The 56,908-nt window shown below is 46.2% G+C and carries 59 protein-coding genes and 1 tRNA gene (2 of these 60 only partly in view); 10 read left to right on the top strand and 50 right to left on the bottom strand.

All coding sequences use genetic code 11. The features are described from left to right. On the bottom strand, nt 1–609 hold the 5' portion of the coding sequence (locus DLM76_RS16295) for a metallophosphoesterase family protein (protein ID WP_118965830.1). Its footprint begins 270 nt before the window's first position; the window shows 609 of its 879 coding nt (coding positions 1–609); its start codon is at nt 607–609; its stop codon lies off the left edge, out of view. Continuing rightward, nucleotides 606–866: a lipoyl domain-containing protein gene (locus tag DLM76_RS16290; RefSeq protein ID WP_118956513.1), complete on the bottom strand. Its 261-nt coding sequence runs from the start codon at nt 864–866 to the stop codon at nt 606–608. The genes DLM76_RS16295 and DLM76_RS16290 overlap by 4 nt, the downstream gene beginning before the upstream one ends. Before the next feature lie 67 nt (nt 867–933). Here DLM76_RS16290 and DLM76_RS16285 point away from each other — a divergent pair, with 67 nt between their 5' ends. After that, nucleotides 934–1,764, top strand: a complete 831-nt coding sequence (locus DLM76_RS16285; RefSeq protein ID WP_118956514.1) for a hypothetical protein — start codon at nt 934–936, stop codon at nt 1,762–1,764. 235 nt (nt 1,765–1,999) lie between these two features. On the opposite strand, the gene DLM76_RS16280 is transcribed toward DLM76_RS16285, so the two are convergent. The 7 genes from DLM76_RS16280 to DLM76_RS16250 all read right to left on the bottom strand — a co-directional run bounded on the left by DLM76_RS16280 (nt 2,000) and on the right by DLM76_RS16250 (nt 8,883). Continuing rightward, nucleotides 2,000–3,298 (bottom strand): PQQ-dependent sugar dehydrogenase, encoded by a 1,299-nt coding sequence (locus tag DLM76_RS16280; protein ID WP_118965857.1) that lies wholly within the window; start codon nt 3,296–3,298, stop codon nt 2,000–2,002. A 147-nt stretch (nt 3,299–3,445) separates the two neighbouring features. Further along, the gene (gene hslU, locus DLM76_RS16275; protein WP_118956515.1) at nt 3,446–4,882 is read right to left on the bottom strand and encodes an ATP-dependent protease ATPase subunit HslU; all 1,437 of its coding nucleotides are present in this window, start codon (nt 4,880–4,882) and stop codon (nt 3,446–3,448) included. Between the two features lie 11 nt (nt 4,883–4,893). Next, nucleotides 4,894–5,436, bottom strand: a complete 543-nt coding sequence (gene hslV / locus DLM76_RS16270) for an ATP-dependent protease subunit HslV (RefSeq protein ID WP_118965829.1) — start codon at nt 5,434–5,436, stop codon at nt 4,894–4,896. Further along, a complete protein-coding gene (xerC, locus tag DLM76_RS16265) occupies nt 5,423–6,358 on the bottom strand; it encodes a tyrosine recombinase XerC (RefSeq protein ID WP_118956858.1) in 936 nt (311 codons plus the stop codon). The genes hslV and xerC overlap by 14 nt, the downstream gene beginning before the upstream one ends. A 106-nt stretch (nt 6,359–6,464) precedes the next feature. Next, a complete protein-coding gene (gene pth, locus DLM76_RS16260) occupies nt 6,465–7,037 on the bottom strand; it encodes an aminoacyl-tRNA hydrolase (protein ID WP_118956517.1) in 573 nt (190 codons plus the stop codon). Beyond that, nucleotides 7,025–8,575, bottom strand: coding sequence for a (R)-citramalate synthase CimA (cimA, locus tag DLM76_RS16255; protein WP_118965828.1), 1,551 nt, complete (start codon nt 8,573–8,575; stop codon nt 7,025–7,027). Before cimA ends, pth begins: the two co-directional genes overlap by 13 nt. Next, complete coding sequence (locus DLM76_RS16250) at nt 8,572–8,883, bottom strand: Smr/MutS family protein (protein ID WP_118956519.1); 312 nt, start codon at nt 8,881–8,883, stop codon at nt 8,572–8,574. Before DLM76_RS16250 ends, cimA begins: the two co-directional genes overlap by 4 nt. Nucleotides 8,884–9,033: 150 nt before the next feature. Here DLM76_RS16250 and DLM76_RS16245 point away from each other — a divergent pair, with 150 nt between their 5' ends. Continuing rightward, nucleotides 9,034–10,593, top strand: coding sequence for a phosphatase domain-containing protein (locus tag DLM76_RS16245; protein WP_118956860.1), 1,560 nt, complete (start codon nt 9,034–9,036; stop codon nt 10,591–10,593). Nucleotide 10,594: 1 nt separating this feature from the next. On the opposite strand, the gene DLM76_RS16240 is transcribed toward DLM76_RS16245, so the two are convergent. Continuing rightward, nucleotides 10,595–11,239, bottom strand: coding sequence for a DedA family protein (locus DLM76_RS16240; protein ID WP_118956859.1), 645 nt, complete (start codon nt 11,237–11,239; stop codon nt 10,595–10,597). Between the two features lie 70 nt (nt 11,240–11,309). Here DLM76_RS16240 and DLM76_RS16235 point away from each other — a divergent pair, with 70 nt between their 5' ends. From DLM76_RS16235 to DLM76_RS16210, 6 genes are all read left to right on the top strand, one after another. After that, entirely contained in the window at nt 11,310–11,792 is a 483-nt protein-coding gene (locus DLM76_RS16235; RefSeq protein ID WP_318838308.1) for a hypothetical protein, read from the top strand. A gap of 4 nt (nt 11,793–11,796) precedes the next feature. Further along, nucleotides 11,797–12,927 carry an AI-2E family transporter gene (locus DLM76_RS16230; protein WP_118956520.1) on the top strand — a complete coding sequence of 377 codons (1,131 nt, stop codon included), beginning with the start codon at nt 11,797–11,799 and terminating at the stop codon, nt 12,925–12,927. A 5-nt stretch (nt 12,928–12,932) separates the two neighbouring features. Beyond that, a complete protein-coding gene (gene xseA / locus DLM76_RS16225) occupies nt 12,933–14,201 on the top strand; it encodes an exodeoxyribonuclease VII large subunit (RefSeq protein WP_118956521.1) in 1,269 nt (422 codons plus the stop codon). Nucleotide 14,202: 1 nt separating this feature from the next. Then, on the top strand, nt 14,203–14,511 hold the full coding sequence (locus DLM76_RS16220) for an exodeoxyribonuclease VII small subunit (RefSeq protein WP_118956522.1): 309 nt from the start codon (nt 14,203–14,205) through the stop codon (nt 14,509–14,511). 225 nt (nt 14,512–14,736) lie between these two features. Beyond that, nucleotides 14,737–15,897: a hypothetical protein gene (locus tag DLM76_RS16215; protein ID WP_118965827.1), complete on the top strand. Its 1,161-nt coding sequence runs from the start codon at nt 14,737–14,739 to the stop codon at nt 15,895–15,897. A 216-nt stretch (nt 15,898–16,113) separates the two neighbouring features. Further along, nucleotides 16,114–17,043 (top strand): cytochrome C, encoded by a 930-nt coding sequence (locus DLM76_RS16210; RefSeq protein ID WP_118956524.1) that lies wholly within the window; start codon nt 16,114–16,116, stop codon nt 17,041–17,043. A 192-nt stretch (nt 17,044–17,235) separates the two neighbouring features. On the opposite strand, the gene DLM76_RS16205 is transcribed toward DLM76_RS16210, so the two are convergent. Beyond that, nucleotides 17,236–17,311, bottom strand: a tRNA-Asn gene (locus DLM76_RS16205). A 211-nt stretch (nt 17,312–17,522) separates the two neighbouring features. Here DLM76_RS16205 and DLM76_RS16200 point away from each other — a divergent pair. Further along, the gene (locus DLM76_RS16200; RefSeq protein ID WP_118965826.1) at nt 17,523–21,122 is read left to right on the top strand and encodes a vitamin B12-dependent ribonucleotide reductase; all 3,600 of its coding nucleotides are present in this window, start codon (nt 17,523–17,525) and stop codon (nt 21,120–21,122) included. A gap of 127 nt (nt 21,123–21,249) precedes the next feature. Here DLM76_RS16200 and DLM76_RS16195 read toward each other — a convergent pair whose 3' ends face one another. The 15 genes from DLM76_RS16195 to DLM76_RS16125 form a co-directional block, all read right to left on the bottom strand. Then, nucleotides 21,250–21,828 (bottom strand): D-Ala-D-Ala carboxypeptidase family metallohydrolase, encoded by a 579-nt coding sequence (locus tag DLM76_RS16195; protein WP_118965825.1) that lies wholly within the window; start codon nt 21,826–21,828, stop codon nt 21,250–21,252. 107 nt (nt 21,829–21,935) lie between these two features. After that, nucleotides 21,936–22,853, bottom strand: coding sequence for a type II secretion system protein GspN (gene gspN, locus DLM76_RS16190; RefSeq protein ID WP_118965824.1), 918 nt, complete (start codon nt 22,851–22,853; stop codon nt 21,936–21,938). Beyond that, nucleotides 22,850–23,377: a hypothetical protein gene (locus tag DLM76_RS16185; RefSeq protein ID WP_118956528.1), complete on the bottom strand. Its 528-nt coding sequence runs from the start codon at nt 23,375–23,377 to the stop codon at nt 22,850–22,852. Before DLM76_RS16185 ends, gspN begins: the two co-directional genes overlap by 4 nt. Before the next feature lie 7 nt (nt 23,378–23,384). After that, entirely contained in the window at nt 23,385–25,010 is a 1,626-nt protein-coding gene (pilM, locus tag DLM76_RS16180; protein WP_118965823.1) for a pilus assembly protein PilM, read from the bottom strand. A 6-nt stretch (nt 25,011–25,016) separates the two neighbouring features. Then, nucleotides 25,017–26,219: a type II secretion system minor pseudopilin gene (locus tag DLM76_RS16175; protein WP_118965822.1), complete on the bottom strand. Its 1,203-nt coding sequence runs from the start codon at nt 26,217–26,219 to the stop codon at nt 25,017–25,019. Further along, nucleotides 26,182–26,769 carry a type II secretion system protein GspJ gene (locus DLM76_RS16170; protein ID WP_404820656.1) on the bottom strand — a complete coding sequence of 196 codons (588 nt, stop codon included), beginning with the start codon at nt 26,767–26,769 and terminating at the stop codon, nt 26,182–26,184. Before DLM76_RS16170 ends, DLM76_RS16175 begins: the two co-directional genes overlap by 38 nt. A 66-nt stretch (nt 26,770–26,835) precedes the next feature. Next, entirely contained in the window at nt 26,836–27,396 is a 561-nt protein-coding gene (locus tag DLM76_RS16165; RefSeq protein WP_118965820.1) for a type II secretion system protein, read from the bottom strand. Beyond that, nucleotides 27,371–27,940, bottom strand: a complete 570-nt coding sequence (locus DLM76_RS16160) for a pilus assembly FimT family protein (protein WP_118956533.1) — start codon at nt 27,938–27,940, stop codon at nt 27,371–27,373. The genes DLM76_RS16165 and DLM76_RS16160 overlap by 26 nt, the downstream gene beginning before the upstream one ends. A 21-nt stretch (nt 27,941–27,961) precedes the next feature. Next, nucleotides 27,962–28,438: a type II secretion system major pseudopilin GspG gene (gspG, locus tag DLM76_RS16155; protein ID WP_118956534.1), complete on the bottom strand. Its 477-nt coding sequence runs from the start codon at nt 28,436–28,438 to the stop codon at nt 27,962–27,964. Between the two features lie 21 nt (nt 28,439–28,459). Beyond that, the gene (locus DLM76_RS16150; protein WP_118956535.1) at nt 28,460–29,686 is read right to left on the bottom strand and encodes a type II secretion system F family protein; all 1,227 of its coding nucleotides are present in this window, start codon (nt 29,684–29,686) and stop codon (nt 28,460–28,462) included. 5 nt (nt 29,687–29,691) lie between these two features. Beyond that, on the bottom strand, nt 29,692–31,365 hold the full coding sequence (gene gspE / locus DLM76_RS16145; protein ID WP_118956536.1) for a type II secretion system ATPase GspE: 1,674 nt from the start codon (nt 31,363–31,365) through the stop codon (nt 29,692–29,694). Nucleotides 31,366–31,367: 2 nt separating this feature from the next. Further along, the gene (gene gspD, locus DLM76_RS16140) at nt 31,368–33,152 is read right to left on the bottom strand and encodes a type II secretion system secretin GspD (RefSeq protein WP_118956537.1); all 1,785 of its coding nucleotides are present in this window, start codon (nt 33,150–33,152) and stop codon (nt 31,368–31,370) included. Nucleotides 33,153–33,156: 4 nt separating this feature from the next. Beyond that, nucleotides 33,157–34,062, bottom strand: a complete 906-nt coding sequence (locus DLM76_RS16135; protein WP_118965819.1) for a general secretion pathway protein GspC — start codon at nt 34,060–34,062, stop codon at nt 33,157–33,159. Between the two features lie 64 nt (nt 34,063–34,126). Continuing rightward, entirely contained in the window at nt 34,127–35,137 is a 1,011-nt protein-coding gene (locus tag DLM76_RS16130; RefSeq protein WP_118956539.1) for a LysM peptidoglycan-binding domain-containing M23 family metallopeptidase, read from the bottom strand. Next, on the bottom strand, nt 35,106–35,480 hold the full coding sequence (locus DLM76_RS16125; protein ID WP_118956540.1) for a type II secretion system-associated lipoprotein: 375 nt from the start codon (nt 35,478–35,480) through the stop codon (nt 35,106–35,108). The genes DLM76_RS16130 and DLM76_RS16125 overlap by 32 nt, the downstream gene beginning before the upstream one ends. Nucleotides 35,481–35,637: 157 nt before the next feature. Between DLM76_RS16125 and DLM76_RS16120 the strand changes: the two genes are divergently transcribed. After that, the gene (locus tag DLM76_RS16120; protein WP_118965818.1) at nt 35,638–37,167 is read left to right on the top strand and encodes a YifB family Mg chelatase-like AAA ATPase; all 1,530 of its coding nucleotides are present in this window, start codon (nt 35,638–35,640) and stop codon (nt 37,165–37,167) included. 19 nt (nt 37,168–37,186) lie between these two features. Here the strand turns inward: DLM76_RS16120 and DLM76_RS16115 are convergent, their stop codons facing one another. From DLM76_RS16115 to lptC, 24 genes are all read right to left on the bottom strand, one after another. Next, entirely contained in the window at nt 37,187–37,384 is a 198-nt protein-coding gene (locus tag DLM76_RS16115; RefSeq protein WP_118956542.1) for a hypothetical protein, read from the bottom strand. Nucleotides 37,385–37,479: 95 nt separating this feature from the next. Next, the gene (locus DLM76_RS16110; protein ID WP_118965817.1) at nt 37,480–37,830 is read right to left on the bottom strand and encodes a YraN family protein; all 351 of its coding nucleotides are present in this window, start codon (nt 37,828–37,830) and stop codon (nt 37,480–37,482) included. 14 nt (nt 37,831–37,844) lie between these two features. Then, nucleotides 37,845–39,032 (bottom strand): HD-GYP domain-containing protein, encoded by a 1,188-nt coding sequence (locus DLM76_RS16105; protein WP_118956544.1) that lies wholly within the window; start codon nt 39,030–39,032, stop codon nt 37,845–37,847. Further along, nucleotides 39,029–39,298 carry an EscU/YscU/HrcU family type III secretion system export apparatus switch protein gene (locus DLM76_RS16100; protein WP_118965816.1) on the bottom strand — a complete coding sequence of 90 codons (270 nt, stop codon included), beginning with the start codon at nt 39,296–39,298 and terminating at the stop codon, nt 39,029–39,031. The genes DLM76_RS16105 and DLM76_RS16100 overlap by 4 nt, the downstream gene beginning before the upstream one ends. Next, complete coding sequence (locus DLM76_RS16095; protein WP_118965856.1) at nt 39,299–40,042, bottom strand: hypothetical protein; 744 nt, start codon at nt 40,040–40,042, stop codon at nt 39,299–39,301. 85 nt (nt 40,043–40,127) lie between these two features. After that, a complete protein-coding gene (gene rnhB, locus DLM76_RS16090; RefSeq protein WP_118965815.1) occupies nt 40,128–40,817 on the bottom strand; it encodes a ribonuclease HII in 690 nt (229 codons plus the stop codon). 6 nt (nt 40,818–40,823) lie between these two features. After that, nucleotides 40,824–41,252: a 50S ribosomal protein L19 gene (gene rplS, locus DLM76_RS16085; RefSeq protein WP_118956547.1), complete on the bottom strand. Its 429-nt coding sequence runs from the start codon at nt 41,250–41,252 to the stop codon at nt 40,824–40,826. Next, nucleotides 41,249–41,917 carry a tRNA (guanosine(37)-N1)-methyltransferase TrmD gene (trmD, locus tag DLM76_RS16080; protein WP_118956548.1) on the bottom strand — a complete coding sequence of 223 codons (669 nt, stop codon included), beginning with the start codon at nt 41,915–41,917 and terminating at the stop codon, nt 41,249–41,251. The genes rplS and trmD overlap by 4 nt, the downstream gene beginning before the upstream one ends. Continuing rightward, nucleotides 41,907–42,437, bottom strand: coding sequence for a ribosome maturation factor RimM (gene rimM / locus DLM76_RS16075; RefSeq protein WP_118965814.1), 531 nt, complete (start codon nt 42,435–42,437; stop codon nt 41,907–41,909). The genes trmD and rimM overlap by 11 nt, the downstream gene beginning before the upstream one ends. Further along, nucleotides 42,430–42,660 carry a KH domain-containing protein gene (locus DLM76_RS16070; protein WP_100765313.1) on the bottom strand — a complete coding sequence of 77 codons (231 nt, stop codon included), beginning with the start codon at nt 42,658–42,660 and terminating at the stop codon, nt 42,430–42,432. Before DLM76_RS16070 ends, rimM begins: the two co-directional genes overlap by 8 nt. Then, on the bottom strand, nt 42,660–42,926 hold the full coding sequence (gene rpsP / locus DLM76_RS16065; protein ID WP_002176633.1) for a 30S ribosomal protein S16: 267 nt from the start codon (nt 42,924–42,926) through the stop codon (nt 42,660–42,662). Before rpsP ends, DLM76_RS16070 begins: the two co-directional genes overlap by 1 nt. 133 nt (nt 42,927–43,059) lie before the next feature. After that, nucleotides 43,060–43,704, bottom strand: a complete 645-nt coding sequence (rpe, locus tag DLM76_RS16060) for a ribulose-phosphate 3-epimerase (protein ID WP_118956550.1) — start codon at nt 43,702–43,704, stop codon at nt 43,060–43,062. Continuing rightward, nucleotides 43,701–44,696: a PASTA domain-containing protein gene (locus DLM76_RS16055; RefSeq protein ID WP_118965813.1), complete on the bottom strand. Its 996-nt coding sequence runs from the start codon at nt 44,694–44,696 to the stop codon at nt 43,701–43,703. The genes rpe and DLM76_RS16055 overlap by 4 nt, the downstream gene beginning before the upstream one ends. After that, nucleotides 44,693–45,640, bottom strand: a complete 948-nt coding sequence (gene fmt, locus DLM76_RS16050; protein WP_118965812.1) for a methionyl-tRNA formyltransferase — start codon at nt 45,638–45,640, stop codon at nt 44,693–44,695. The genes DLM76_RS16055 and fmt overlap by 4 nt, the downstream gene beginning before the upstream one ends. A 22-nt stretch (nt 45,641–45,662) precedes the next feature. Next, a complete protein-coding gene (gene priA, locus DLM76_RS16045) occupies nt 45,663–47,606 on the bottom strand; it encodes a replication restart helicase PriA (protein ID WP_118965811.1) in 1,944 nt (647 codons plus the stop codon). Next, a complete protein-coding gene (locus tag DLM76_RS16040; RefSeq protein ID WP_118965810.1) occupies nt 47,603–48,454 on the bottom strand; it encodes a hypothetical protein in 852 nt (283 codons plus the stop codon). Before DLM76_RS16040 ends, priA begins: the two co-directional genes overlap by 4 nt. After that, nucleotides 48,447–49,793 (bottom strand): sigma-54-dependent transcriptional regulator, encoded by a 1,347-nt coding sequence (locus tag DLM76_RS16035; protein WP_118965809.1) that lies wholly within the window; start codon nt 49,791–49,793, stop codon nt 48,447–48,449. Before DLM76_RS16035 ends, DLM76_RS16040 begins: the two co-directional genes overlap by 8 nt. 9 nt (nt 49,794–49,802) lie before the next feature. Next, nucleotides 49,803–51,593, bottom strand: a complete 1,791-nt coding sequence (locus DLM76_RS16030; RefSeq protein ID WP_118965808.1) for an LIC_11548 family sensor histidine kinase — start codon at nt 51,591–51,593, stop codon at nt 49,803–49,805. A 15-nt stretch (nt 51,594–51,608) separates the two neighbouring features. After that, complete coding sequence (locus DLM76_RS16025; RefSeq protein ID WP_118965807.1) at nt 51,609–51,872, bottom strand: HPr family phosphocarrier protein; 264 nt, start codon at nt 51,870–51,872, stop codon at nt 51,609–51,611. After that, nucleotides 51,844–52,809, bottom strand: coding sequence for an HPr(Ser) kinase/phosphatase (gene hprK, locus DLM76_RS16020; protein WP_118956558.1), 966 nt, complete (start codon nt 52,807–52,809; stop codon nt 51,844–51,846). The genes DLM76_RS16025 and hprK overlap by 29 nt, the downstream gene beginning before the upstream one ends. Before the next feature lie 2 nt (nt 52,810–52,811). Next, the gene (rpoN, locus tag DLM76_RS16015) at nt 52,812–54,233 is read right to left on the bottom strand and encodes an RNA polymerase factor sigma-54 (protein ID WP_118956559.1); all 1,422 of its coding nucleotides are present in this window, start codon (nt 54,231–54,233) and stop codon (nt 52,812–52,814) included. After that, entirely contained in the window at nt 54,230–54,955 is a 726-nt protein-coding gene (gene lptB / locus DLM76_RS16010) for an LPS export ABC transporter ATP-binding protein (protein WP_167450780.1), read from the bottom strand. The genes rpoN and lptB overlap by 4 nt, the downstream gene beginning before the upstream one ends. A 9-nt stretch (nt 54,956–54,964) precedes the next feature. Then, nucleotides 54,965–56,335, bottom strand: a complete 1,371-nt coding sequence (locus tag DLM76_RS16005; RefSeq protein WP_118965806.1) for an LptA/OstA family protein — start codon at nt 56,333–56,335, stop codon at nt 54,965–54,967. Beyond that, nucleotides 56,332–56,908, bottom strand: the 3' portion of a protein-coding gene (gene lptC, locus DLM76_RS16000; protein WP_118956561.1) for an LPS export ABC transporter periplasmic protein LptC. The gene runs 8 nt beyond the window's last position; only the last 577 of its 585 coding nucleotides appear in the window; its start codon lies off the right edge, out of view — the gene reads right to left on this strand; it ends in the stop codon at nt 56,332–56,334. The genes DLM76_RS16005 and lptC overlap by 4 nt, the downstream gene beginning before the upstream one ends.

Genomic DNA, 56,908 nt, shown 5'->3' with positions numbered 1-56,908 from the left:
TTCGCGGTTTAGCAATTTATGATGTTCGGTTTCCTGACGATCGACCGGATTCCAGATCGGATGATGGCAGACAAGGATGTAGTCTTGGATTTTTTTTTCGGTAAGAATCCGGTTCGTTTGCGAAACGATCTCCGGTTGAATCCTTCCATAGGCTCCTAGAATGGAAAGAGGAATGCTCGAATCCCAACCTACAAAATGAAGTCCGTTTATTTTTTTAATACGAATATAATGTGCGTTATGCGAAATGGATTCTCCCGAAAGGTCGGAATAATATTTTTCGTAGAGCGCGTTTTCGCCTACGGACTGTTTTACGTAGCGGTCGTGATTTCCCGGAATATAAAAAACTTTTTCGCGAGGAAGTTCGCTTAACAATTTTCCGGCTTCTTTAAATTCGAGTTCGTGGGAAACGTTCGTGATGTCACCCGAGACGACGATCGCGTCCGGATTTTCGGTTTCGATAAAACGAAGTATCGAATCCCAAACTTGTTTCGGATATTTTTTCTTTCTTCTCAAATTATAGTTCAAGTAACCTACGAACATCTTTCCTTTGAGTTGGAAGAAAGGAATGGGAGTCGGAAAATGCAGATCTGATAAGTGAAGGATTTTCATTCGGATTCGAAAAGTTCTAAGATTCCCAACACTTCACCCTTGCGAACGATAGAACCTTTCTCTTTTATAATTTGCGTTAGCTTTCCCTTGACGGGAGACTCCATAGGGAAGCAAGCCTTGTCGGTTACTAACTCTAAAATTTCCTGACCTGGTTCCACCGAGTCGCCTAACTTCGAATTCCAATGTACGAGTTCGATCTTGTCGGTATCTCCGAGGTCCGGTGTGATCAATTCAAAAATGCCGGATTTTGGTTTCATGATTTAAAACAAACTTGCGTAAAAGACTTTGCGCATCAATGATACCTAAAAAACTCGGCGGGGATATATGGCAAACCAGAAAACAGCGCTTAAAGGCGACGAGATTCTGAAAAATATCGAGGCTTTAAAGAAGAAGAAATTCTTTCATCTCGAACTCAAAGGTCTTACCAAACCAACCCGTGACATTCTATCGGAACTCGTAAACGGAATTTTAGACGAAATCGGCGCCAATCCCCTCGCAGGATTTCATCTTTTCAGCGGGCTTATGGAAGCCTTGCTCAACGCGATTAAAGCGAACATCCGGCATATCATTTTCAGAGACGAACTCCTTAAGAAATTAGAACAGGGAGAATCCAGCCGGGAAGACGCGGAAGAACTCTTGGAAATCATTATGGAAACCTCCCTGCTTCGGGACGCGATGCATCGTTATATCGTTCCCGATAAGGTGAAGAAGCAGGTGCAGAGCGTTCTTTCTTTGGAGGATAAGATCCGCACCAAGAAGAAGGTTTTGACCGAAAGCGAAAAGGTTTTTCTCACCGATGTTCGTGAAAAGATCAAGAAATACAACATGAACATCTCCTTAAAAATTCGTATTACTCCGGAAGAATTGAGTTTTCGGATTCGAAACGATTCTCCGATCCACCATTTGGATTTTCAAAGAATTCAGGATTCCAGGGTTAAACACAAAGAACTCTACGATCAGGGAAATTCGGCGGACTTTTTTCGCCCCGAGTTTTTGAACGAAAAGGAAAGCGCGGGTTTCGGGATCGCGATGATCGACGAAGGATTTTACAGTATCGGTTTGAATCCTTTGGATCTTTTGACCATCACATCGGGAGCGAGAACGACCACCGTTTATATGAAGTATCCGATTTCCGGTCTGAAGATGGATTTTTGAAGAGAACTCGAACTTTAGAAATCTTCGTTATGATTTTTTTAGTTTTGGGTCTTTTCGTTCCATCGGATTTCAGTTTTTCCGAATTCTCGAGTTAAAAGGAATGAATATTGTTAAGCGACATTCGTCTGTCGCTGAACAAAGGACGGCCCGCTGCCTGCGATCCGATTGGATTTATAATTTCGATCGCAATGCAATCGGCTTGTATCAAACGCGAACTTTTTGTCCTCTACAAAGATTACTTCTTAGGATCGATTCTGTAGATCTTACCGCTTCCAAAATCGCTTAAATACACTTTACCCGCCGCGTCTTTTCCAAACGAAGAAATCAAAACCGGCCATTTTCCGAGAGTATAAACTTTTTTTGCGGGCTGCCCGGAAACGTCCGGAAGATCCAAGGCCCATATTCTTCCGGAAACGAAATCGGCAAAGACATACTTCCCGTTTAAATTCGAAATCGCCTTGTTGGAATAAACGTAACCTCCCGTGATCGATTGCCCCTCTTCTCTTCCATACTCGTAGATCGGATCGGTCAAACCTTCCTCTTTGCAGTTTTCTTTCGGATCAAAGCAGTGGGTCGCTTCTTTGATATTCCATCCGTAGTTTTTTCCTTTTTCGATGATGTCGACTTCTTCCCAAAGATCCTGTCCCACGTCGGCGAGAATCAATCTTCCTTGCGGATCGAAACCGTATCTCCAAGGATTTCGAAAACCGTACGCGAACGTTTCAGGCGCGCAACAAGCGTCGTTTACGAAAGGATTGTCCGCAGGAATCTTATACGCTTTTCCGTTTTCCGTTCCATTCACATCCACACGAAGCATGCTTCCTAAAAAGGTTTTCGGATTTTGTCCGTTCTTTTTCGGATCGTCCTTCCAACCTCCGTCCCCCCATCCGATATAAAGATATCCGTCGGGTCCGAAAGCGAGTTGTCCCGCGTTGTGATTCGGATACGGCTGTTGCACTTCCATGATGATTCGTTCGGAAGCGATTTTAGAATTCGCGATCTCTTTCGGATTCGATACGATCCATTCTCCGACTCGGCTCGTGTCCTTTCCGTTTACCTTCAACACATAGTTGAGATAAATTTTTCCGTTCTTTTCAAAGTTCGGATGGAATGCCAAACCGAGAAGTCCCTGTTCGGCTTCGGAAAGAACATTCAAAGTCAATAATATTTCAGTTTCATTCTTTCGAACCTTTCCCCAGCGGAGAATCCCCTTTTGTTCCGTGACCAAAAACGTTTGCGATTCTCCCGGAGGGAATTGAATGTCCGTGGGTTGTTTGAATCCGGCGGAAACTTCGGTGAGAGTAATCTCGATCTTTTCTTTAGTCGCGTCTTTACCGGAATAATTCGGTTGAAGAAGATTCGGATCGCCTTCGCTTTTATATTTATCGGGAGCGCCGATAACTTCTACGAGAACCGTTTGAATCCACTCGCAGCCGTTCAACGCGAAAAGAACGGAAACAAGGATGCAAAGCTTGGAAATCTTTTTCCAAACCGATGAAAAAGTAACGTTTGAAAAGGATGAAGGAAATTGCATGGACCTATTTAACCTCCTGTTTGCAAAGTAGGTCAAATAGAATCCGTGCGATTTATATTCTTTTAAAGTAGATCCGAAGTGTTCGCAGTAAAACAACCTGAATCCGATTTCCTTTTTCACGGAAACGATTCCGATTTTATAAAAATTTTATAGGATATACTGACTGAGATCCTTGTTCTGGATCACTCCCTGCAAACGGTCCGCCACGTATTTCCCGTCGATCTTTACCTTTCTTTGAGCTTCGGGAAGATCCGGTCCTTCAAAACTCACTTCTTCCAAAAGTCGTTCGAGAATGGTATTGAGTCTTCTGGCTCCGATATTCTCGTGTTTCTCGTTCATATCGTAGGCGATTCTTGCGATCTCTTGGATTCCATCCGCCGTGAATTCCAATTGAATTCCATCCGTCGATAAAAGCGCTTCGTATTGTCTCGTAAGGGAAGAACGCGGCGCGGTCAGAATTTTTTCAAAGTCTTCGCGGGAAAGTTTTTCGAGTTCGACTCGGATCGGAAATCTTCCCTGCAACTCGGGAATGAGATCGGAAGGTTTCGTCATGTGAAACGCACCGGCAGCGATGAAAAGAATATGATCGGTTTTGACCGGGCCGATCTTCGTGTTCACGGTCGCGCCTTCCACGATGGGAAGAAGGTCTCTTTGAACTCCTTCTCGCGAAACGTCGGCTCCGCTTTTTCCCTCTCTTCCGGCGATCTTATCGATCTCGTCGAGAAAGATGATCCCCATTTCTTCCACGCGTCGAAGCGCTTCCCTTTGCACCTTATCGGGATCGAGAAGTTTCTCCGCTTCGAATTCCTCCAGGGCTTTGAGAGCTTCGGGGATTTTGAGTTTCCGTTTTTTATTTTTTTTGGGAAGCATATCTCCCAAAACGTTTTGAAGCTGATTGTCTAGATCGTCCAAATTTCCGGCGCCGAATACCTGCAACATCGGAATCTGATTCATGGTCGGATTCGGAAGATCGAGTTCCACTTCCTGATCGTCGAGTTTGCCCGTTTTCAGTTTTTTTCTCATGAATTCTCTGGTCTCGAGAAAATGAGTTTTGCGTTCCTCTTCATCGGCTAACGGTGATGAGGCGGCAAATCCCATTCCTTGTCCGACGTGTTTGTTGTCGCCGGGGAACGGAAGGAGAATGTCGAGAAGCGCTTCCTCCGCTTTTTGTTTCGCCGTTTCTTCCACGCGGGTTCTGAATTCCTGTTTTACGAGATTCATAGAGATGACTGCGAGATCGCGGATCATCGATTCCACGTCTCTTCCGACGTAGCCTACCTCCGTGTATTTCGTCGCTTCCACTTTGAGAAACGGCGCTCCGCAGAGTTTGGAAAGTCTTCTCGCGATTTCCGTTTTACCGACGCCGGTCGGTCCGATCATGATGATGTTTTTCGGATAAATTTCCTCTCTCATTTCCGGATCCAGTTTTTTACGTCTGGTTCTGTTTCGGAGAGCGATCGCGACCGCCTTTTTCGCATTTTTCTGACCGATGATATGTTCGTCGAGTTTAGCGACGATTTGTCTCGGTGTAAATTCCTCTTCGGCCGTAAATACGAGTTCCTGGTCTGTTGCGTGGTCTGTCATAGATGGTTCTTTTAAAGAATTTCTTCTATCGTAATATGATCGTTGGTATAGATGCAGATGTCCGCGGCGATTTTCATCGACGATTCCACGATTTCTCTCGGAGACAGATCCGTGTGATCGTAAAGCGCGCGAGCCGCGGCTAACGCGTAGTTTCCGCCGGAACCGATCGCGATCACTCCTTCGTCGGGCGAGATCACGTCTCCGGTTCCGGATATCAAAAAGGATTCTTCCTTGTCGGCTACGATCAACAAAGCTTCGAGTCTGCGAAGCATTCGATCCATTCTCCATTCTCTTGCGAGTTCCACGGCGCTTCTGGAAAGACTTCCCCCGAACTCCTGCACTTTCTTTTCAAAAAGTTCGAAAAGGGTGAACGCGTCCGCGGCCGATCCCGCAAAACCGGAAAGAATTTTCCCGTCATACAATCGTCTGATTTTTTTCGCGGTGTTTTTCATGACGGTGTTTCCCATGGAAACCTGACCGTCTCCGCCGATGGCTACTTTTCCGTTTTTGCGTACACAGAGAATCGTGGTGGAACGAATTTTATTTTCTGGCATGTGGATGAGCCTTTCTATAAACCTCTTTGATTTTTTCCTTACTCACGCTGAGATAAATCTGCGTGGTGGAAAGAGAAGAATGTCCGAGCAATTCCTGCACCGCTCTGATATCCGCTCCCGCGTCGAGAAGATCGGTCGCAAAGGTATGTCTGAATTTATGGGGTGTGATGGTTTTTTCCCAACCCATTTTTTTTCTTCTTTCATTCAAAATATAACGTACGCCTCGAGTCGTCAGTTTCTTTCCTTTTTGATTCAGAAAAATTTCCTCCGCATCGGGAAAAAAGCCGTTTCTGTAATCTAGATATTTCTGCAGAGAATCGACCGCTTCTTTTCCGAAGTATACGAATCGTTCTTTTTGACCCTTTCCGAGGACTTTGAGAATCGTTAGATCCCTGGAAAGAGCGGAAAGTTTCGCGTTTACCAACTCGAATACGCGGAGCCCGGAAGAATATAAGACTTCGATCATGGCCTTGTCGCGGATGTCCAAAATTTCGGAGGTTCGTTCCGCTTCGAATTCTAAGATTTCTTCGGTTTCGTTGATTCTAAAATTTTTGGGAATTTCTCTTCTGACTTTCGGAAAGCTGATCTGCATCGCCGGATTGGAAGCGACCAAATCTTCGCGGAGAAGAACCTTATAAAACGTTCTGAGCGAGGAAAGTTTTCTGCTTTGTGATCTTCGATCGAGTCCGTGTTGTTTGGCGAGATACGCGAAATACGATCGTATGTCCACGGGTTCGATTTGAAGAATATCGAGTTGTTCTTTTTCGCAGAAGTCGAAGAAGAATTTCAAATCGATTCCGTATGCGTTCAGAGTGTTCTGCGAATAATTCTTTTCGATCCGTAAATACGTGATGAATTTTTCCGCCGCCTGATTTTGGGACGCGGATGCGAACGTCGGAAGTCGGAAAGGATAGTCGCCCATGATTTCTCCGTAAGATAATTTCTTTACGACTGTCCCGGAACTTGATTTCGTTTTTACCAAGCGCCGGAGACGTCGTTCGAACACGAAGCCTCGCGGCCGGTTCTACTTATTTATCGGAGAGTTTCTGAAATCCGTTTTTTCTTTCTCGGATCCAATCGGAGATTTTTTGCAAAGAAGCCTTTACCAGCTCGGGTATTTTTTCCCTTTCTTCGGGGAGAAAATTGGAGAGTACATAATCGGGAACTTCCGATGAGTTGGCGGGTTTTCCGACTCCGAAACGCAGACGGAAGAACGTGTTCGCTCCTAACTTCTCCACGATGTCGCGAAGTCCGTTGTGACCTGCGTGACCGCCTCCGCCTTTCAATTTCAACTTTCCGAACTCGAAATCGATTTCGTCGTGAATGACCAAAATGTTTTCGGGAGGAATTCCGTTTTTCTTCGCGATTTCGGCCACCGCTTTCCCGGAAAGATTCATGAATTCAAGGGGTTTGAGATAAAAGAGCGTGATTCCGTCTTCGTCCGTTCTCGCGAGGGAATACTTCGAGTTCGTTTGATAGATTCCTCCCGATGAAGAATCCAAAAAAGAATCCAAAATCACAAAACCGATGTTATGCCGGTGATTCGCGTATTTCTGGCCGGGGTTTCCGATGCCGACCAATAAGAGTTTTAAGTTTGCCATGGTTGAAGGATCTGATTGAGCATTTTTTCAGTCGCGTGTACGGCTGCAATCGTTTGATCCGGATGAACTCCCATAGTTTTGAAGGTTTGATCTTCCTCTAAATCGGCGGACTTATTCCAGGTGATCATGGTTTCCACGAGGGCGTCCGTTTTTCCTCCGGGAGGAATTCTGACTTCGTAGTCCATGAGTTTCGGAATACTGATCCCGAGACGGTTCGTGATTTTGGTAAGCGCGTTCATAAACGCATCATAGCCCCCGTCCCCCTCTGAAATTTCCTTATGCACCTTTCCCTGGTATTCCAGTTCGATCTGTGCGTGCGGACGGATTCCGATTCCAGAATGAATATTACAGGATTTGATCGTAAGAACTTTTTCACCCGTTCTTCCGGAAACGTCCGCGATGATAAATGGAAGGTCTTCGGGTGTGACGAGTTTGTTTTGGTCCCCGAGTTCGATGACCCGTTCCAAAACCTTTTGCAGTACTACGTCGCTTAACACCATTCCGAGTTGTTTGACGTTTTCGGAAATGCTCGCTTTTCCCGCAAGCTTGCCTAACGCGTAACTTCGTTTTCTTCCGAATCGTTCGGGAAGAATCGGATTCGCATAAAGATTTCCTTTTTTATCTCCGTCGGCGTGAACCCCGGCGGTTTGCGTAAACACATCCTCTCCGACGATCGGTCTGTTTGCGGAGATCCTTTTTCCGCTGAAGACTTCCACGAGTCGGCTCGCTTCCGTGATCGCAAGTTCGTTGACGCTTGTCTTTGCGGAAGATTTGTCGTGGATCGCTGTGATCAACGCTTCGAGCGGTGTGTTTCCCGCTCTTTCTCCGAGTCCGTTCATCGATGCGTGCAATCCTTTCACACCTGCGCGGATCGCTTCCAAACTGTTGGCCACGGAAAGGTCGTAGTCGTTGTGTCCGTGAAACTCGAAATGAAGATCGGGATATTTCTGAATCAGACTGTCGATTCCCCGAAAGGTTTCGTCGGGGGAAAGAACGCCTAACGTGTCCGGCAAGAAGATCCGTTCGATATGTTCTTTACTGAGGTGTTCCACAAGGCTCATCACGTAATCGGGACTGTTCCGAAATCCGTTCGACCAGTCTTCGAGATAAACGTTGACTCTCAGTCCGTTCTTGATCGCGTATTCGATGACGAAGGACACGTCCGTGAAGAATTCTTTCGGAGTTTTGTTTAATTGTTTTTCAAGATGATGCAGGGAACCCTTCGTAAGAAGATTCAAAACCTTTGCGCCGCTGTCTCGAATCCAATCCACGGTTTTGTTTCCGTCCACAAATCCCAAGAGTTCGATCCGATCGGTGAGTTTTTCGCTCTCGGCCCATTCTATAATTTTTTGAACGGTTTCGAATTCTCCCTTGGAAACCCTTGCGGAAGCGATTTCCACCCGATCCACGTTGAGTTTTTGTAATAAGAATTTCGCAATATTCAATTTTTCGGAAGTGGAAAAGCTAACTCCTCTGGTTTGCTCTCCGTCTCTCAACGTTACGTCTAAAATCTCCAGTTTTGTTTCTGTCTTTGTCATTTGAGATACCTTTTGAGAGTGTCCTTATCGGGACCTAATACTTCGACCAAAGTGGAACCCGGATTGGAAATTCCAAACTGCGAATAGTCGACTTCCTTTAAAAAATCATGGGACCGGATCGTATCGACCGTCAATTTCTTGAGAATTCCTTCTCCGATTCCGTGAACGATTTCGATCAAGGTTTCTCCCGCCAAAAAAGCCTCTTGGATTTCCCGTTCGAGTTTTTGTTGGGCGTCCTCAAACCTGAGTTTGCGGATGTAGATCGTTTTCGCTCCTGAATATCCAGATTTGACGGAATTTTTTTTCATACAATCCGAGACTCTCTTCTGCGTACCAGTGTTTTTTTGTTCGGGGCTACAGAAAACAAAGAATTTCATTTTTTATGCTTTCACTCTCTGAGCGATTCGGTACAATTTTCCATCCATCCATTCTATCAAAAAGAGGAAGGTTCGAAAATCTTGAGCGAACAACCAGAATCCAAAACGCCTGCAGCCAAGTTAGTGGATAAAAAAAGGATCGCGATTTGCGGGGGAACACTCGGACGCGAGAATCGGTATTACGTTCGGGGTCAGGTTGTGGACGCGGGGATCACGGAAGAAATGCGGGACGATTCCCGTTGGGATCTGATGAACGGTCTTTTCGAAGGCCAGGAATACGAAATCACTCCGTTTTTGGATTACGGTCTCGAACCGGTCCGCAAACCGATCTTAGTCGCGGAAATCTGGGACGAATCGAACAACCTCGTACACCAATCCCCCGAAATCAAAGGAGACGACGGAGGATTCTTCTTTCACGAATTCACAAAACCGTTGCCCCCCGGAAAGTATACGTTTCAGATTCACTTTCGAAGATTGGATTCCTACAGACAATTCACCAAGGACATCGCCTATCTCAACCAGAAGGGAAAGAGTGAAATTTCGGGCCAATCTCTGATCGGCAAAGGCAAGCTGCGAATTCTTCCGGAAAACTTCAGCGGCTTCGTGACCACCTCGGATATCGATCAAACGTATCTTGCGACCGACATTCATTCCAACAAAGGAAAACTTTCCACGTTATTCGAAACACCGCAGCAAAAACTTCCGCTTCCCGGAATGCCCGCGCTTTACCGCGAAATCCGAATGGCGACCGATGATTCTCCCTTATGTTTTATTTCCGCGAGTCCGCATTTTTTCAGAAGAACCTTGTTAACTACGATTCGCAGTCATTCCATCGTCACCGAATCGCTGCATCTCAAATATCTGGAAGGAACGATCAAAGGGATCGTCGAAAAATTTTGGGATTCGGTGACTCATCCGGCCAAATTCATCACGGACGGAATTTTGGGTTCGGTGGAACGGATTCGAAAATTCGCAGGAGCTTCGTTTCAGAGTCTGTTCGATCAGATGAGTTATAAACTTACGATTCTTCTCCGGGATCGTTTGTATCTTCCCACCAACTCGAAGGAAATCCTGATCGGAGACAACACCGAAAGCGACTATCTGATCTTTCTTTTGTATCAATACATTCTTTGCGGAAAAATGCAGGGAAAAGAATTGGAAGATTATCTCTATCATCTCAATTTTTTGGGAAGAGACGCGATCACAAGAGACGCCGCGAAAACGATTCGCGAACTCGGAGAGGAAAACCGTAAAATTCACGGAGACGTAAATTCCGTCTCGCTCGTTCTTATCAATAAAACCGCGCACGGACCGGACGAAGAGGAAATGCACTGGAACGTTCAGAGCGCGCTTCCCGCGGGAATCGATCCGTTCAAACAGAAAGAAATTCGTTCGTATGTTCTTACCGAAGGCGCGCCGGGATTTGCGGTCGTACTTCAAGATAATGGAATATTAGATACTTCTGCAGTGTTTCGAATCGTCGCGGAGATGGCGGGGGAATGGATGGAAGGCCATGTGATCGATTCTCAAGCGATTATGGACTGGATTCGAGATCTTTCTTTACCCGGCGATTATCAGGACGAAAAGGATCTGATCTTGGAAGGATTGAAGAAGGCTTTCAACAAGGAAGAGATTTCTTAATCTAAGAATTTTGTTTTGCGGTTCTTTGTCTTTTTTTATGCCAAAAGAAAACGAGGGCGGCGATCGCCAAGATCGTAACGATGATTCTATTATAAATTTCTAAAAAACCCAGAACGTCTTCCCAGTGCGAACCGAGATAAAAACCGGAAAAAATCAAAATTCCGCACCAAAGGGAGACGGCTATGCTGAAAACTCCGAAAAACAGAATCGGATTCATCTTCACCATGCCGGCGACGATCGAAACAAAGAATCGGATTCCCGCGGAGAATCGGCTGAACAACACGACTAAGATCGAATTTCTCCGAAACCAAGCGAACGTCTTTTCGATCGATTCTTCGTCGTAGAGAGAATCCTTAAACGGAAAATTCTTTTTGCGAACCCAATGCAGAAACATTTGTCCGAAACGATACATGATCCAAGCCCCGAATAAATTTCCGGCAAACGTGCTCGTAACCAGAGCCGGCCAACCGAATGAATTCAGATTTCTCGCGACGAGAAATCCTCCGAACACGGTGATCGTATCTCCCGGCCAAGGAGGAAAAACGTTTTCCGCGAAATTGGAGAAGGCGAAAAAGAGCCAGAGAAAGATCGGGTCCGTTTCGGAAAAACGGTTAAGAATTTGGATCAGCGTTTCCTGAAAAGTCATGGAGGATGAATAAAAGAATTGTCAGTGACGGAGCATAGGGTTCAAGTAAAAAAAAGTGAACCTTCCACCTATGAAATTTTCTTTTTCTTCGATCCGGCACGTTTGGAAAACCGTTTTTCTAGCAGTTGCGGTTTTCGGTCTTTGTGTCGCTCCCGCGTTCGGCGAAACTTCCAAGGAAAAAACCGAACTCTATCGTTATAATAAATTGACTCTGCAAAACAATCCCGTTCGAAATCCGAGATCGCTTCCGATCGAGTTCGTTCCGGAAGGTTCGGATCTGATCTATTCCACGGAATTGAAATCCGAGCGCGGCTATTTCGATACGAGAGAATCCTTTCTTTTGTTCACGCACGTATTCAAGAAAAAGCAGATGGAAGTGTATTATTCTTCCATTTTCAAATCGCTTTATTGGAAGGTTCTTCAGGAAGAAGTGACCGATTCCAAAACGATCATCATGGCCGAAAGCCAAAATAAAAAAGTCGTAACGATTCAGATCGAAGCACAGGACAACGGAAGCAGAATCAAACTCTTCTATAAAAAATCGGGAACGTGAAGTCATGATCGAGCCAGTACATGCAAACCCCGAACCGGGAAAATATACGTTTCTGATTTTCTTTTCGATCCTGTTTATCTTCGCACTCGGCGTTTTCTTTCTCGTTTTTCGTCCGTATTTGTATTCTTCCTTGATGGCGCTCATTTTGTATCTCGCGACCAGAAGACAATACAAACTCTTGAAAGGATATTTGGGGGAGAAGTTTCAGTGGCTCGTACCGTGGATCATGATCACGCTCGTATCGATGATCGTTCTCATCCCATCGTATTTCGTGATCCGCACCTTGATTCAAGAGGCGCTTTCGATTCTTTTTAAAATGAGAATTTCGTTAAGCGAAGACAAGGTCATCGAAACGCTGATGAACTTCGCGATGCTTACGGATTTCATCACGGACAACGAATTCTTCTGGGTTAAAGTTCCCGAAATCTACGGAGAATTCGCGGAGAACTACGTCGATATTCTCAACTTGGATTCGATTTACGGAATTCTAAGCAACGCTTCTTCGTTTATCTTAGGAAACATCGAACTCCCTACCGGAATTCTGATGAATCTTTTTTTCGCTTTATTGGTTTTATTCTTTTTGTATCAAGACGGAAAAAAAGTGGAACGGTTCATCTTGGACAATCTTCCCTTTTCCAGACAACTCGAGGAACAGGTGGGAAGAAAAGTGACTTCCGCCGTACAAACCGTAATCCGCGGAAATCTCATCATTTCGATCTTGCAAGGAACTGCCGTCTACGTCCTTCTTTTGATCGCGGGAATTTCGAGTCCGTTTTTATACGCGAGTTTGGCCGCCTTTTTTTCCATCATTCCAGTGATCGGGACGTCGGTGGTTTGGTTACCGATCGGACTGTACATTCTCTTTTTGGAAAACAATCCGATGATGGCCGTGTTTTTTATGGGAAGCGGTTTGTTCTTTTATCTCGCTCTTGAGAATTTCGTAAAACCGAGAATGCTCGATAAAAAACTGCAGGTTCACCCTCTTCTGATTTTTCTTTCCCTTATCGGAGGAATCAAGGAATTCGGCATCATGGGACTCGTCGTCGGACCGGTCGCGGTTACGTTAGTCGTCATTCTTTGGGATTTTTGGAAACTCTACCGCAGGGAATTGATTTTGAACAAGGGGCACCGGTAAACCGATTGGAAGATTCCAAACCACTTTCCGTTTCGGAAGTCACGAGGATTCTCAAAAATATCATCACCGGATCCAAGGACTTAAAGAACATCTGGGTTCGGGGAGAAATCTCCAACTACAGCAAACCCAGTTCCGGACATATTTACTTTTCGCTAAAAGATTCAGGATCGCTGATTCGCTGTACTTTTTTCAATTATTCCAATAAGAATTATTCGGGAAAACCTCTCTCGGACGGAAAGGAAATCCAAGTCTACGGAACGGTGACTCTATACGAAGCGGGAGGTTCTTACAACCTCAACGTAACGCGAGTCGAAGAACTTGGACAAGGCGATATTCTTCTTCAAATCGAAAAGCTCAAACAAAAACTCGCCGCGGAAGGACTTTTTGATCCCGAACGCAAACGGAGAATTCCTTCCTTTCCCAAAACTCTTGGAATCGCCACCTCTCCTTCCGGTGCGGCCATCGAGGACATCATCAAAGTCGCCCGTTCCCGATTTCCGGGGATCAACATATTGATCGCGCCTTGCGTCGTTCAGGGGGAAGAAGCGCCCGATTCGATCGTATCCGCCATCGAAGAATTGAACAAACCATCTTGGAACGTGGACGTGATCATCGCGGGACGAGGCGGAGGAAGTTTCGAGGATCTTATGGCGTTTAACGACGAAAAGGTGATTCGAGCTTATGCGAACTCGAGGGTCCCGATCATCTCCGCGGTCGGTCACCAGACGGACGTATTGTTAAGCGACTTTGCGGCCGATTTTTATACGCCCACCCCAACGGCTGCCGCGGAACACGCCGTTCCGAAGGAAGAGGACGTTCTTCAGTTTTTATCTCAGTTGGAAGGAAGACTAAGAACCTCTTTGCAGGCCAAGGTTTCTTCGAGCAAGGATCGGCTTCGACTTTTGTCCGGAAAATTCATCTTCAAAGAACCGATGCAGCTTCTCAATCAGAGAAGTCAAAGAATCGACGAGATCGGAGTTCGATTGCAGAAAGCCGTTTCCAACAAAATGGATTTGGCGAAAGTTCGACTCGAACGATACGATAACCTTACATCCAAGATTCGGAATATTCTGTATCATAAAAAACAAAAGGCCGAGTTTTGGACTTCCAAGGTGGAGGATCTTTCTCCGGCGGCTACGATGAAGCGCGGTTACTCCATCGTTCGAAATCAAAAAGGCAGCATTATACGATCTCCGGAAGAAACCAAACCGGAAGAAGAATTGCAGGTTTTGCTTTCCGGCGGAACGATGCAAGTGATCAGAAAAGGAAACTAATATGGCAGAATCAAAATCTAAAATTTCTTTCGAAGAAGCTTTGATGGAACTAGAACAAATCGCGGAAAAACTGGAACGCCAGGATTTCAGTTTGGAAGAATCTCTCAAGGCTTACGAACGAGGAATGGAACTCAAAAAGATCTGCCAAGGAATTCTGGATACGGCAGAAGGAAAGATCGAAGCTTTGACCAAGGACGAAACGAAAAAAACGGTAAAGACCGGATTCAAAGGCGGGGAATCCAAGTCGGAATCGAAATCTTCCGCGTCTTCTTCCTCTGCAAAGACTTCCGAAGAAGAGGACTTGTTCTAATCGAATCGAAATCTCTTAGAAATGATTCCGGTCGATATTCCGTTTTAGGATTTCCCTTCTTCATTCGATTCTTCTAACATTCCTTTTTACAGAACGGTCGCATCCCTATCTTATAATCTGGGGACTCGTATTGTCTACATCTCCGAAAAAACAAGCAATCCCCTTTTTTAGTTTTGTTGGAAAATAAAATCTAATTGAATCTAAATTGGGAATAAGGAATACAAAATGAATGTTTCGGTGATCTTTGCGGTAGGAGCTGCGCTTTTATCTTTTTATCTGGTTTTAATCGAATCGTATTGGATCAATGGAACCCCGCCTTCTCCTTTTTCGAACGCTCAGGAATTCACGAGGATTACATCCGAGTTTTTATCCGGATATTTTCCAGGAAAAACTCTTTCTTTCCTCTTTGGATGTCTTTGGATTCCGGTTTACGCAAGTCTGCTTTTGTCTGTTCGGGAACTTAAAAAAAACGGAAGTGCGTTCGAGAATTTTCCGAAAGAAAGCGGATTTCTGACAAAGTCGCTTTGGGCTGCGATTGCGGTCGGCTTGTTCGGAAACGTTTTGGATCTTTTTCTACACGGAAATCTCGCAGGATTTCGTTTCGCGTGGATCGAAACTGCGTTCGTCGGTTTTTATGTGTTGGGAATCGGTTTTTTGGGAATTCGAATCCGGTCGGAAAACGGAAGGATCGGAACTTTTTTTACGATTTTGACCGTAATATCGTTGTTAGTCGGATACTACTTTTATCCACTCCTGCACGGCGCTTTGTTTCCTATTTCCGTCGGTTTTTCCTTCCTGTTGTTAGGAGGAGCTTATTCCCCTTGGATTCTCCGGTTTAGCGAATGGATCGGTGAGCACGCGTCGAACAAAAGAATTCTTCTTTTTATCGGAGCTTCCGTACTTGTTTCGGGATCCATGCAACTCCTGGAACAAATGACTCCGGTTCCCGAAGGAACTTCCATTCCGGTAAAATTGGATTTTCGTCCGTTTTCAACGGCAAAGGACGTTGAGACGGTTTTCGGTATCTACGGTGAAACGGGAAGGAATCTGTACTTCTGGGGAAACGTATTGGATATGATTCTTCCGATTCCGGTTTGTTTGATGATCGGATCCATATATTCGAGAGCCGCGGCCTATGTGAATTTTCCGAAACTATGGAACGTATTACCGTTCGGCTTTCTCGTTTTTGATCCGATCGAAAACGCGATCATGATGTATCTTCTATACGTTTGGCCGATCGTTCCGGAAGGACTTGTCGCTACGACGGGGACCATCACCTTTTTAAAGTTAACCTTCGTTCTACTCGGCTATGCGCTGTTATTCGGCGTTCTCTTCGCTTCCGCGATCGTATTCGCATTTAAAAAATTAAAGAATTCGAATGTATAATGCGAAATCGAAGGTTCGTTACGGAATTTCGAAAATTCGATTTGAAATCGATATTCGATTTATAGATCGGAGTCGTAAAAATCCGATCTGAGTTTTATGAAACAACGAAAAGAATCAAAAGCATTTCCTCTGTTTGTTTTAGTTCCGGAATTACGTTGGAGATAAAAAAATCTCCGCAACGTATTACCATTTTAAAAATAAACATGTGAGGAACTTATGATCTTAAAGTTCTTAAAATGGACTGGGACCTTTCTACTGATCGTCGTATTAGGCGTCGCGACGGCTACTCTGGTGCGACAGAATTTAAAATACGACGCACCGTATCCGGACGTGACATCTTCTTCGGATCCGGTCGTAATCGAACGCGGGAGACATTTGGCGACGGGCCCGGCCCATTGTGTCGAATGTCATAAGAACGTCGCCGAAGTGGAATCCGGTGTTCCGATTCTGCAAGCTTCTCTTTCCGGAGGACGGGTATTTGCGCTTCCCGTTGGAAATTTTTATACTCCGAATATTACGCCTGATCCGGAAACCGGCATCGGTAAATTATCCGATCGGGAAATCGCACGTTCTCTTCGATACGGAGTGCGCGCGGATGGAACGGTACTTTTCGACTTTATGCCGTTTCATAACACGAGCGACGAGGATCTAACGTCGATTTTATCCTTCCTTAGGAGTTTGCCTCCGAAATCGAATCCGATTCCGAAACACGAATTGAATCTGATCGGAAAAGTTCTCAAGGCCTTCGTTGTAAAACCGGTAGGGCCTAAAGGAGAAGTTTTGAAATCGATCACTCCCGCAGCGAATATAGAATACGGCGAATACTTGGCGGGAAGCGTAGCCAACTGCAACGGCTGTCATACCAAACGGAACATGATTGGAGAATTCATCGGAGAACCGTATGCGGGAGGAGCGCCGATGATGGAACCGGGAAAGGAAACCTTAATTCCTCCCAACTTAACGCCCCACTCGGAAGGAAAAATCTCGCTTTGGACCGAGGAAGAATTCCTAAAACGATTTAGGCTCGGAAAACTTGTGGAGCACAGCCATATGCCTTGGGGTCCGTATGCAAGAATGAGCGATCTGGAATTGAAAGCGATTTATCGATTTTTGAAATCTCTAAGACCCGCCAAAAATCCCGAGTAAAATCGTTTCTTAAAAAATACAATTTTAAACCGACCGAACTCCTAACGCGTTTGGAGAAGGTCGGTTTTTTATTTCCTTTTTCCGAATTCACTATACAAAAATTGAGTTTTTTTCTGAACTTTCTTGTAAGAGAATGTCTAACAAGAACCGAAAGGGAGGAAAAACGAAGTTTAGGCTGAAGAGATAGAGAGTTGGCTCCCCCTGCTGGGCTCGAACCAGCGACCCAGTGATTAACAGTCACTTGCTCTACCGACTGAGCTAAAGGGGAGTATCCTCGGTAGTCAGGCCTATATTTTCAAAAAGGGGTAAGAGCGCAACCTTAATTTGTCGCATTAGCGTGTGTTTTTACAACTTTTTAGAAGAAAAATTTCGAATTGTCGAAAGAGAAAGGAGCGAAAAATGCTTTGGATCATTTTTCCTCTTTCTTAGAGTGACATAATCCCTTCTTACTACAGTGTTACGGAGTCTGAGAGCAAATTATGAAGCTGAATCGTCATTTTACCGTTCCTTCCAATGGTGAACCGTCCTCTATTCAATGGGCGAAGCGTAATTCCCGGATTACAAATCCGGATGGATCCAAGGTATTCGAGGCAAACAACATCCTCGTGCCCGAAGGATGGTCCCAGGTTGCGGTGGACATCCTTGCGCAGAAATACTTTCGCAGAAAAGGAATCCCTAAGTATCTCAAAAAGGTACAAGAGGAAGGAATTCCGGAATGGCTTCAAAAATCCGTTCCCGATACGGAAAAGCTCGAATCCTTAAAACCGGAAGATCGTTTCGGCGGTGAGACCAGCGCACTCGAAGTCTTTCATAGACTTGCGGGTTGTTGGACGTATTGGGGATACAAATACAAATATTTCTCCGATGAGGAAAGCGCCAAAGTTTTCTATGATGAAATCGTTTATATGCTCGCGACTCAGATGGCGGCTCCGAATTCTCCTCAGTGGTTCAATACCGGTTTGAATTGGGCTTATGGAATCGACGGTAAATCCCAAGGCCACTACTACGTCGATCCTGCGACCGGTAAGCTCGTAAAATCCGCTTCCGCTTACGAACATCCGCAACCGCACGCGTGTTTTATCCAAAGCGTGGACGATGATCTCGTCAACGACGGCGGTATCATGGATCTTTGGGTCCGCGAAGCTCGTCTTTTTAAATACGGTTCCGGAACGGGAACTAACTTCTCCAATTTAAGAGGAGAAAACGAACCTCTTTCCGGCGGAGGAAAAAGTTCCGGTCTGATGAGTTTCTTAAAAATCGGTGACCGCGCCGCAGGTGCGATCAAGTCCGGAGGAACCACTCGCCGCGCCGCGAAGATGGTTTGTCTCGACGTAGACCATCCCGATATCGAAAGTTTTATCGATTGGAAAGTGACGGAAGAAAAGAAAGTCGCTTCTCTCGTGACCGGTTCCATGCTGAACAACAGACATCTCAACGCGATCATGTCCGCGTGTTACGAGATGGAAACCGAAGAACGTTTCGATCCTAAAAAGAATTCCGCGTTAAAGAAAACCATTCTCGAAGCGAAGAAGGTTCTCATTCCGGACAACTACATCAAACGCGTGATCGACCTTGCAAAACAAGGATACAAGGAAATTCTTTTTGAAGAATTGACCACCGATTGGCAGTCTGACGCATACAACACCGTATCCGGTCAGAACAGCAACAACTCAGTTCGCTTAACAAATGAGTTCATGACCGCGGTGGAACAAGATCAACCTTGGAATCTGTATTTCAGAACCGAAAAGGAAAAAGCAAAGGCGGAAGGACGCAAAGCGAAACCTTCTCAAACTTTGAGAGCCCGTGAACTCTGGGAAAAAATTTCCTACGCGGCTTGGGCCAGCGCGGATCCTGGAACGCAATATCACACGACCATCAACGAATGGCATACGTGTCCGGAAGACGGTTCGATCAATGCGTCGAACCCCTGCTCCGAATATATGTTCCTGGATAACACTGCTTGTAACCTTGCGTCCGCGAACCTACAAAAATTCGTAAACCTCGAAACCTTGAATTTCGACGTGGAAGGATTCCGATATCTTTGCAGACTTTGGACTATCATTCTCGAAATCTCCGTGACTATGGCTCAGTTCCCTTCCAAGGAAATCGCCGAACTTTCGTATAAGTTCCGTACTTTAGGATTGGGTTACGCGAACCTCGGTTCGATTCTGATGATTCTTGGAATCCCTTACGATTCTCAAGAGGCTATGGCGATCACCGGAGCGATTTCTTCCATCATGCACATGACCGCTTACGCTACTTCCGCGGAAATGGCGAAAGAACAAGGTCCGTTTGCAGGATACGCGAAGAATAAAAAACACATGCTTCGTGTGATCCGCAACCACAGAAGAGCCGCTTATAACGCTCCTTCCGGCGATTATGAAGGTTTGACGATCACTCCTGTGGGAATCAATCCTGCGTTCTGCCCTTCTTATATGCTCAAAGCGGCGCAAGAAGACGCGGACTTAGCGTTGGAACTCGGTGAAAAATACGGGTACAGAAACGCGCAAGTAACCGTGATCGCTCCTACCGGAACGATCGGTCTCGTGATGGATTGTGATACGACCGGAATCGAGCCCGACTTCGCACTCGTGAAGTTCAAGAAACTCGCTGGCGGCGGTTATTTCAAAATCATCAATCAATCCGTTCCGTACGGTCTGAAAAAACTCGGTTATTCTCCGTCCGAAATCGAAGCGATCGTGAACTATTGCAAAGGTCACGCGACTTTGAACGGGGCTCCTGTGGTCAATACGCAAGCTCTGAAAGAAAAAGGATTCACGAACGAGATTCTCGAAAAAGTGGAAGCTTCTCTTCCTCTCGCGTTCGATATCAACTTCGCGTTCAACAAATTCAACTTAGGCGAAGACTTCCTAACTAGAAACTTAGGAATCGCAAAAGAAGTTTTCGACGTTCCGGGGTTCTCTCTTCTCGAATACTTAGGATTCACCAAAGAAGAAATCAATAAGGCGAACGACTATGTTTGCGGAACGATGACGATCGAAAACGCCCCTTTCTTGAAAGAGAAGGACTATCCGGTGTTCGATTGCGCGAACAAATGCGGTAAATACGGAAAACGTTTCCTTTCCTACGAATCCCATATCCGTACGATGGCGGCGGCTCAGCCTTTTATCAGCGGCGCGATTTCCAAAACGATCAACCTCCCCGAAGACGCGGTCGTGGAAGACATCAAAAACGCCTACTTCCTCTCTTGGAAGATGATGATCAAAGCGAACGCGCTTTACAGAGACGGATCCAAACTTTCTCAACCTCTCAATTCCGTATTAGAACTTTTGAATGGAATCGAATTGGACGAGCACGACGAAGTCAGAGAAGCGATGATCTCCAAAGATCCGGTTCAGATCGCGGAAAAGGTCATCACGAAATACATCTCTCACAGAAGAAAACTTCCGAGCAGAAGAGCTGGATATACTCAGAAAGCGATCGTTGGCGGTCACAAGGTTTATTTAAGAACCGGCGAATACGAAGACGGCCAGATCGGAGAGATCTTCATCGATATGCACAAGGAAGGAGCGGCGTTTAGAAGTTTGATGAACGCGTTCGCGATTTCCGTTTCTCTCGGTTTACAACACGGCGTTCCTTTGGAAGAATACGTGGATGCGTTTACGTTCTTCAAGTTCGAGCCGAACGGAATCGTTTCGGGAAACAAGCACATCAAGATGAGCACTTCCGTAATCGATTATATCTTCAGAGAATTGGCGATCACCTACCTCGGAAGATACGACCTCGGTCAAGTGGCTCCGGAAGATTTGAGAGGAGACGAGATCGGTTCCAAACGTGCGACGGCGGAATCCAATCATCGTGAACCGTTAAGTTCCGCGCCGACTGCGGTAGCGGACGTTGCTCCTAAAAAGGAAGTGGAAACGATTTCTTATTCTCAGATGATTTCCAAGGAAAGAACTGCGGCTCCTACCGGAATCGCTCTTCTGGAAGAAGTGAAACTCGCTAAGATCAAAGGTTACACCGGTGATTCTTGCTCCGAGTGCGGTTCCTTCGAGATGGTAAGAAACGGATCTTGTTTAAAATGTATGTCCTGTGGATCTACCACTGGATGTTCTTGATTCCGAATTTCTAAAATAATAAATACCGATGAAGATGATTTCTGAATCGGTATCAGTATGAAAACGAGTCGGCCTTGGATGGGTTTCCATTCAGGGCCTTTTTATTTCGGAGGAATGAACGTAGCTTTTACTTTTCCCACTTGCGAAAACCGCTTGTGTCGATATGAAACCGGTTTCGAGAATACAATCCGAGTCCGATCTTTCGATCAAAACCGTCGTTTTCCCAAAGTTTCAAAAGGCGTCTTTTCAACTCGCCTCGTTCGATTTCATGATCGGGGATCATATCTACAGCGGAAAAAAGAAGATGACGGCTGGAATTTGCACCGCCGGCTTTTTCGTTATAGTCCGCTTCTCGAAAACCGGAAACCACCGTTACGGGGCCGATTCGGGGAAGAATCAAATCTCGAATGACTTTTAAAGTCGGTACGATGTTCGACCAGAACTCTTGGGGCGGAATCGCGAAAGGTCGGCTTTTCATTTGTCTCCAATCGGTGCCTTGTCTCAGAAGTTGTTCAACGGGAACCACATTGAAAACTTTGCGTTCTTTAAGAAACGTTTCCAAGGCGAGAATTTTCTTTCGGTTTTCGGGAAGGTTCCTGAATTCGTTCCACTGCTCTTTAGAAGGAGGAGTATGAGGCTGGAAATCGCAGAAAGAACAGAGAAGCGGCAAAAATAAAACAATGCTCTTAAGAACGAGTTTGTTCATGACCTTTCTAAATTTAAAAGTTCAAAGACATGGATTGATCCGATACTTCGAAATCCGTTCTTGAACATATCACCGGATCGTTCGTTATCCTTCATGGAAGAAGGATCTTAAGGGCTGCCCGGTGGTCCGGTCAATCCGGGAATCTTGGCTTCCGGTTTGTTGATGGTTCCCATCACCGGAATACATTTACTGCCGCTTTGTTTTTCTAAGACGGTCAACATGTCTTCTATGTCCTGTCTTTCCAACGCGAAGTTACGATCGAGTTCGAGACAGATTCTAAGATTAAGCTGAGAAAAGGCAATGTTATCGGATAACCGAATGTTCCCCGTGATATCGCATCGCGCGATCGAAGTATCCAAGGTGAAATCGTTAAAGATCAGATTCCCGCCCTGCACATTGATCTTCGTGAGAAACTTTTTGATCGTGATATTTTTCAATTCTCCAAGCAGAGGAATTTCGGGTAAACCCAAGATCATTCCCGCCGAAGGAGCCGGTGGAATTTCCAGATCGAGGTTCCCGACAACCCTTGCGATTCCGCCGTTTAAGTTTTCGAATTTTCCCTGGCCTTCTATGCGGGGAACTTTCATCAAAGGTCCGTTTTCCGTATCGATTTTCAGGCTTTCGATTTTGAATTTCCCGTCGAACTTGCGTTTCATTAAACCGAACAAGGAGGTTTTCAAAACGGTTTCTTCCGTTTTGATTTTCAAGTTGGAAGGCGTATTGATTTCGAGGGTATCGAGGGTCACGTTCCCTAAAATGGAAATGCTCATATCGCGGAAATTGATGATGGTTCCGGTTTGGGAAGAAGAGGAATTCAAAGAACTGCGGATGATTTCATCCAAAGGAAAAAGCCAAAGAGTAAAGATGAGAAAGGAAAAAACTCCCGTCGCGATCAGGATGAGTTTTTGTTTGAGAGTAAAACGCGGGGCGGCCTCTTCTTCCTCTTCCTGAAGTTCGAGGGTCAGGAATTCTTCCTCTTCGGGAGTAAGAGCCGTTTCTTCCTGAAATTCTTCTTCTTTTTTCATCGTTTGTTCCCCGTTGCGCGGCTGTAGGTGGACAGTTTGAGGTTCACGTCGTAGACCTCTTTTCCTTGGAACGGTTTTCTAAAATTCAGATATTCCACCCGCGCGTTGATCATCTTGTTCTTTTCTATATCGTAGATTAACCGGAAAACATTGTCCAAAGTCACGGAACGGAAATTGATATCGATCGTGATCCGGTTGTACTTCTTATCTTCGATCGAATTCGAATCCTTCATCGTGGAAATTTTTTCTTTCAATCCGTAACGAACGAAAATCTCGTCGAGTTTTGCGTAGATCGCGCTTACGTCGGTTTCTCCGCCGGAAGAATCCAAGGAGCGGAAATCGTTGAATTCCTGGATGATCTTGTCGAGTTTAACGGGAGCCGTTCTCGAATCCTGAACTCTTTCCGTCAAACCTTGCCGGAGCGTTACGACTTTACGGATCGCCATAAATACGATCAACAGAAGAATCAATCCGATTCCGCCGAGTACGATCAATCTTTCTCTGGGTTCTAACTTTTCAAGCATGGCGATTTTAAAAGGACTCCTCGGAAGAGACCGGTTTGTTCACTACCTTCATCGTAATCGTAAAGGAAACCTTATAGGCCTTCACTCCCTGCATCAATCGTTTGTTCGTAACTTCAATATCCTTGAACATGGGAGATTTTTCGAGCGATCTTTGAACGACCCCGATCTCGCTGAATTCGTTCACTCTTCCGCCGATTTTGACCAGATCCTGATCGTAGTCGAACTGATCCAATTGGAACGGCTGCATATCGGATGCGGGAAAGTTCATCGAAAGTTCGAAAAGAATGTCGAGAATGCTCGGTTTACTCAGGTAAAGTCTGTAGATCTCGGTCTTCTTTTTCTCGTCGTTCTTGAGTTTAGTTGCATATTCTAATATATCTACGTCTTCCGGAGCGGATCTGCCGAAGCCGCGCTGGAATTTTTCGGCGAGCATTTTGTCGCTCGCGCTCAATTTTCTTTTGTCGATTACGATTCCCACGAAAAAGACGGTGATGAGAATGAACAAAGAAATTCCCGAAAAAATCAAATGAGGACGGAACTGATCGAAGTTGAGAATGTTCTTGTTGATGCGTTTTACGTGAGGCGTATCGATGAAGTCGATCTTGTCCTTTTTTGCAAAACCGAAATGATATCCCATTCCGAAACAAGTAGAGAACGTGTCTCCGTCTAAAGGAAGAAAATCGTAACGTCGAGTGATCAGTCCTAGCGCCTCGCCCAAAACGGATTCGATCCCCCGAACCTTGCTTCCCCCGCCGGAAAGATACAATACTTCCGGTCTTTCGGTTTCGTTCATCGAAACGATACTTCGAAGGATTTCGGACGAAAGTTTTTCCGTGAACTTCGATGCGCTTTGAAACGCTTTTTTAATGTCCGCGTTTTTGAGTTTGAACTCTTTTGCGAAAAGATTGAGACCGTCTTCTTCGCCTGAAAACGGTTCGAATTGAAGAGAAAGTTTGATCGCTTCCGCTTTTTCAAACGGAATCTTGAGATCGGACGCGATTTGCTCCGTGAGAGTGTCTCCTCCCATGGAGATGTATCTTGTATGTGCGACCTTTCCTTCGCTGAGGATATTTAGGATCGTGATTCTTCCGCCGATGTCGGCTTGCGCGCAATTTTTATACGTGATCTCTTTGTTCGTGTGTTCCGAAATCACCGAAGACAAACTCACCGAATCCACGAATAAACCGCGGAAGACGATATTGCTACCGAGAAACGGAGCGGTGATAAAATCGAGTTCGCTGTGGTGAGCCGAATACGCGATGACGTCCGATTTTTCCTGATCGATTCTCCAGATGCTTCCGGTGACTTCCACGGTTTCCATCGGAAACGGGATTCTGTTTTCGACTTCGAAAGGAATGACTTCCCGGATCGCCTTTACCGTCGTCAACGGGATGTGAAGCTCTCGCACGAACAAGCGATCGAGCGGAAGATTGAGAACGATGCTCGTTTCGCCGGGAAAATAGGAATTGATAAACCGAAGAACGTTGTGTCTATATTCGTCCTCTTCTCCATGAGAGATGCTCATGATTTCGGAACGGAGAATGCTCAGCTTTCCGAGGACCTTTTGAAAAAGAACTCCTTTGATCGTGCTCGTTCCGTAGTCGATTGCGAGAAATTGATCGTAAATAAACATCGTTGTTTAGTCTTCCATGTAATAGAGCATTTGGCTGTTTGTCAGATCGAAGATCCCCGTGATTCTTCGAATCGTTTTTCCCACCTGACCCACGGCAACGATTCGAAAGATTTCTCCCTTGGTCTTGACCCTGCCGCCGGAGACGTCCGTTCCTTCACCCGCGAGTTCCTTGTAAAGGGTCAAACCGCCCGCGGTGGGAATCTGGAATTCCTGAAATTTTTCTATGTCCTTCAGTTCCTTGATAAAACCGCCCTGCTCCAATTTGAATTTGAGAATTCTCATGGCTGCCTGTTTGGTCATAAAATCGGATAAAGACATCAAAACAAAATATGGCGCGGCGTTCAAGTTGATTCTATCGTCCGAGTTTTGACCCGAAGGGATGTATGCCGTGATGTTGTTCGCTAAGACGAAATCGCTGTCGCCGATCAACGCCTTCTCCTCGTCGGATTGAAACGCCTTGGAATATTTTTGATCGAAATCCGCGGGTTTCAACGAACCGTAAACGAGATCCCTGTCGAAACCTTTCACGGAGACGAGTTCGGAAACGGAATACATAAAGGAATTCTTATTCTTCCGAGGAGGTTTTAGGGAAGAATAATACAAGTCCTCCGCGCCCCCGCCCGTTTCCTGCAGATCGGTATCGAGCCAATCAAAGATCGGAAAAATTTTTTCCCGTTTGATTCCGAGTTTATCGAAAAGGCGCGCGACCATTTCCACCGAACGAAGGTTCTGCTGGTTGTCGTCCTGATTCAGCAAAGAATTCAGATTGATCTTCCCGTCTTCGGAGCTGATCTTATAGTAGATCGTTCCCCCGCCCATCGGCAGAGGCGGCGGATTCAAGGCGATTCCGCTTTTGTACAGATATTCTTCCGGAATCTTTTTCAAAGCTCCGAGCGCACCTTGAAAACCGGCCTTTGCAAGAAGGAGCGCGCGGAAACCGTCCGCGTCCGCTTGCGCGATTCTTCTTTCCCCTAAGGAACGTTCGCCGAATTCGGTGGCCGTGTAAAAAGACGCGGTTCCGATCGCCATCACGAGAATGACGACCATAAATCCCGATCTTGATCTTCGAAAATTTCTTTTGTGCGAGGAGATGATTTTTCCAAAAGACCGTTCGATGGAATTCTTCGACCCGAAAAGGCGGTTCTTCAAATAAGTTAACAAAAATTGCATGTTATTTAAAAAGAATTCCGGGAAACGCGAGAGTTTCATAACGGACCTCCTTTTTACCGGAATTTACGATCATCTCCACGCGAATCAATCTAGGAAGAACCTTGGTGAGTTTGGAATCCCATTCGTCTTCCCATTTGGCTCCGGTTCTGGAATACTTGAGTTGAAAACTTTTCACATGGGTTAACAACGTATATTCGGTTCCGCCCGATTTCGGATAACGATCCACCATTTCGTCTTCTCTTCGAATGAGCGCGTAATAATCCGGCGTGTCAAGCATGGGTTTGAGATAAAAGGAAACTTCCCGTACTTCGGGCATGGAGGTTTCTTCGGAGTTGGGATGAGTGGCGGCGAAATCGAGTCTGTCTCTTCTGTCGAGTCCCCTTCCGTCGTTTCTGCCGATAAAGATGAGTCTTCTCTGCGTCTGGTGAAAATACGTCATCGCGAGCGTGCTTCGGATATTTTCCATCGCCAAAAGAATATCCCGTTTCGCGGCCCCTCCGGGAGAAGAGGATTCCCGCGAAATCCGAAGCGAAGTGTAATACGTGGAAAAGATTCCCGTAAAGATCACTCCTAAGATCATCACCACGATCGAAATTTCGATCAGGGTGAAGCCCTTTCGTCCGGTTGTGCGCTTTCGAGTTTTCATTCTATTTTCTTAATATTGTGCGGACTTGAACGTTTCGGCCGTATAGGATTCCGTTCCGCTTCCGGTCGGATATTTGATCGTCACCTTGATTCGAAACACGCGGATAATCCCCGCGGTCGAAGCGCCTTGGTTCGCTTGACCCGATCGTCTCATGATCAATTTGTTCATCTCGGAATCCCTTCCTCCCAAAAGATCTTCCGGCTTTTGTCCTTCTTTTCCCGCGAGCTTGAGAAGGTCCATATCCTCTTCGCCGATCTGGGTTTCAAAGCTGTAGCCGGGATACCCCGGAATTTCTCCCGTGGTTTTGTCGGATTGAAGAACGGAGACGGAATCGATTTGAGCCATTTTGATTTTGGCGAGATGCACCGCGTTGGAAACGACTGACGCCATTCTCTGTTGTCTGATTCCGTTCGAGATCACCATATACGTGTATGTCATGGCGATGCCGGCTAACGCAAGCGCGATCGAAACCTCGATCAGGTTGAATCCTTTCCGAAGGAATCGATCGATACGGATGCGTTTTGTGATCCGGGATAAGAACGGATTACGGTTGCTGCTGTTCGTTATCATCCTGTTCTTTCCAGTTCTTATCGGTTGCGAGGTTTGAGGAAGTGTGAAATTGTTCCCCCTCCAGGATGGAAACCTTTCCTCCGTATCGATAGAGAATCAAAGTTCTGTAAATCGAAGGATCGTTTCCTAAATGAACGCTGTAATCCGCGGAAATTCCTAAATAGGTGTAAGGAACCTTGATGATTCCTTTCGTATAACGAAAACCGCGAATGTCGGTGATGTCTATGATCTCGGACGTATACGGAAGTTTTTTCGGTTTGAATACGAGATTCTCTTTTAAACCGCTCTCGTCCCGAACCAGTTTTTTAACAGAATACGTGTCGTTGTCGATGTCCAATTCCAAAACCATGGTCGTATTTGTCAGGATGGATTTTCGATAACAGAATTCAGCCGCTTGTTTGAGGGTTTGCGCCGCGTCGCTTCCGGACGGAATGATGAAGTTCGCGGCCGTACTTGCAAGAATGCTAATCAACCCCGCGAGGATCGCGATGACTACGATTAACTCGATCAGGGTGAATCCTTTCCGGACATTACGTGTTTTCATAACCGGAAAGGAAAAAGAGTGTTATTTTCTGCGGAAGTCGGAAGGATATTCGTCTTCGTTGAGGATGTTAAAGTCAGCATTCTTACCTTCTCCGCCTTCTTTTTTATCCTTACCTAAGGTTACGAGTTGAACGTCGCCGTTCGCGTCCCTCTTTAACTTATAAGCGCTTCCCCAAGGATCGTTGATGGCCGCTTTTTTGGTAAGGATCGGCTTCCAGTCTTCGGGAACTTCTCCAGTGGTCGGTTTTTCCACCAGCGCCTCAAGACCTTGCTCGTCGGAAGGATATGTTCCGTATCTTTGCGCGTATCGTTCCAAATGCGATTGAAGTTCGTATGCGTCTTTTTTCAGTTTGAGAGCGGCTGTATCATCGCTGATTTCACCGGGACGGAAGTTGGAATAAACAAGGGCGATCAGCGCACCTAAGATGATCACGACGACAGCGAGTTCTATGAGTGTGAGACCCTTTCTGTGTTTTCTCTTTAATTTGGACAGATTCAATTGAATTCTCCTTATTCTAAACTATATATTCTGAAGTTGCTGCGTCAAGTTGTACATTGGGACCATGATCGAGGCCATGATCGTTCCAATCAGAAGACCCATTACCACGATCATCAGAGGTTCCATGGATTGGGTCATCGTTTTAATCGCGGTGTCGACTTCCGTATCGTAAATATCGGCGAGTTTGTTCATCATTTCGGGAACCCGGTCCGAAACTTCTCCGGCCGCGATCATCCCGACCACCATTTGCGGAAGAATCACCGATCCGCTGAAGGAGGCGGAAAGTTTTTCCCCTTCTTTGATCCGTTCCACCGCGTTTTTAATCTCTTCTCCGAAGATGGAATGATCCACGATCTTTTCCACGATCGTAAGGGTGGTGATCAAGGGAACTCGGTTACTCAAAAGGATTCCGATGTTTCTCGCAAAACTGCTTACGAGAACCTTGCGTGCGAGAGAACCCAGGATCGGAATTTTCAATACGAACTCATCCCAATTCTTTTTTCCTTGCGGAGTGTTTTTCCAATAGATAAAACCCATGACGCCCGCAAAGCCGAGCGTAAGAAGAAGCCACCAGTACCCCGTAAGAATATCCGAAACTCCGATCACGATTCGAGTGATGAGAGGAAGTTTCGCGTCGAACTGCATAAACAATTCTTGGATCTGAGGAATGACGACGGTTAATAAAAAGATCGTAACGAAGATCGACAAGGAACCCATGATGAAAGGATATACCATTGCGACTTGCACCTTCGCTTTGAGTTCGCTGGATTTCTCTTCCAGTTCCGCAAGTCGCGTCAAAGTCGCTTCGTAGTCCCCCGTTTTTTCGCCGACCGCGACGAGAGAAGGATACTGGCTCGGAAACACGTCGGGATGTTTTTTCATCGATTCGGAAAGGGAAGAACCTTCCGTGATATTCGCCTGCATTCCCGTAAGAACCTTGCGAAAGTTCTGGTTGTCCGTTTGTTCCACGATGCTGGATAAGGATTTGTCCAGAGGAATTCCGGCGCCGAGAAGAGTCGCGAGTTGTCTCGAAAAAAGTCCCACTTCTTTGCGGGGAATTCTATAAAAGTATTTCGCTAAGAAAGGAAAGAGTTCCCTGTCTTTTTTTTCGGAGTCTTCGGAAATGTTGCGAACGTAAAGGCCCTTATTCTTTAACTTGGACCTTGCGGCTTGCAGAGAAGCGGCGTCTATGATGCCCTTCTCTTCTTTGCCCTTCTTATTGAATGCAACGTACGAATAAATGGCCATGACGTTTAGGTTACCCTGAGAACTTCGTCGATCGTAGTCACACCGTCGATCACCTTCTTGATTCCGTAATCTTTCAGCGTATGAAAGTTATGTTCGAGTGCGATCTCGTTCAATTGTCCCGCGTCCTTTCCTTGAAGGATCGCATTTTTGATGTGAGAATTCACCAACAATAGTTCGTAGATTCCGGTTCTTCCTTTAAATCCGGTTCCCATACAATGAGAGCATCCCTTACCCCTGTGTAAGGTTCCGTTTTTGAGGGCCTTTTTAGGAATACCGATCGATTCTAATTCGGAAGCAGTAGGCTTATACGTTTCCTTACACTGGGCGCAGATAACGCGCACAAGTCTTTGAGCCATAAAACCGAGGACCGTAGAAGTGATTAGATACGGTTCGATTCCCATATCCACCAAACGAGTCGCGGCGCTCGCAGCGTCGTTCGTGTGAAGCGTGGAAAACACAAGGTGACCCGTTAAGGACGCTTGGATCGCGATCCTTGCGGTTTCTTCGTCCCGAATCTCCCCCACCATGATGACGTCCGGGTCTTGTCGTAAGATGGCCCGAAGCCCGGTCGCAAACGTAAGACCGATTTTTTCCTGCATCTGCATCTGTGAGATTCCGTCGATCTGATATTCCACAGGATCTTCGCAGGTGATGATGTTTCTTTCTTCCGTATTGAGTTCGCTTAACGCAGAATAAAGGGTGGTCGATTTTCCCGATCCGGTCGGACCGGTTACAAGAATGATTCCGTGCGGTTCGTAGATGAGGGAACGCAGCGATTTGATGAGTTCCGGATAAAATCCCATCGTATCCAAAGAATACTTTTGATCCGTTTTATTCAAAAGCCTCATTACGATCCGTTCGCCGAACTGACAAGGAATCGTGGAAACCCGAATATCGATGTCCTTTCCCGCAAGTCTGAGTTTGATACGTCCGTCTTGCGGAAGCCGGTTTTCCGCGATGTTCAAGTTGGACATGATCTTGATACGGGAGGAAATTCCCGCGTGATAGGATTTGGGCGGGCTGAGAACGTTATGCAAAATACCGTCCACGCGGTAACGAACCACCAGGGATTTTTCGTACGGTTCGATGTGAATATCCGAAGCCCTTTCGTTGACGGCCTGGGAAAGAATGACGTTGACCATTTTGATGATCGGCGCGTCGTCGCTGAGATCGAGGGAGTCGTTTTCGAAGGCTTCCGCGAGTTCGGAAAAACTTCCCTCCATCTCGTTTAACATCTCTTTGGCGGCCGAAGAAGTCGTATCGAAATGAGAATGGATGATTCTCATGATCTCCGGTTCCGGAGCTAAAATGAATTCTACGTTGTATCCTTTTAAGAAGTTCCGCGCGTCGTCCATCGGATGCAGATCGGACGGATCGGAAACGGCGATGCGGATTGTCTTTTTGGAAAGTTGGAACGGAACGATTCTACTTCTTTGAATCAGCTTTAACGGAATTTGTAGAAATACGTCTTCCATTCCGCTGAACTCCAACTTCTCCCGAAATTCGAGATGATAGAGTTTGGATAAGGCGCGGAGAATATCGGTTTCTCCGGCGATTCCTTTTTTCTGAATGATATGACTGAGAGGAAGGTTGTTTTTTTTCTGAACTTTAAGGGAATCTTCCAGATCTTTTTCGGATATGATCCCCTCTTCGATTAGGATATCTCCGAGAGTTTTCACTGTCAGTCCCCTCTTTCTTTGATTTCTTTTTCTTTATTGAGGATTCTTTCTCTTTCGAGCTCGTAACGTTCCTGCTGCATTTTCTTTTTCACGGTCATCTTATCCGCGTTCTCTCTACTATCGAGTATATGCGGAGTGATAAAAACCATCAAGTTCGTCTTTTTGATTTTTTCGGTGGTTCGTTTGAAAAGATGCCCCAGATACGGAATATCTCCGAGCAGAGGAATTTTAATGATCCGTTTTTGTTTATCGTTGGAAATCAATCCCCCGATTACGATCGACTGCGTATTTTCGATCGAGATGGAAGTTTTGATCTCGCGACGATTGAACGTCGGGTTACCGCCGGAAAGCGCGATTTCCGCGATGTTCTTGATCTCCTGAAAGAGTTCCAAAGTGATCTTGTTGTTCTTATTTACGTGAGGAGTAAATTTGAGTTTGATCCCGGTCGGACGGTATTCGTAGTTATCGACCGTTACCGCGTTGGCGCCGCCGAGACCCGCGTTTCTACTTTGCGTTCTTACGGGAACGTCCTGACCGACGCTGATCTCCGCTTCTTGGTTATCCACGGTTAAAACCTGAGGAGCGGATAATACGTTGAAGTTTTCGTTTCCTTGGTTCGCGCTTAAAATTCCGATGATCTGTTCCGAGCCAGCTTTTAAAAATCCCAAAGAGAAGCCGCTTAACGTGTTGATATTCGGGTTCACCTGACCGTTTGCATTGATGATGTTCGATTCTTTCGAAAGACCTGTGTTGAACTGTCCGTAGGCGTCTGCTTTGTATCTCCAGTCGATCCCGAAGTCGTTCAAGTCGCTGGACGTAAGTTCCACGATCAACACTTCCAGAAGAACCTGCTTTCTTGCGGAATCCAAAACCTTGATGATCTTGCGGATCTCGGTCCATTCCGCATTCGTAGCCGTTACGATTACGGAGTTCGATTCTTTGTGACCGACCGCTTTGATCTTATCCACTTTTCCGGGAATTTGGCCTTGTGCCTTTTTTTCGGGAGTGAGTTCTTCGGATTGAACAACCGGGTTATCGAGTTTTACGAGAGTGGCGGCGATCTTCTCCGCTTCACTGTGCTCGAGCGTATAAATGTGAACGTCGCCGGCCGATGCTATGGCGCCCGGACTTGCCTCTTCCAATTTCAAGTCGAGTTCGTTTACCAAAATCAACAATTTGTTGATGTCGGCCGCGGAACCGGAAAGAACGATCGTATTCGTATTCTTATAAACGATTACGTCGGTGTTCGGAGAGGTTAAGCGCTTGAGAATCGGCTCCAATTCCTCCGGTTTTACGTTTTCCACCGGAATAATTTGTGTGATCGTTCTAAAGTCGCCGACTTCGGATTCGGGAATCAGTTCTTTTCCCACTCGGACAACGGGCGATCTTGCGAGAGCGTCCTTGATCTTGACGATAGAGATGAGATCCGGTTCTTCCACCACTCCAAAGCCGAGGGATTCCAAGACGGACTTCATAAAGATAAATGCGTTTTTAATCGGAATTTCTTTCTGGGAAATGATCGTGATCTTTTTCCCTTTTAAACTTTCATCCAGGAGGATGTTTTTTCTCAGGATCGCACTCATCCCTTTGAGAAAGTCGTTTAATTCGGTGTCTCTCCAGTTTGCATAAAAGGTTCTTTCGGCGGGTTCTTCCGGAGCGGCCGATTTCGTCTTAACGGAAGTCTTCTTCTTATTCTGAGGGAATACGGGTTTATCCCATACCAAAAGTACGAGTATGAGAATCGAAAGGATTCTAAAGACTGGAATTTGATTCTTTGTTCCGGGCATTTTTTTAGTTTCTGATAATAAATTCGTAGGTGAGAATCTGGCTACCTCTTTCCACATCTACCGTAATCTTATCGGCAGTTTTTACGGCTCCCCAGATCTCTAACATTTTTTCGGTTTCGGTCAAAGGCATTCCGTTGACTCGTTTGATGATGTCTCCGTTTCTCGCGCCCAACGCGTAGAAGATATGGTCCGGAGCGACGCTGTAGATTTTATAACCGCTGATTTTTCCGTTGATCAAGGCCGGTCCGAAACGTGCGTTTTTGTAGATGGCGGCTGGGTCTTTCAGCTTCCGGTTAACGTCCTGTCTGGAAAGAACCTTGCGAATCGTATCTCCGCCTCCGCTCGGCGCCCCGTCCGCCTTAGCTCCGGCTTCCGGACTCAGTTTGGCGCGAGCCTCGCCGGGGGTTTGGCCGATTTCGACTTTGAGGGCGATTCCGCCTTTTTCTAAAACGACGTAGTTCAGAGCGATCGATTTGATTTTATATCCACCGACGGTTTCTCCGGTTGCGAATTCCTGCGCTTCGGGTTTTCCCTTTTCCACGATGGTGACGCGTGCAAACGACCAGTGGCCGCTCAATGTCCCGGTTACCTTCATTTCTTCGCCTTCTCCCGTATCGGGCGGCGCCGTGGACATTTCCCCCTCTGTGCCTTGCACATCTCCCGCGCGCGATGCGATTCCGCGGATTAAGTTTCCTTGTACCATTTCCTCGTAGGAAGAAAGAGCACGGTTGGTTTCGGGACCCATCTTACGAACGGGAGCCGAATTGGAACCGGCCGCTTGCACCGTAGGATTTAAGAACGCGAGAATCACGGCTCTCAGAAGATACGAAAGAGAATACGAAAAGAATAAGATTACGGGAATGAGCGTGTAAAATGTGTTCTTCCGAAGTTCTAAAAAAATCGCATTCATAGGGGCTTGATCAGTAAATTCTTTTCAAAGAAAGAAGGAAGGATGTTTTCCGACTTTCCGTTAACTACAATCTGGCAAATTTACCGGGATCTAAAGGAGTTACGATCTTCAGGGTTTTTCTGAGGGCCGCGTCCGGGTTGATTCTATTTCCATTTAAGAAAACTTCAAAATGCAAATGAGGACCAGTTGCCGATCCGGTTCTGCCAACGGCACCTATGACCGTTCCCGCGCTGACTCTCGTTCCCTGCTCGATCGTAATTTTCGCGCAGTGGGCGTACATCGTTTTGTAGCCGTTCTCGTGATCGATGATGACCGTATTTCCGTATCCGCCGTTTACGCCGGTAAAGGACACGATTCCGTCCGCGGACGCAAGAATCGGCGCTCCTTGAGAACCGCCGAAGTCGAGACCTGTGTGATACCCGCCGGAGCCGGTATGAAACGGATCTTTTCTTCTTCCGTAACGGGAAGTGACCTTTGCGTTTACCACCGGATAAACAAAGACTTTACGAAACTCCACCTTTTCCCGGCTTGCATTGCGAACCTGAACCGGAATCGAAATGTTCTGTCCGACCTGGAGAGTGGAATTTTTTTTCAGACCGTTTGCCGCGCTGATCTTTTGGACGTTGGTCTTCATCGCTCTTGCGATCTTAGAAAGAGAATCCTTCGGTTTCACTACGTAATTCTTATAGATGACGCCGCTGTGACTGACGATTTTGGAAGAGATGATTTTGTTTACGCTGATAAAACTCGGGAGTTCCAAGTTGGATTTGTCTTTATGATAATTCAGGGAATACTTTTCTTCCTGCCAATTTTCGGGAGATTGGGAGAATAGCTGTTTGATTTTGCGTTCTTCCTTATCGGAAAAGAAGGATGAATCCTTATTCGTGTACTCCGAAATCTCCGCGTCGTAATTCTTCAACGGGTCCGCGGAAAGAGAACTCAGGACCAAAGTGGAGATCAGGGGAATAAAAAACAGTTTTCCATTCACCTTTTTAGTATCGGACTCGGATCTGGCCGATCTTGAACCTGTCCTTCTGGACGATCTATTTTTTCTTTTTGTATTCCACGAGTTCATTGGCTATCAGTTTATCCAGATCCTCTATCGTAATTCGTTTGCCCGCGTAATCGTCGTTGAGCTGATACGCGATCATCCTGCCGATTGCATATTCCCGTTTATGGTCCGCGGGGTAACATTTGATCTTCACCATTGAGGGAGTCGATTCGATGTAGATTCGAACGAGCATTCCCTTTTTAAACGTTTCCGTGTTGGAAACCTTTTTGTCTTGGATCAGGTAATAAATTTTTTCCGCGTAGTGCTCGTTTACTTGAGCGATCGAATCCTTTCGAATCAACCGGTTCCCGCAGCCCGCGAGAAAAAGAAAGATCGCCGGAAGCAGGAAAACGCGGATACGAAACATTTCAGAGCAAAATTACAGAGGGGGAAGCGTTTTGAAAGGAGTTTTTTTGCAAAAGACCGGAGGAAGGCTTAATTTTTCGCGTTCTCCCCTCGATTTCTAACACAAAAGCGTTACCCTTCTTCCTCGATCGGAACCGTAGAAAGACGGAGGGATCGCGATGAAAAATTCTTGGATTTGTTTGGCGGGCGCGAATTTAGAAGGACTCGACTCCTTCGTGGTCGGAGTCGAAATCAACCTCAAGCGAGGACTGCCCCGTTTTATGATCACGGGCTTGGCCGCTCAATCGATCCGCGAGTCAGCCGAACGGGTCCGAGTGGCCCTTGAGAACAGCGGATATACCTGCCCGTTTCAAAATATTCTGGTCAACCTCGCTCCGGCAGGAAGAAAAAAGGAAGGAACGTTGCTGGATCTTTCGATCGCTTGCGGAATCCTCGCGTTGACCGGACAAATCTTTCCTTCCGGAAAATTAAAGCGAACTCTCTTTTTGGGAGAATTGGGTTTGGACGGAAGTCTGAAACCGCTCAAAGGTGTGCTTCCGATTCTTTCCGGAATCTCTTCCGAAAAATACGATACCGTGATTCTTCCGTTTCAAAACCGTGAGGAAGCGGCCGTTCTCCGCAAGTTCGAAGTCTTTGGAATTGCTCATCTGAAAGAATTGGAAGACGTATTTGAAAATCGAAAAAGTTCGGAATCGATTTCGAAAATTCGAATTCGAGAAACGCAGATCACGAAAAGTTTCGAACTCTATCAAGATCAGATGGTCGCTTTCCGAGCCGTAGAAATCGCGGCCGCAGGTTGGCATCATCTTTTGCTTTCCGGACCGCCGGGAATCGGAAAAAGCCTTTTGGCGAGGATGCTCGGACTTTTGCTTCCTTCTCCGGAAGAAGACGAAGCATTCGATATTTTGAAAATACGATCCGCGATTTCTCCTTTGAAAGAGATGATCGTGGAACGTCCCTACCGCGCTCCTCATCATACGACTTCCGACATTGCCTTGGTGGGCGGAGGACGAGAATTGAGAATGGGAGAAGTTACATTAGCAAATCGTGGTATTCTTTTCTTGGACGAACTCGCGGAATATAAATCAGGAATTCTGCAGTCGCTCCGAGAACCGATGGAAGAAGGAAATATCACCGTTTCCAGAATCAGCGGGAGCGTCGTTTATCCGGCGCAATTTCTTCTCGTGGCGGCGACCAATCCTTGTCCTTGCGGATTGAGCGGCGTGGAAGACGGAGGTTGCACTTGCACTCCTCCTCGGATTAAAAAATACCAAGCTCCCTACTCCGGCCCGTTTCGAGATCGGATCGATCTTGAAGTCCGTATGTTTCCTCTCAAAGAGAACAAGCGCAAACGAGTTCCTATTTTTTTGGAAGAATCCAAGGCGCAGATTCGAGAGGCGGTAAAAATACAAAGAAGCCGTTATCAAGGAAAGGAATTTTATTTCAACGGACAACTCCGCGGAGAATCCGTGAATTCGTATCTTCGGTTCGGTTCCGCCTGCGAAGACATACTCGAGGCCGAGATGAGAAAACGAAAGTTGAGTATTCGGAAGTTCAATCAGATTCGGAAAGTGGCCCGCACGATCGCGGATTTGGAAGGAAAGGAGTCCGTGGAAGAAAAGCACCTTCTAGAGGCCCTGAATTTCCAGAATGCCGGAAATTACGGAGAAAACAGGGCCGTCGCTTAATTCCCGTTAAGCGAGAAGTCTATTTTGCAAGAAAATGGGAGATTTCCATCGCAATTTTATCGATCGCAAAATCGATATACGTTGGGTCCTCCAGCTTCTTTTTATAATCCTCAAATTTTCGCTTTTTTACCGGCATTCCGCGTTTCCGCAGAATGACCGGATCCGGACCAAAGTCATCTGACTCGGCCAGATTCCCTAAAATCGTGATGCTCTTCATAGTTACTTCCTTGTAACGATTTAAGGCTCTCTTCCTTGAGAACCCGCAGACAATTTAAGAATTCGGTGGATCTTGAAAGTACCTGAATCACTATTTCAAAAGAGGTCAGGATAATATTCACATCCCTTTTTCGCATTTACGGAGACAAGACAGAATGAGACAAAATGGTCGCGGAAGGAACCATGTTGGGAGAGAAATCCGTTTGCGGCGGTTCTCATCCGGTTTTGTTTTGAGGAATGGAATGTGAAACGCGGATCGAAGTCTTGGGATTCTTTCCAGTGTTTGACTTCGTTGAAGAAAAGAACTTCTTCTTTGGTGGAGATTATGTCGATCTCGAAACGCAGATAACGGTAGTTTCTCGCGACAATTTCGTGTCCGAGGGAAATTAAAAATTGAGCGGCGATTTCTTCCCCTTCTTTACCTTTGATCGTTTTGAATCGGCTCAAAGAAAAGGAAGAAATTACGCCGTGACTTCCTGCAAATCCACGGGACGGGAAATGAAGAGATTGGTCTCTTTCAGAAGATCCACGAGGATCAGATTTCGGACCATTTCTCCATATTCATCTTTTATAATACGAATGCAGGGACGGATCGGCTTATCCGGGTTCGGGCCGAGAACGACTCCGATCCGCTTGTCCGACAACTCGATGCAGGATCCGACCGGATATAAGGAAAGATGACCTAAGAGAGTTCTCACGAGCTTGAGATCGAATTTTCCCACGTCCATGCTGATCATGGATTTGATCGCTTCGTGCGGGAGAATTTTCTTTCTATGAGGACGATTGGTCACGAGCGCGGAGAAGTTATCCGCAATCGCGTAAATTCTCGCCTGTTCTTCGATCGCGTTTCCGGCTAACTTTTGAGGATATCCGTTCCCGTCGTAACGTTCGTGGTGTTGGAGCGCGACGATCGCGAGATTGTTTTTGAGTTTCATCTTTTGGGAAAGAATTTGATACCCCAAAATCGTATGTTTCATGATCGTCTTGAATTCTTCGTCCGTGAGTTGTTCGTTCTTTTCGGAAACGGCGGCGGGAACCTTGCTCATCCCGATATCCGCAAGAAGACAGGAAATTCCAAGATCGATCATCTTCGGTCTGGAATATTCCAGAAGTTTCCCTAAGATCAAAGAGTAGAACGTAGCGTTTGCGATCTGATTGTAAAGATAGTATCCCGAAGGATTGTTCGCCAGTATCAAATAGGAGATGTTCTGATTGGAGCGGACAAAGTCGGTCAGTTTTTCGGCGATTTCGCGAACCGGCGTCACTTCCAAAGGCTTTTCATCCAGCGTCTTTTTGAAGACGTCCTGGATGACTTGCGTGGATTCTCTAAATAAATTTCCGAATGTGACTTTAATCCGATTGAGATTGTCGTAAACCGCTTTGAGGGGTTGAAGTTCGTCATCTACGACGGTGTTGACGATGATATCGTCGATGCTCGTTTCGAGAAGTTCCGGGTCGGAGGACACTCCGCCAAGCTGGAGAATTTCTCCGGCGGTCATAACTTCCTGAATTCCGAATTTATTCAAACGGTCCAGATCGCTGTCCGTAACCGGAGTATTGGAAGTGATAAATAAATTATCCTTATCCAAATAGACTGGCTTTGAAAATCTCATCCCCGGTTTGAGTTCGGATACGGCAAACTTCTTCATTTTAACATTTCCCTTTTTCCGGAATTTGAATCCAATTCCAGGATCATGGAGAATATCGCTCCAACAGCCCTATAAAGATTTTCGGGAATTTCCGTTCCGATCGGTAGTTCCGAAAGGGATTCCGCGAGAATCGGATTTTCAACGATTGGAACCGAATTTCTCTGTGCAATTTTACGAATCGTGTCTCCTAAAAGTCCTGAGGCGGAAGCCGTGATTACAGGCGCGTCGTTTTGTTTCGGAATAAATTTCAGAGCCACACTGATCATTTACGCATTCCATTCCTTTTGAGTTTGAGACGGTTTATAAGCCAAATTGTATCCCTGAAAACTCACAGACGACTCGGTTAGGATTCTCTTAAATTTTTCTTTGTTTTGGCAAGCATGCAAGTACATTTTAAAATTATCAAACGTAGCGTTGATTTGCAGGTCTTCTCCCGTAGTTTCCTTCCATAAGAATAGAACCATCGTCTTTCCGGTTTTTTCGGATTGGATCCGAAATAGGAACTTTTTTGTTTCTTCCTTCGGATCAAAGATCCCTTCCGCGTTTCCTCCCGAAAATTCCCAACGAAAATACGGTAATTCCGCATTCCATTCTAAAAATGGGTAATACGATTTTAGAACTTTGAACACCGCGGTTTCAGGTGACGTGTCCTTGAACTCTCCGCCGCTCAGTTTTTCGGAAAGCTCCCGAACGCTTAGACCCATGTTCTCCGATTTCAAGGGAGAATTTTCAGAACCTTTCAGTTCTCTTTCTAAAATTCGGAGTTCGATTCCTTTCTTGTTCGGCTTTGCGGTCAAAGTCAAAAGTTCTCCCTTTATCAAGGGAGTTGAATCGGTGTTCACTTTGATCTTTTTCGATCCGAAAGAAATCCAAGCCCCTCCCAGAAAGGTTTCAAGAACGATAGCTTTTACGTTCGTATTCCAGGAAAATACGCCGGACTTCACTACCTCGGATTCTTTTCCGGAAAAAAGAAGCGTGTTTCCCCCGGAAACGTCCGCGGAAAGTTTCATTCGGATCCCTTCCTGATACAAATTCTATCTTGCATGATCTCCGACCGGAACGAAGACAACGATCCATGCGGATCGACGCCCGGTTTTACTGATTAGACTTGGAAACCGGTTCTAGAAATTTTCCGGTAAAACTTCTTCTATGAATATCGGAAAGCCCGTGCCGAAGAATCAGTTCCTCGTGCAGTTTTGTTCCGTATCCTTTGTGTTGTTCAAATTGATAGTGAGGAAATTTTTTGGCGACCGAGACCATATAACGGTCTCGGCCGACTTTCGCAAGAATGGATGCGGCGGCGATGCTTACGATTCTAAGATCGCCCTTGGTGTAAAAAGAGGTTCGGTTTTTTAGATAACTCCATTCCGGGTATCGATTGAAGTTATAGTTTCCGTCGATCAAGAGTTGCAACGGAAGAGTCGATTGGGTGGAACGAATCACGAGTTTCGCGCATCTTCGAATTCCCTCGAGAACGGCTCGGTTGATTCCCTGACGATCGATGTAGTTCGGACTCAGGAAGGTTCTATAAGAGATTTGAGCCGTTTTTAGAATTTCTGGATACAGTGATTCGCGTTTCTTCTCGGAGAGTTTTTTGGAATCGGTCAAACCTTGCAGAATCTTTCCTTCGAGAATCGAGGTAAGAGTTTCTTGGGAAAAGGAGACCAGTGCAACAGAAAGAGGCCCCGCATAAGGACCTCTTCCGGCTTCGTCGATTCCGCAGGGAATCGACTCTGAGTAAAACCGGAGTTCTTCCGGTTCAAATCGGGATAGAAATTCCGGCAAACCGGTTTATTCTGCAGGAGCCGCCGCTTTTGCAGCCGCAGCGGAATCTTCCTGCTGTTGTCTTTTTCTATCTTCACTCACGAGAGTTTTACCGCCCTTGAGTTCTTTGATACGAGCCGCTTTACCGGCGAGGTTTCTGAGGTAATAGAGTTTCGCTCTTCTTACTTTACCTTTGCGGATCAGTTCGATCTTTGCGATTCTCGGGGAAAACAGAGGGAAAATTCTTTCCACTCCGATATCGTAGGAAACTCTGCGAACGGTGAATGATTTTCCGTTTGCTTCGTTCGCGATGGAGATTACAACCCCTTCGTAAACCTGAACTCTTTCCTTACCGGATTCAACGATTTTATAATGTACTTTAACGGTATCGCCTACTGCGAAGTTTTGTTTTCTTTCAGCGTCTGAAGTCAATACTTCTCTTAAAAGTTGATTCATAATTTCCTCTCTTGATCGGGGTCGATCTTCTTTCTATTTTGTTCCCTCCACGCCTCTATATGTGCGTGGTTGCCGCTGAGCAGGACGTCAGGAACTTTCCATCCATTGTATTCCGAGGGTTTTGTGTATTGGGGATATTCCAAAACATCGGGACGGTTGTGCGACTCGTCCAGAAGGCTTTCATCAGCCCCTAAAAAACCCGGCAGAAGTCTGGACACCGCATCCGCGATACAAATGCTGGCCAAATCCCCGGCAGATAATACATAATTTCCAAGGGACATTTCCATGTCAACTAGATGTTCTGCAACACGGTGATCCACGCCTTCGTAATAACCCGAAATGAAAGTCAAAGGTTTTCCGGCTTCTTTCAACTTGGTCGCAATGCCTTGGTGAAACGGAACTCCCGATGGAGAAGTCAAGATCACGGTTCCCTTGTCTTCTCCCAAAGATAAAAGCGCTTTGTGAATCGGTTCGACTCGCAGAAGCATTCCCGGTCCGCCTCCGTAAATCGTATCGTCTACGCGGTTGTGTTTGTTTCCGGAGAAGTTTCGCAGTTGTACGAGATTTACGGAGAAGACTCCCGACTCGATTGCTTTTTGTTGAAGCCCTTCTGAAAAGTAGGATTGGATCTTTTCGGGAAAAAGAGTGATGAAATTAAACTTCATTCCAAACCTCCGGCTGAATTAAAACGACGGTTTTGGCTTGGACGTCGACCTTCCCGACAAAAACTCCGATGAACGGAATGAGAACTTCTTCCCCATTCTGTTTTGCAAAGATCAAAATCGGATGAGCCGGATTGTCCTGCACATCGGTCAATTTCCAATGAAGAAGGTTTCCTGTTTCATCCACGGCTTGGAGACCGATCAAATCCCGGATATAAAACTCGTCTTTGGTTTTGATTTTAGGAAGAAGGTTTTGCGGTAAGTGCAAAAGACCGCCGATCCATTTTTCCGCTTCTTCGGGCGTGGAAACTCCCTCAAAACGAACGACGAACTTTCCAGTATGCGGTTTGATTTCTAAAAGAGTGATTTCCTTTGCGGGAAAGTTCGGATCGGGTTTACTGAGTTTTAAAGTGATCGGAAGTTTGATTTCTGTGAGAACGGATTCGCGGACATTGAAACGCAACCACCCTTTGATTCCAAAGGGTTTGCCTAATTGACCGAGTGAAATCCACCCTTCAGTCAATGATTTCTAAGGAGAAGTTTTTTCCTGCTTTTACGGAAGCCGCAGTAAGAATCGCGCGCAGGGATTTTGCGATACGACCGTTCTTACCGATGACCTTTCCCACGTCTTTGGGGGAAACACGGAGTTCGATGATGTTTTGTTCTTCCCCTTCGATTTCCCGAATCACGATTTCATCGGGAAATTCAACGAGAGAAGCAACAATGTACTTCAGTAATTCTTCCATTACTTCTTCAGAGTGGTTTTGTATTCTGCCCAGATTCCTGCGTTTTTAAACAGGTTCAGAACGGTTCCGGTCGGTTGAGCCCCGTTTTTCAGCCAGGTAAGAATTTTCTCTTTGTTGAAGGTAGTCTGTTCTTTGATTTGAGCCGGATGATAGTGACCCACGATATCAACGAATTTTCCGTCTCTAGGCGCTCTGCTGTCAGCGGCAACAATTCTATAATGAGGATCGTGTTTGGTTCCAGTTCTTTGTAATCTAAGCTTTACCAAGGGATGTTTTCCTTTTAACCCATTCTACCGTTTCGGATCGAAAACGTCCGAAAAAAGAATGCATGATTTTTACCAATATTGGACAATATGTCCCCCTGTCAAGAAATGATCCGACAGTAAACGACAAAGTTGTTTATTTCGCGAGAGATTTGAGATTTCTTGCGTTATCAACGGGGTTGCCCGTTTTATAAAGTCCGGCGCCGACTACAACGATATCCACTCCGTTCTTTCCCAGTTCTTGGATATTGGTATCGTTGACTCCTCCGTCCACTTCCAGCTCGATCGGTCGAGATCCGATCAACTCTTTCGCTTTGCGGATTTTTTCCATTCCGTTCGCGATGAACTTTTGTCCGTAAAATCCCGGTTCGACGGTCATGAGAAGAATCAGGTCCACATACGGAAGGACGTTTTCCAGAGAAGAAACGGGAGTTCCCGGGTTGAGAGAAACTCCCACCTTGGTTCCGTGACTTTTGATTTCCTGAGCGAGACGAACGGGAAAGTCCGTCGTTTCGATATGATACGTGATGCAATACGGATTGAGTTCGTAGTATTTGGAAACGTGATTCTCGGGTTTGGAAACCATAAGATGCACGTCCAAGGGAATCGGAGTGAGAGCTTTGACTTCTTTGCTGAGGGCTTCTCCAAAGCTGATCTGTGGAACGAAGTTTCCGTCCATGACGTCCATGTGCATCAAGTCGATGGCGGTCGGATCGTAATCAGGAACGGTTTTTCCGAGTTCGGTAAGTTTTGTGGCTAAGATGGATGCGGAAATTTTCAAAGTTCGTTCTCGTAGGATTTGGATTTTACTTTGGAATCGGTCGCGTCTAACAGCGTGAGTTTGACTGCGCCTTTGCGGTAGAATACGGTTTGGAATTTTTCTCCGTCTTTCAGAGCGACGGGAAGCGTCAATACGTCCGCTTCTTCCTGATTTTCGTTTTTCAGAACCGCTTTGTAGTTTCCGTCGTCTCCGACTTCATAGGAAAAAAGCTCGTAACCGCTTTCCACGGCGAGTTCCGGTTCGAAGTAATACACTTTAAAACGAACCTCGTCTCCTTCCAGTCTCGCGGAGGAAACGAGTCCGTTTTCGGAGCGAACTCTCGTGTTCACGATTTCTTCCACTCTGCTTTTGATTCCGGAACGAGTCAGACTTTTTTGAACGAGAGGAAAAGACGCTCCTTGGAAAGAAGTCGGTGAGAATTCTTCCTTGGTTTTGCTCGGAGCCTTGGTCACGAGTAAGAATACTTTTTCTCTTGCGGATGTGTTTTTACCGGGTTCCGGAATTTGATCGATGACTGTGTTCGGAAGTTGATCCGCTTGCGGTTCGATGTAGGTGATTCCGCCGATCTGCAGTTCCACGTAAGTTTCTCCGGAGAGAACTTTCTGAAGATTCGCCTTTGCGGAATCGATGGACTGCCCTCTTACGTCGGGAACGATCAAACGGTCGAGTCCCGTATTTACGGTCAGAACGATTTTACTTCCCGCTTCGATTTCTCTTCCGGGACGAATGGATTGATACAAAATGATTCCGTCGGTTTTGTCCGGGTAACGTTTGTTTTCCAGACGCACTTTCAATTGAAGACGGTTGAGTTCGTTGTGAACTTCAGGGTAGGATTTTCCGACGAGATCGGGAACGATCACCTTTGCCGTACTTTTGGTTCTTACGAATACGACTAAGAAGGCCGCGCTAAAGAATAAAAGAAGACCGGCCGCTAAGAATAAGATGTAACCTCCGATCGGAAGATACTTTTCCTTGATTTGTTCCTGATTCACCCGAATATTTCCCCTTCTTGGATTCTGAAACCGTTGAGAAAATCGGATGTAGACATCCTGTTTTTATTTTCCGGCTGCAATTCCAGAATTTCCAGAAATCTACCATCACCACACTGCGTAAGAAGGCCTTTTTTGTCCAACCGTTTCAATTTGCCAGGCCCTGGATTCGATTCCGGAGGCAAGGAAGAATGTCTTGTTTTCAGGATGTTCAGTCGTTTGTTCCGGAAGGTCGTTGTCGCCACCGCGTCCGGATACAACGCACGGATTCGGTTGTGAAGTTCTTGCGCGCTTTGGGTCCAATCCAAAATCCGATCTTCCGGTTTGATCTTACCGCAATACGTGGCCCGGGAATGATCCTGCGGTGTTGCGGGAAACGGTTTGCCGTCGAACTCCTTCAAGAGCCGGAGAATGGATTCGATTCCCGCGTCCGTAATTTTATCCATCAAAGTGCCCGTGTCGTCTTCGGGAGTAATTTCTACTTCTTTGGAAACGAGAATATCCCCTTCGTCCATCTTCTCCGTAATGTATTGGATCGTGATTCCCGTTTTTGTATATCCCTTCCAAAGAGCGGTTTGAACGGGAGAAGCTCCGCGCAGATCCGGAAGCAAGGAACCGTGCAAGTTGATCGAGTGAAGCGGAGGATGACGGAAGACTTCTCCGGGAAGAATCGAACCGTACGCGAAGATCACATAAAGATCGGCCGGAAAGGAGCCGAAGTCCGCTAGGGCTTTTTCTTTTTCCTTTTTGATCGATTCGTATTGAAACACGGGAAGATTGTGTTCGAGCGCGATTTTTTTGACGGGCCCCGGTTCGGGAGTTCTGCTCCGGCCCTTGGCCCGATCCGGATTCGTAACGACGAACAAAACTTCCGCGAACGAAGAATCGATCAAAGCTTTTAAAAGTTTTGCGGAATGTTCGGGAGTTCCAAAGTAGCCGATTTTCATTGTGGCGAGTCCTAAAACCTTCTTATACTAAGTCCAAAGGATCGAAGTCGATTTCTAAATACACTTTTTTGGAAAGTTTCAATGGACGAATCTCTTTTTTAAAAATTTCTCTCCAAGCCGGAAGAGAAGACGTTTTGAGAATGATATGATTGCGGAAGTTGGAATCGATTCTGTAAAACGGACAAGGAGCCGGTCCGAGCAAAACCGTATCCTTGGAAGGAAAGTATTTTTTCAAAACGCCGAATACGAGTTCGATGGTTTCAAGGGAAAGCTGTTCGTCCTTGGAACGGGAAACGATTCGAACGAGTCTTGAAAACGGAGGATAAAAAAGATCCTTACGCACGGGAATTTCAGATTCGTAAAATTGAATGTAGTTTTGACTCGTCGCCATCTGAATCACGGGGTGATCGGGTGCGTTGGTTTCGATCAACACTTCTCCCTTGAGTTTGGAGCGGCCCGCCCTTCCGGCGACCTGGGTCAAAAGGGAAAAAACCCGTTCGTTGGCTCGAAAGTCCGGAAGCCCGAGACCGATCCCCGCGTTCAAAACGCCGACTAACGTTACCTGAGACGCGTCGAGTCCTTTCGCGATCATCTGCGTTCCGGTGAGAATGTCGATTTCTCCTCCGAGAAGACGGGAAATGACTTCGTTTAACAAACTTCGGTCCTGGATCGAATCCTGATCCAAACGTTCCACTCTGGTTTGCGGAAATGCTTCGAGAAGATTTTCCTCCAGCTTTTGGGTTCCGGTTCCCTTAAGGGTTAAACTTTCCCCCATTCTTTTTTCGAGAGAATCCAAGGTTTCCGTATGTCCGCAGAGATGACAGATCGCCGTTCCTTTTTTGTGATAACAAAGATTGGTCGTGCAGTTCGGACAGGGCACATAAGAGGAAGTCGCCGGCGAATAGATCAAAGGGCTGTATCCCCTTCTATTTAAAAGAAGAATGACCTGTTCCTTCCTATCCAGTCGTTGTTTGATCGCAAAGGAAAGTTCCGAGCTGAGAACGTTCGATTCCTTTTGATTCTCCACGATGCGCACAGTCGGAGGCAGAACGCCTTCCGGTCGTTTGGTCAAAGTATGAAGATGGATCTTTCCTTCTTTGGCGAGGTGATAGATTTCCAAAGAAGGCGTGGCGGTTCCCATCACGAGAACCGCGTTGTTCGTCTTGCAGCGCTGCATCGCGACCTGACGCGCGTGGTATCTCGGACTGGAATGTTCCTTAAAGGAAGAATCATGATCTTCGTCGATGATGACGAGACCGAGATTGGAAACCGGAGCGAAGACCGCGCTTCTCGTTCCGACCGCGATTCTTTTTTTACCGCTTAAGAGTTCGTTGTATGCCTTGAATTTTTCGGAAACCTTCAGCGCGGAATGGAGAACGGCGAGTTGTCCCGGAAAGATCAATTCCAGTTTGCGAATGATATGAAACGTCAAACTGATTTCGGGAACGAGAAGAATCACGGAACGGTTCGGAGTTTCCAGCGCCTTTTGAATCAGATGGATATAAACTTCCGTCTTACCCGAACCCGTGATTCCGAACAACAGATGTACGGCGGTTTGTCCGAAGGTGGAAAGGATGTTTTGATAAGCGACATTCTGCTCTTCGTTTAACGTTACGGGTTTTCCTTCCGCGTCCGACGGAAAGGCCTCGAGTTTGACCTGCCTTCTTCCGGCGGGAATCATCTTATAGATACATTCTCCAAGAGAAGCGATGTATTGATCCTTCATCCAATACGCGAGATCGATCTGTTCCTGAAGAACGATCGGGGTTTTATCGATGATCTTATCCACCGGAAGAACCTTGTAGTTCGGTTCGTTTTGATGAACGGAGACAATGATCCCCTCTTCTTCCCGATTTCTGAGTTTCGCTAAAACGCGGACTCCGATCCGCGTGTTCGGCGGAACCTCGTATGTGAACGTGTCTTCTTCGACCGGAAGATCGAACGCTACCTCGGCGTAGTGAATCAAAGTACGTCCTTGAGTTTGTTTTGAAACAAGGAGAGTTGGGAAAGAATACTTTCTTTGATCGAGATCTCTTCCTTTTTGATCGTCTCGAATTCGAAGGATTCCTTATCGCCTTTGAAATTTTTGCGTTTGGTTTCGACCGCTGCGATCGCTTCGGGAGAACGTAATACTACCATCGGAACGCCGGGGAGAAAGTCCAACGTTCTTCCCATCATCTCGAGCGCCTTTTCTTTTCCGTAAACCGCGATGGCGCTCGTTCCCAAAAGAATGATTCCTTTGATTTTTTCGGAATCGATGGTTTCTTTGACTTGGGTCTCGCACGTTTCGGTTCTACGCTTCCAATCTTCCGCGTTGGATTTGGAATGAGCGAAGATACATGCGGGATATTCCTGATAATAAAATTCCCGATGACTGAAGCCGAATTGTTTCTGAATCATTCTTCCGAAAAGATCCTCGGCTTCCTTGGTTCTAAAAATCTGATCGGGAGAAGTTTTGGAAAACGAAGGACGGCCGGGAGCGATCTCCGCAGTATAATGAAGTACTAATACTGGTTTTCTTCCCTTAATCAGAAAGTTTCGAACCGCGCTGATTCGATCCGCACAGAGTTTGCAGATAAAGTTTCGTTCCGCGGCCTTGGCGGGTCTGCGGACTTGGATGCCCTCCGCTTCTAATTCCAGGTCGTGCGACTGGGACGTTTGTCCGGAAGGGCTCCAGTCTTCTTTCCAAACGAGTTCCGTAGTTTCGGGCGGTTTTTCTCCGCTCAATTGCAGGATCGGAACCTGCTTTTTTTGGATCAAAAAACGGAGATCACCCAGGATTCTTCCCAGACCTGTGAGTATTTCCTTATCCATCCGTATATTGATCCGAAGAAATGTTAAGCGACTTCATCTTTCGATAGAGATGGGAACGTTCGATTCCCAGGACGCGGGAGGTCCGGGTCACGTTGCCTTCGTTCGTCTGTAATGTTTTTATAATATACTGTCTTTCGAATTCTTCTTTTGCCTTTCGGAAGTCTCCGAGTTCCACCATTTCGTTCGCGGTTTTGAATCCTTTCAATGCGTCTCTTGCGTCGTTCGCGGTGATCGTCGCTCCCACCGTCATAATACAAAGACGTTCCATGATGTTCTTGAGTTCCCGAATGTTTCCCGGCCAAAAGTGGTTTTGGAGAATGGAAACGGCTTCGGATTCGATTTTTTTCGGGGGAAGGTTGTTCTCTTCCAAAGTTCTGGCGATGTAATAATCCACAAGCAAAGGAATGTCCGAGGTTCGTTCGCGCAAGGGAGGAATCGTGATGGGAATCACGTTCAAACGATAGTAGAGGTCCTCGCGAAATTTTCCGTCTCGGATCGCTTCTTCCACGGGGATGTTGGTTGCGGCGATAATGCGAACGTCCACAGTGATGGTTTCGGTGCTTCCTAATTTTTCGAATCTTTGTTCTTGGAGAATCCGAAGCACCTTTGCCTGCGTCGACAAGGACATGTCGCAGATCTCGTCCAGGAATAAGGTTCCTCCGTTTGCGGCCTCGAACTTCCCGATTCTGGAATCGGTTGCGCCCGTAAACGCACCTTTGGTGAATCCGAATAACTCCGATTCGATGAGTTCCTCCGGAATCGCGGCACAGTTCATCTCGACGAAGGGTTGGTCCGCTCTTTTAGAATTTTTGAATATTGTTTTTGCTACGAGTTCCTTTCCGGTTCCGTTCTCCCCGTAGATAAACACGCGCGCGTTCGTCGCCGCGGCTTGTGCGATCGCGAATTTCACTTTTTGGATCGCGGGCGAGTTTCCTAGTATTTCATCATATTCTAATTTAATATCGGATGCGGAGAATTTCTCCTCGGGTTTGATGACGTTCTCGATCGCCTGCAGAACCTTTTCGATGGAAAGAGGTTTTTCCAAAAAGTCGACCGCGCCTTTTTTAGTCGCCGCGACCGCGATCTCGATCGTTCCGTGTCCCGAAATCATCAACACGGGAAGCGTAGGATAGAGCTTTTTGCATTCGTCCAGAACGACGATTCCGTCTTCTTTGCCGAGCCAAACGTCGAGTAAAACCAAAGATGGTCGTTCGCTTTTGAGTTGTTTGAGAAGCGTTTTGCCAGTGGAGAACGTTTCGACTTCGAAATCCTCATCCTCTAAAATTTCTTTCAGAGATTTACGGATTTCAGGTTCGTCGTCTGCGATAAAAATTTTCATGAAAGCGGTTTAGGATACGGGAAGTTCGATCTGAAAACGGCAACCGCCCATACGGGAAGAATCTACAGAGATATGCCCGTTGTGGTCAATCACACTTTTCTGTACGATCGCAAGACCGATTCCGGAGGTATTGCTGTTTTTCGTCGAGTAATAGGGTTCGAACACTTTCTGCTGCAGTTCGGGAGAGATTCCGATTCCGTTGTCCTCGATCGAAATGATCGCTACTCTTCGCATAATCTTTCTCGTTAACGTCGCCGAGATTAAAATCGAACCTTCGTAATCGGGATTTTCCTCTTTTTCGCGTTTTCTTTCGATCGCTTCCACGGAATTTTTTACGAGGTTCGTAAAAACGCGGAGAATGATTTTCTGATCCAGAAATAACTGCGGAAATCCTTTCGCGATGTTCGTGGTGATTTTGAGTTTCGGAGTGTGTTCGAATAACTTCACGGCTTCCAGAAGAATGGGTTCCAAGTTTTGATTGATGAGTTTCGGTGCGGGCATGCGCGCAAAATCGGAGAACTCGTTCACCAGATGTTCGAGAACGCGCACCTGTTTGATGATCGTGTCCGTTCCCGTCGCTACGATTTCATGAAACTGTTCTAGATTTTCCGTTTTCATTTTTCTGCGGATTCGTTCCGCAGACAGTTGGATCGGTGTTAACGGATTTTTGATTTCGTGGGCCATTCTCTGGGCCACTTCTTTCCAAGCGGCGATTCTTTGACTGCGCATGAGTTCCGCGTCTTTGGATTTTAGATCCTGAACCATCTGGTTGAAAGAATCGATGAGCGCGCCGATTTCTCCCGCTTCGCGGATTTCCAGGTTGATATCGGTTTCGCCCATGGAAATCTTTTGCGTCGCGTTGGCGAGTTCGATGATCGGTCTGGAGATCTTTCTCGCGAACAAAAGGGAGAAGTAAATCGCCAAGAGAAAAATCGAAACGGTGATGATACTGAACGTTAAGCGAATTCGATACGGAAGTTTTTCCTTTGCCAAGTCCGCGCGATCGTAATTTCTTCTCGTAGAAATCAAAGAATATACGATCTTCTCTTCTCCTTTGTGGATTCGGATCCCGGTTTGAAGAACGTATTGGCCGATCGGAAACGGAACTCGGATAAAATACATACAATAATCCGGACGATAACTTAAGAATTCGGTCCAATTGGAAGTTTTGGAAAATGCCTTGAAATTCTTTTCTACCGGTCTGTATTTTAATCCCCGGTTTTCCAAAACGGATTTTTCATTTTCGTAAATTCCCACATAGAATTCGTCGCTTTGAATGAGATTCAGTTTGGAAGCTCCGGCGACGAGGGATTCCAAGTTGAGAGGCTGCATTCGTAAAAAACTTTCCAGCAGGCGCGTCTTTTCCACGAGAAGTTTCTTTTTCGGTTTTTCCTCGTTTAGAATCAGCATTTCCCCCGAGGAAAGCGCCTCTTCCACGTCGATCCCGTAGAATCGTTCGTACAGTTTTCCGGTGATGTTCGAGGAAAGAAAGAGGATCGGAACCGAAGGAAGGAGCGCGACGAAGATGAACGACAACGTTAGACGATACCGGATCGAACTTTTGAGCCTGCCGGTTTCCAGATTTCTTTTATTTCTGTAAAAGTAAGAGATCAGAAGGGAAAGAGAAAAAAGAGGAATGAAATAAAAGATATAAACGACGATTCGATCCAGAAATCCGATGTCTTCCGGAAAAGAATCTTTGCCGGAAAACTGTATCAATTCCGCAAGAACCACGGAAAGCAGGATGATCAAACCTAGGATCAGAAGATCCCTTAGATAATATCTGGTTTCGTCGTTCATGAGGTTTCGGTTTTGTTAAACGAAATCGTTGTTTACGATATTGCTCAGAGCCTCCAAGGCTTCGTCTTCCTTTTCGCCCTTGACTTGTATCTTGAATTCGTTACCGGGCGCGAGCGCGAGCATCATGAGTCCCATGATGCTCTTCCCGTTCACTTCCACGTCGTCCTTTACGACCGTGATTTCACAGGGGAACTTGGACGCGCAGTTGACGAAGACGGACGCCGGTCTTGCGTGCATACCCGTTCCGTTTTCATTGATTTTGAGGAGAATTTCTTTCAACTTTGCCCTGCTGTAGATATTGACTCAATTTTTGATTGAATTCCTGCGCCGCGTTCTTGCCGAGTTTGCGCAAACGCTGATTCATCGCGGCGGTTTCCACGATGATCGGAATGTTTCTTCCGGGACGAACCGGAACCTTGATCAGAGGAATCTGAACGCCTAACAGTTCTTCGGTGGGATTTTCGAGTCCCGTTCTGTCGAAATCCTTGTCTTCGGTCCATTCTTCGAGGTGGATGATGAGTTCTATGAGTTTGTGATCGCGCACCGAACCGATTCCGAATATATCCTTAATATTCAAAATTCCTAATCCACGGATTTCCATGTGGTGTCTCAACAAATCCGAACAGGTTCCGATCAGATAACTTTCCGAAAGTCTGCGGATTTCCACCATGTCGTCGGCGACAAGACGATGTCCTCTTTCGATGAGTTCGAGTGCGGTTTCGCTTTTTCCAACGCCGCTTTTTCCGGAAAGAAGAATTCCGATCCCGAATACTTCGATTAAAACTCCGTGCCGCATCGTTCTCGGGGCGAGACTTCGATCTAAAATTCCCGAAATCAAAGTGATGAATTTATGCGTGGAAACTTCCGAGATCATCAGGGGAATGCCGAGCTGTTCGCAATTCTCCACAAAAATCGGAGGGGGCATGTTCCCGTGCGTGAAGATGATACAATTCAGATGAAAGCTGAAAAAATCGGCGGCGATTTTTTTAAGATCTTCCGGAGTTCGGGAAGTGATGTAAGCCCATTCTCCTTTGCCGAAAATTTGAATCCGATCGTGCGCAAAACTTTCATAAAATCCCGTAAGAGAAAGTCCGGGACGATTGATCTCGGACATATTGATTCGATTCGTGAGTCCTTTTTCACCCGCGAGCATACGCAGACCCAACTCTTCGTGTTCGTTGAGAATATTCGAAACGTTGATTCCGGGCATCGACATGGTTATCTGGACTCCAAAGACTTCACTTTTTTTCTCTGACTGGACGGAAGAATCTTCAAGATCTTTCTGTATTTCGCGACGGTTCTACGCGCGATTTCGATTCCCTGCTTCTGGATCGCTTCCACGATTTCCTGATCGGAAAGAGGATTGTCGGATTGTTCTTCTCGTACGAGATTGCGGATGAGGTCGTGAATTTTTTTGGAGGATTCGATTCCTCCTTCTGCGGAGCGAACACCCGAAGAGAAAAACCATTTTAACTCGAGAATCCCCCGGGAAGTCTGTATGTATTTGTTGGACGTGATTCTCGAAACCGTGGACTCGTGCATCTCCAGTTTTTCGGCTATGTCTTTGAGAGTCAGGGGTTTGATGAATTGAATCCCTTTTTGAAAAAAAGGAGTCTGCATTTCGATGATGGCCGATGTGACTTTGAATAGGGTTTGTCTTCTTTGATTGACCGATCGAATCAGCCATTCCGCGGAACTGAGTTTCGTATTGATGTATTCCTTGTCCGCTTCCTTTGCGTTTTTTAGAATATTCTTATATTCTTTATTGATTTTGAGCCGGGGAATCCATTCGTCGTTGATGTAGATGTCGAATTCTCCCTCCACTTCGCGAACGATGACGTCCGGAATCACGTAGTCCGGTTTGTTCGGAGTGTAAAGCGTGGCCGGATACGGTTCGAGTTTTTTGATTTCGGCCGCGAGGGCTTCCACGGCTTCGAGGGAAAGTTCCATCTTTTTGGAAATCGATTTATAATCGAGCTTCTCCAAATCCTTGATATGATCGCGGATCAGAGTATGAAGTTTTTCATCCTCGGGTTTCAGGATTTTTGCTTGGATCAAGAGAGTCTCTTGAACGTCCTTTGCTCCGATTCCGATCGGATCGAGTCTGTGAATCTGATCGAGAACCTTGCGGACCTTTTTTTCGTTCAACTTCATTTCCGCACAAAGATCGGGAATCGGTATCGCGATAAACCCGTGATCGTCGAGCATCGAGATCAGAATCTCTCCGATGGAAATTTCATCCGGCTTTAAATTGGAAAGCCGGAGCTGCCAAAGCAAATGCTCCGACAAAGAACTTTTTTCGGGAGAAGATTCGATGTATTTTTGATTTCGATCGGATGCGTCCGAGCCTGCGCTGCCCGCCTTGTCCAGGGAAAAATTATCCTGCCAAGTCACGTCCGAGTTTTTGATAAAGTCGTTCTTCTCTTTTCTACGAAGATCGTCCCTGCTGTAGAGGTCCGGTGTTCTGTTTCTTTCGGAAGCGTATTCTTCCTCGAGCATCGGATTTTCCACAAGCTCCGAACTGATCCGATCCGAAAGTTCCAAAGTCGATAAGGGTAAGAGTTCTATGGACTGTCGCAAGTCCTGGGTCATCACCAGTTTCTGGGTTTGTTTTTGAACCAGTGAGTGACTGAGATTCACAGCGTAAAATCCTCGCCCAGATAGATTCTTCTCGTTTCGGGATCGTTGACAAGATCGTGTGTGGAACCGGAAATCAAAATTCTTCCGCTGTACATGATATACGCTCGATCGGTGATCTTCAACGTTTCCCGTACGTTGTGGTCCGTGATCAAAATTCCAAGCCCTCTATCCTTTAGGGATTGAATCACGGTTTGAATGTCCTTGACCGCGATCGGATCAACGCCCGCGAACGGTTCGTCTAACAGGATAAAGTCGGGATTGGTCACGAGCGCTCTCGCGATCTCGCAGCGTCTTCTTTCTCCCCCGGAAAGAGTATAACCCTTTTGATTGGCGACGCGCATGATCTGCAATTCGATCAGAAGCGCGTCCCTTCTTTGGATGATCTCTTCTCTGGAAAGATTCATCGTTTCCAGAATCGCTTCCAGATTTTCGGCGACGGTCAATTTACGAAAGATGGACGCTTCTTGAGCGAGATAACCCACTCCGAGTCTGGCGCGGATATGCATGGGAGAATCGGTTACGTCTTGTCCGTCGATATAAACTTTGCCCGAATCCGGTCTCACGAAACCTACGGACATATAAAAAGAAGTCGTCTTTCCGGCTCCGTTCGGTCCTAAGAGTCCGACGACTTCCCCTTTTTTGATATTAAAGCTGGCACCATCCACAACCTTTCTTTTGTTGTAGACCTTGACCAAGTTATCCATTCGGAAGGTTTTGCTCATATTCTTAGCTTACTTTCCGGGAACGATTCCGTCCGTCAAAAGAGCGCGACCTTCTCTCGGAAAGAATATGATTCTTCCTGCATGTATGTCTCTGCCGTTTTTGCGCAACATCGGATTTCCCTCAAGATACACTTTTTCCTCTTTTTCAAAATACGTGGCGTATTCTCCCGTTGCGGAAGAATCCTTTCCTTCTATAAGAACGTTTCCTCGGATTACGGTTTCGTTTTTATCCATAAACCGTTCGAATTCTACGGCGGTCATCGTGCTCGTGACTGCGTCCGTTTTTTTGTCTAAAAAGTCGATCTTTCCCGAATCGGTCAAATGAATGTACTGGTCGTTTTTAAAGTAGTCAAGGATATTCCCGGAAAGGATCAATCGGTTTTCCCGGTCGTGAACCGTGATTTGATTTCGAGCCTCGATCTTAGAAGAATTTTTTCCGTAGCTCACTAACTTTTCCGCATTCATTTTCAGATTGCGTCGATACAAAGTGGCGTTCCCGTACAGGCCGACTCTGGTTTCTCCGGTTTCGTCCTTATCGCTTACGATCTTATCCCCTTTGAGAATCGCGACTCGCGTGACTTCGCGTTTGATCTTTTCTTCGGCGCCGGGAGAATCCTTTTTGTCCTTGTTTTCCACCGTTTCCGTTTCGGTGTAATTTTGGAAAAGAATACTTTCTCCGGTTAACTCCACTTTGTTGCTATTCGTGTAGAACGTAAGTTCTTTCCCGGTGAGATACCGATCCTTTGCGATCAGAATCGGATCGGGATCGGTCGTGATCTTATCGCTATCCTCGTCAAAAACCGCTTCCTTACAAAGAATGGTGATTTGCGGATGTGCGATGATTACGTTTTCCTTAAGTAGGGTCGTCTTCTTGGCGAGATTCCTTTCGATAAACGTCGCGGAGATTACGGTTTTGACTCCGTTCTTATCCGTGTGGAAAAGCCGCGGACGATCTTTGATAAATACCTTTTCTTCGAACTTATCGTATTCTCCGGTTCCGGCGCGCAGAGTGACTCCGTTGTCTCCGTCTTGAACCACAACTCCTCCGCGCAAATATCCCTTAAAAGCGTCCTTACCGAGGACTTCGATCTGATTTGCGGAGAGTTTTACTTTTTTGTGTTGGATCCACGCTCCTCCTTCGAGGATAAACGCGGTGACTTTCAAACCTCCGATCGTTTTGTCTTCCTGCGTCAAAGAAGATCCTCCCCAAAGAGTCGGGAAGTTCGGAGTCGTGTTTTTCTTTTCCTGGTTTTCGGGAAGAACGTTGACGAACTTGCGGTCCGCGGTTTCGCTTCCGATCGGAATCGGAGGCTTTACGTTTCCGTAATACGGTAAAAACGCAAAGACGATCAAAATGGAGAATGGAAATTTTCGAATCATGGAGAACCGGCCGCTTTGAGCGGATTGGTGCCTCCCTGTGTGATCGCGGTAGGTTTCAGAATCGTAAACTTGTTTAAGTCCTTATCCGCTCTAAGACCGATTCCTCGGATCGTGGTTCCGTCCGCGCTCACGGTCACTTCCGAATCGGAGACGAGTTTTTTCGTATCCATATTGTATTCCATCGCTTTGGCGATGAGGGTTTTGTTGTCTTCGGTCCGTAAGAAAATTTTTCCTTCGAGAATCATCAATCGTGTCTTGTGATTGATCTCCCCTTTTTCGGCGAGAAGTTTGGATTTGAATTTTCCGCCTTCGTACTGATCGAAGTCGATGTTGTAAAAGATCGTTTTATTATCGTTTACGTAAACGTAGGATTCTTCCGCGCGAAGTTCCCACTGGAGTTGTCCTTGGGCGTCGTATGCTTCCCGTTTGAAGTTGCGGATGGAAACGTTGGCGCCGCTTTCCCGCTCCTTCTCCACTCTTTCGTAATTTACTTTTTTACAATTCGTAACCGACAACGAAGACAATCCGCAGGCGATCAGTAGGAAAAAAATCCGAAGCAGATTGCCTGTGTTG

This window comes from Leptospira yasudae (assembly GCF_003545925.1).
In the GTDB taxonomy this organism is placed as follows: domain Bacteria; phylum Spirochaetota; class Leptospiria; order Leptospirales; family Leptospiraceae; genus Leptospira; species Leptospira yasudae.
This window is presented reverse-complemented; position numbering and strand designations above follow the sequence as displayed.

Excerpts from the sequence above, each read along its gene's own strand:
- DLM76_RS16290 (WP_118956513.1), bottom strand. The coding sequence starts at position 866 with ATGAAACCAAAATCCGGCATTTTTGAATTGATCACACCGGACCTCGGA.
- DLM76_RS16285 (WP_118956514.1), top strand. The coding sequence starts at position 934 with ATGGCAAACCAGAAAACAGCGCTTAAAGGCGACGAGATTCTGAAAAAT.
- DLM76_RS16280 (WP_118965857.1), bottom strand. The coding sequence starts at position 3,298 with ATGCAATTTCCTTCATCCTTTTCAAACGTTACTTTTTCATCGGTTTGG.
- hslU (WP_118956515.1), bottom strand. The coding sequence starts at position 4,882 with ATGACAGACCACGCAACAGACCAGGAACTCGTATTTACGGCCGAAGAG.
- hslV (WP_118965829.1), bottom strand. The coding sequence starts at position 5,436 with ATGCCAGAAAATAAAATTCGTTCCACCACGATTCTCTGTGTACGCAAA.
- xerC (WP_118956858.1), bottom strand. The coding sequence starts at position 6,358 with ATGGGCGACTATCCTTTCCGACTTCCGACGTTCGCATCCGCGTCCCAA.
- pth (WP_118956517.1), bottom strand. The coding sequence starts at position 7,037 with ATGGCAAACTTAAAACTCTTATTGGTCGGCATCGGAAACCCCGGCCAG.
- cimA (WP_118965828.1), bottom strand. The coding sequence starts at position 8,575 with ATGACAAAGACAGAAACAAAACTGGAGATTTTAGACGTAACGTTGAGA.
- DLM76_RS16250 (WP_118956519.1), bottom strand. The coding sequence starts at position 8,883 with ATGAAAAAAAATTCCGTCAAATCTGGATATTCAGGAGCGAAAACGATC.
- DLM76_RS16240 (WP_118956859.1), bottom strand. The coding sequence starts at position 11,239 with ATGACTTTTCAGGAAACGCTGATCCAAATTCTTAACCGTTTTTCCGAA.
- DLM76_RS16235 (WP_318838308.1), top strand. The coding sequence starts at position 11,310 with ATGAAATTTTCTTTTTCTTCGATCCGGCACGTTTGGAAAACCGTTTTT.
- DLM76_RS16230 (WP_118956520.1), top strand. The coding sequence starts at position 11,797 with ATGATCGAGCCAGTACATGCAAACCCCGAACCGGGAAAATATACGTTT.
- DLM76_RS16220 (WP_118956522.1), top strand. The coding sequence starts at position 14,203 with ATGGCAGAATCAAAATCTAAAATTTCTTTCGAAGAAGCTTTGATGGAA.
- DLM76_RS16215 (WP_118965827.1), top strand. The coding sequence starts at position 14,737 with ATGAATGTTTCGGTGATCTTTGCGGTAGGAGCTGCGCTTTTATCTTTT.
- DLM76_RS16210 (WP_118956524.1), top strand. The coding sequence starts at position 16,114 with ATGATCTTAAAGTTCTTAAAATGGACTGGGACCTTTCTACTGATCGTC.
- DLM76_RS16200 (WP_118965826.1), top strand. The coding sequence starts at position 17,523 with ATGAAGCTGAATCGTCATTTTACCGTTCCTTCCAATGGTGAACCGTCC.
- DLM76_RS16195 (WP_118965825.1), bottom strand. The coding sequence starts at position 21,828 with ATGAACAAACTCGTTCTTAAGAGCATTGTTTTATTTTTGCCGCTTCTC.
- gspN (WP_118965824.1), bottom strand. The coding sequence starts at position 22,853 with ATGAAAAAAGAAGAAGAATTTCAGGAAGAAACGGCTCTTACTCCCGAA.
- DLM76_RS16185 (WP_118956528.1), bottom strand. The coding sequence starts at position 23,377 with ATGCTTGAAAAGTTAGAACCCAGAGAAAGATTGATCGTACTCGGCGGA.
- pilM (WP_118965823.1), bottom strand. The coding sequence starts at position 25,010 with ATGTTTATTTACGATCAATTTCTCGCAATCGACTACGGAACGAGCACG.
- DLM76_RS16175 (WP_118965822.1), bottom strand. The coding sequence starts at position 26,219 with ATGAAACTCTCGCGTTTCCCGGAATTCTTTTTAAATAACATGCAATTT.
- DLM76_RS16165 (WP_118965820.1), bottom strand. The coding sequence starts at position 27,396 with ATGATAACGAACAGCAGCAACCGTAATCCGTTCTTATCCCGGATCACA.
- DLM76_RS16160 (WP_118956533.1), bottom strand. The coding sequence starts at position 27,940 with ATGAAAACACGTAATGTCCGGAAAGGATTCACCCTGATCGAGTTAATC.
- DLM76_RS16150 (WP_118956535.1), bottom strand. The coding sequence starts at position 29,686 with ATGGCCATTTATTCGTACGTTGCATTCAATAAGAAGGGCAAAGAAGAG.
- gspD (WP_118956537.1), bottom strand. The coding sequence starts at position 33,152 with ATGCCCGGAACAAAGAATCAAATTCCAGTCTTTAGAATCCTTTCGATT.
- DLM76_RS16135 (WP_118965819.1), bottom strand. The coding sequence starts at position 34,062 with ATGAATGCGATTTTTTTAGAACTTCGGAAGAACACATTTTACACGCTC.
- DLM76_RS16130 (WP_118956539.1), bottom strand. The coding sequence starts at position 35,137 with ATGAACTCGTGGAATACAAAAAGAAAAAATAGATCGTCCAGAAGGACA.
- DLM76_RS16125 (WP_118956540.1), bottom strand. The coding sequence starts at position 35,480 with ATGTTTCGTATCCGCGTTTTCCTGCTTCCGGCGATCTTTCTTTTTCTC.
- DLM76_RS16120 (WP_118965818.1), top strand. The coding sequence starts at position 35,638 with ATGAAAAATTCTTGGATTTGTTTGGCGGGCGCGAATTTAGAAGGACTC.
- DLM76_RS16115 (WP_118956542.1), bottom strand. The coding sequence starts at position 37,384 with ATGAAGAGCATCACGATTTTAGGGAATCTGGCCGAGTCAGATGACTTT.
- DLM76_RS16105 (WP_118956544.1), bottom strand. The coding sequence starts at position 39,032 with ATGAAGAAGTTTGCCGTATCCGAACTCAAACCGGGGATGAGATTTTCA.
- DLM76_RS16100 (WP_118965816.1), bottom strand. The coding sequence starts at position 39,298 with ATGATCAGTGTGGCTCTGAAATTTATTCCGAAACAAAACGACGCGCCT.
- DLM76_RS16095 (WP_118965856.1), bottom strand. The coding sequence starts at position 40,042 with ATGAAACTTTCCGCGGACGTTTCCGGGGGAAACACGCTTCTTTTTTCC.
- rplS (WP_118956547.1), bottom strand. The coding sequence starts at position 41,252 with ATGAATCAACTTTTAAGAGAAGTATTGACTTCAGACGCTGAAAGAAAA.
- trmD (WP_118956548.1), bottom strand. The coding sequence starts at position 41,917 with ATGAAGTTTAATTTCATCACTCTTTTTCCCGAAAAGATCCAATCCTAC.
- DLM76_RS16070 (WP_100765313.1), bottom strand. The coding sequence starts at position 42,660 with ATGGAAGAATTACTGAAGTACATTGTTGCTTCTCTCGTTGAATTTCCC.
- fmt (WP_118965812.1), bottom strand. The coding sequence starts at position 45,640 with ATGAAAATCGGCTACTTTGGAACTCCCGAACATTCCGCAAAACTTTTA.
- DLM76_RS16040 (WP_118965810.1), bottom strand. The coding sequence starts at position 48,454 with ATGGATAAGGAAATACTCACAGGTCTGGGAAGAATCCTGGGTGATCTC.
- DLM76_RS16035 (WP_118965809.1), bottom strand. The coding sequence starts at position 49,793 with ATGAAAATTTTTATCGCAGACGACGAACCTGAAATCCGTAAATCTCTG.
- DLM76_RS16030 (WP_118965808.1), bottom strand. The coding sequence starts at position 51,593 with ATGAACGACGAAACCAGATATTATCTAAGGGATCTTCTGATCCTAGGT.
- hprK (WP_118956558.1), bottom strand. The coding sequence starts at position 52,809 with ATGTCGATGCCCGGAATCAACGTTTCGAATATTCTCAACGAACACGAA.
- lptB (WP_167450780.1), bottom strand. The coding sequence starts at position 54,955 with ATGAGCAAAACCTTCCGAATGGATAACTTGGTCAAGGTCTACAACAAA.
- DLM76_RS16005 (WP_118965806.1), bottom strand. The coding sequence starts at position 56,335 with ATGATTCGAAAATTTCCATTCTCCATTTTGATCGTCTTTGCGTTTTTA.